Source organism: Pleomorphochaeta sp., assembly GCF_050031695.1.
GTDB lineage: Bacteria > Spirochaetota > Spirochaetia > Sphaerochaetales > Sphaerochaetaceae > Pleomorphochaeta.
Window position 1 is genome coordinate 1 of record NZ_JBNAIC010000016.1, and the last position, 57,671, is coordinate 57,671.

General features: G+C 28.3%; 45 protein-coding genes (1 of these 45 running past the window's edge). 34 read left to right on the forward strand and 11 right to left on the reverse strand.

Annotated features, from left to right (window positions below):
• The first annotated feature begins 561 nt into the window (after positions 1-561).
• The 3 genes from ACPKM0_RS03145 to ACPKM0_RS03155 are packed head-to-tail and all read left to right on the forward strand — an operon-like array spanning position 562 to position 6,331.
• Complete coding sequence (locus ACPKM0_RS03145) at positions 562-1,656, forward strand: efflux RND transporter periplasmic adaptor subunit (RefSeq protein ID WP_472473350.1); 1,095 nt, start codon at positions 562-564, stop codon at positions 1,654-1,656.
• Positions 1,657-1,670: 14 nt separating this feature from the next.
• Positions 1,671-4,757, forward strand: a complete 3,087-nt coding sequence (locus ACPKM0_RS03150) for an efflux RND transporter permease subunit (RefSeq protein ID WP_472473351.1) — start codon at positions 1,671-1,673, stop codon at positions 4,755-4,757.
• Positions 4,754-6,331, forward strand: a complete 1,578-nt coding sequence (locus ACPKM0_RS03155) for a TolC family protein (RefSeq protein WP_472473352.1) — start codon at positions 4,754-4,756, stop codon at positions 6,329-6,331. The genes ACPKM0_RS03150 and ACPKM0_RS03155 overlap by 4 nt, the downstream gene beginning before the upstream one ends.
• A gap of 289 nt (positions 6,332-6,620) precedes the next feature.
• On the opposite strand, the gene ACPKM0_RS03160 is transcribed toward ACPKM0_RS03155, so the two are convergent.
• Positions 6,621-8,255, reverse strand: a complete 1,635-nt coding sequence (locus tag ACPKM0_RS03160) for a diguanylate cyclase (RefSeq protein WP_472473353.1) — start codon at positions 8,253-8,255, stop codon at positions 6,621-6,623.
• Positions 8,256-8,491: 236 nt separating this feature from the next.
• On the opposite strand from ACPKM0_RS03160, the gene ACPKM0_RS03165 reads away from it, so the two are divergent.
• The 3 genes from ACPKM0_RS03165 (at position 8,492) to ACPKM0_RS03175 (ending at position 11,744) form a co-directional block, all read left to right on the forward strand.
• Positions 8,492-9,349 (forward strand): aldo/keto reductase, encoded by an 858-nt coding sequence (locus tag ACPKM0_RS03165; RefSeq protein WP_472473354.1) that lies wholly within the window; start codon positions 8,492-8,494, stop codon positions 9,347-9,349.
• Positions 9,350-9,771: 422 nt separating this feature from the next.
• Entirely contained in the window at positions 9,772-11,019 is a 1,248-nt protein-coding gene (locus ACPKM0_RS03170) for an RCC1 domain-containing protein (RefSeq protein WP_472473355.1), read from the forward strand.
• A 125-nt stretch (positions 11,020-11,144) separates the two neighbouring features.
• Entirely contained in the window at positions 11,145-11,744 is a 600-nt protein-coding gene (locus ACPKM0_RS03175) for a TetR/AcrR family transcriptional regulator (RefSeq protein WP_472473356.1), read from the forward strand.
• 16 nt (positions 11,745-11,760) lie between these two features.
• On the opposite strand, the gene ACPKM0_RS03180 is transcribed toward ACPKM0_RS03175, so the two are convergent.
• The gene (locus ACPKM0_RS03180) at positions 11,761-13,059 is read right to left on the reverse strand and encodes a DUF4236 domain-containing protein (protein WP_472473357.1); all 1,299 of its coding nucleotides are present in this window, start codon (positions 13,057-13,059) and stop codon (positions 11,761-11,763) included.
• Positions 13,060-13,603: 544 nt separating this feature from the next.
• On the opposite strand from ACPKM0_RS03180, the gene ACPKM0_RS03185 reads away from it, so the two are divergent.
• The 5 genes from ACPKM0_RS03185 (at position 13,604) to ACPKM0_RS03205 (ending at position 19,355) form a co-directional block, all read left to right on the forward strand.
• Positions 13,604-14,872 carry an ABC transporter substrate-binding protein gene (locus ACPKM0_RS03185; RefSeq protein ID WP_472473358.1) on the forward strand — a complete coding sequence of 423 codons (1,269 nt, stop codon included), beginning with the start codon at positions 13,604-13,606 and terminating at the stop codon, positions 14,870-14,872.
• Positions 14,873-14,944: 72 nt separating this feature from the next.
• On the forward strand, positions 14,945-15,832 hold the full coding sequence (locus ACPKM0_RS03190; RefSeq protein ID WP_472473359.1) for a carbohydrate ABC transporter permease: 888 nt from the start codon (positions 14,945-14,947) through the stop codon (positions 15,830-15,832).
• Positions 15,829-16,716 (forward strand): carbohydrate ABC transporter permease, encoded by an 888-nt coding sequence (locus ACPKM0_RS03195; RefSeq protein ID WP_472473360.1) that lies wholly within the window; start codon positions 15,829-15,831, stop codon positions 16,714-16,716. Before ACPKM0_RS03190 ends, ACPKM0_RS03195 begins: the two co-directional genes overlap by 4 nt.
• A 21-nt stretch (positions 16,717-16,737) precedes the next feature.
• The gene (locus ACPKM0_RS03200; protein WP_472473361.1) at positions 16,738-18,093 is read left to right on the forward strand and encodes a family 4 glycosyl hydrolase; all 1,356 of its coding nucleotides are present in this window, start codon (positions 16,738-16,740) and stop codon (positions 18,091-18,093) included.
• 236 nt (positions 18,094-18,329) lie between these two features.
• A complete protein-coding gene (locus ACPKM0_RS03205; RefSeq protein ID WP_472473362.1) occupies positions 18,330-19,355 on the forward strand; it encodes a LacI family DNA-binding transcriptional regulator in 1,026 nt (341 codons plus the stop codon).
• Positions 19,356-19,448: 93 nt separating this feature from the next.
• Here the strand turns inward: ACPKM0_RS03205 and ACPKM0_RS03210 are convergent, their stop codons facing one another.
• Positions 19,449-20,381 (reverse strand): C-type lectin-like domain-containing protein, encoded by a 933-nt coding sequence (locus tag ACPKM0_RS03210; RefSeq protein WP_472473363.1) that lies wholly within the window; start codon positions 20,379-20,381, stop codon positions 19,449-19,451.
• A 536-nt stretch (positions 20,382-20,917) separates the two neighbouring features.
• On the opposite strand from ACPKM0_RS03210, the gene ACPKM0_RS03215 reads away from it, so the two are divergent.
• The 14 genes from ACPKM0_RS03215 to ACPKM0_RS03280 all read left to right on the forward strand — a co-directional run bounded on the left by ACPKM0_RS03215 (position 20,918) and on the right by ACPKM0_RS03280 (position 36,170).
• Positions 20,918-21,946, forward strand: coding sequence for a LacI family DNA-binding transcriptional regulator (locus ACPKM0_RS03215; RefSeq protein WP_472473364.1), 1,029 nt, complete (start codon positions 20,918-20,920; stop codon positions 21,944-21,946).
• Between the two features lie 2 nt (positions 21,947-21,948).
• Positions 21,949-23,121, forward strand: a complete 1,173-nt coding sequence (locus ACPKM0_RS03220; RefSeq protein ID WP_472473365.1) for a diphosphate--fructose-6-phosphate 1-phosphotransferase — start codon at positions 21,949-21,951, stop codon at positions 23,119-23,121.
• Positions 23,121-24,278, forward strand: a complete 1,158-nt coding sequence (locus tag ACPKM0_RS03225) for a class II fructose-bisphosphate aldolase (protein WP_472473366.1) — start codon at positions 23,121-23,123, stop codon at positions 24,276-24,278. The genes ACPKM0_RS03220 and ACPKM0_RS03225 overlap by 1 nt, the downstream gene beginning before the upstream one ends.
• 13 nt (positions 24,279-24,291) lie before the next feature.
• A complete protein-coding gene (locus ACPKM0_RS03230; RefSeq protein ID WP_472473367.1) occupies positions 24,292-25,140 on the forward strand; it encodes a triose-phosphate isomerase family protein in 849 nt (282 codons plus the stop codon).
• Positions 25,141-25,158: 18 nt separating this feature from the next.
• Positions 25,159-26,619, forward strand: a complete 1,461-nt coding sequence (locus tag ACPKM0_RS03235) for a lactate racemase domain-containing protein (protein WP_472473368.1) — start codon at positions 25,159-25,161, stop codon at positions 26,617-26,619.
• A 125-nt stretch (positions 26,620-26,744) separates the two neighbouring features.
• Positions 26,745-28,001: a glucose-6-phosphate isomerase gene (locus tag ACPKM0_RS03240; protein WP_472473369.1), complete on the forward strand. Its 1,257-nt coding sequence runs from the start codon at positions 26,745-26,747 to the stop codon at positions 27,999-28,001.
• Positions 28,002-28,367: 366 nt separating this feature from the next.
• Positions 28,368-29,150, forward strand: a complete 783-nt coding sequence (locus ACPKM0_RS03245; protein ID WP_472473370.1) for an ABC transporter permease — start codon at positions 28,368-28,370, stop codon at positions 29,148-29,150.
• Entirely contained in the window at positions 29,126-29,917 is a 792-nt protein-coding gene (locus ACPKM0_RS03250) for an ABC transporter ATP-binding protein (RefSeq protein WP_472473371.1), read from the forward strand. Before ACPKM0_RS03245 ends, ACPKM0_RS03250 begins: the two co-directional genes overlap by 25 nt.
• A 29-nt stretch (positions 29,918-29,946) precedes the next feature.
• Positions 29,947-30,945, forward strand: a complete 999-nt coding sequence (locus tag ACPKM0_RS03255; protein ID WP_472473372.1) for an ABC transporter substrate-binding protein — start codon at positions 29,947-29,949, stop codon at positions 30,943-30,945.
• Positions 30,946-31,068: 123 nt separating this feature from the next.
• On the forward strand, positions 31,069-32,520 hold the full coding sequence (locus tag ACPKM0_RS03260; protein WP_472473373.1) for an ATP-binding protein: 1,452 nt from the start codon (positions 31,069-31,071) through the stop codon (positions 32,518-32,520).
• The gene (locus tag ACPKM0_RS03265) at positions 32,520-33,209 is read left to right on the forward strand and encodes a response regulator (protein WP_472473374.1); all 690 of its coding nucleotides are present in this window, start codon (positions 32,520-32,522) and stop codon (positions 33,207-33,209) included. The genes ACPKM0_RS03260 and ACPKM0_RS03265 overlap by 1 nt, the downstream gene beginning before the upstream one ends.
• Before the next feature lie 71 nt (positions 33,210-33,280).
• Positions 33,281-34,099 carry a sugar phosphate isomerase family gene (locus tag ACPKM0_RS03270; RefSeq protein WP_472473375.1) on the forward strand — a complete coding sequence of 273 codons (819 nt, stop codon included), beginning with the start codon at positions 33,281-33,283 and terminating at the stop codon, positions 34,097-34,099.
• Complete coding sequence (nagA, locus tag ACPKM0_RS03275) at positions 34,100-35,251, forward strand: N-acetylglucosamine-6-phosphate deacetylase (RefSeq protein ID WP_472473376.1); 1,152 nt, start codon at positions 34,100-34,102, stop codon at positions 35,249-35,251.
• Positions 35,252-35,261: 10 nt separating this feature from the next.
• Complete coding sequence (locus tag ACPKM0_RS03280; RefSeq protein ID WP_472473377.1) at positions 35,262-36,170, forward strand: class I mannose-6-phosphate isomerase; 909 nt, start codon at positions 35,262-35,264, stop codon at positions 36,168-36,170.
• Positions 36,171-36,187: 17 nt separating this feature from the next.
• On the opposite strand, the gene ACPKM0_RS03285 is transcribed toward ACPKM0_RS03280, so the two are convergent.
• On the reverse strand, positions 36,188-38,737 hold the full coding sequence (locus ACPKM0_RS03285) for a diguanylate cyclase domain-containing protein (protein WP_472473378.1): 2,550 nt from the start codon (positions 38,735-38,737) through the stop codon (positions 36,188-36,190).
• 123 nt (positions 38,738-38,860) lie between these two features.
• Entirely contained in the window at positions 38,861-41,407 is a 2,547-nt protein-coding gene (locus ACPKM0_RS03290; protein ID WP_472473379.1) for an ABC transporter substrate binding protein, read from the reverse strand.
• A 377-nt stretch (positions 41,408-41,784) separates the two neighbouring features.
• On the opposite strand from ACPKM0_RS03290, the gene ACPKM0_RS03295 reads away from it, so the two are divergent.
• The 9 genes from ACPKM0_RS03295 to ACPKM0_RS03335 all read left to right on the forward strand — a co-directional run bounded on the left by ACPKM0_RS03295 (position 41,785) and on the right by ACPKM0_RS03335 (position 51,513).
• Positions 41,785-42,717 carry a carbohydrate ABC transporter permease gene (locus tag ACPKM0_RS03295; protein ID WP_472473380.1) on the forward strand — a complete coding sequence of 311 codons (933 nt, stop codon included), beginning with the start codon at positions 41,785-41,787 and terminating at the stop codon, positions 42,715-42,717.
• Between the two features lie 10 nt (positions 42,718-42,727).
• Positions 42,728-43,561 carry a carbohydrate ABC transporter permease gene (locus tag ACPKM0_RS03300; RefSeq protein ID WP_472473381.1) on the forward strand — a complete coding sequence of 278 codons (834 nt, stop codon included), beginning with the start codon at positions 42,728-42,730 and terminating at the stop codon, positions 43,559-43,561.
• 12 nt (positions 43,562-43,573) lie between these two features.
• On the forward strand, positions 43,574-44,455 hold the full coding sequence (locus ACPKM0_RS03305; protein ID WP_472473382.1) for a sugar phosphate isomerase/epimerase family protein: 882 nt from the start codon (positions 43,574-43,576) through the stop codon (positions 44,453-44,455).
• Positions 44,455-45,567 carry a Gfo/Idh/MocA family protein gene (locus ACPKM0_RS03310; RefSeq protein ID WP_472473383.1) on the forward strand — a complete coding sequence of 371 codons (1,113 nt, stop codon included), beginning with the start codon at positions 44,455-44,457 and terminating at the stop codon, positions 45,565-45,567. Before ACPKM0_RS03305 ends, ACPKM0_RS03310 begins: the two co-directional genes overlap by 1 nt.
• A 2-nt stretch (positions 45,568-45,569) precedes the next feature.
• Positions 45,570-46,418, forward strand: a complete 849-nt coding sequence (locus tag ACPKM0_RS03315; RefSeq protein ID WP_472473384.1) for a sugar phosphate isomerase/epimerase family protein — start codon at positions 45,570-45,572, stop codon at positions 46,416-46,418.
• A complete protein-coding gene (locus tag ACPKM0_RS03320) occupies positions 46,418-47,647 on the forward strand; it encodes a glucose-6-phosphate isomerase (protein ID WP_472473385.1) in 1,230 nt (409 codons plus the stop codon). The genes ACPKM0_RS03315 and ACPKM0_RS03320 overlap by 1 nt, the downstream gene beginning before the upstream one ends.
• A 20-nt stretch (positions 47,648-47,667) precedes the next feature.
• Positions 47,668-49,119: an ABC transporter substrate-binding protein gene (locus ACPKM0_RS03325; protein WP_472473386.1), complete on the forward strand. Its 1,452-nt coding sequence runs from the start codon at positions 47,668-47,670 to the stop codon at positions 49,117-49,119.
• A 116-nt stretch (positions 49,120-49,235) separates the two neighbouring features.
• Positions 49,236-50,474: an ROK family protein gene (locus ACPKM0_RS03330; protein WP_472473387.1), complete on the forward strand. Its 1,239-nt coding sequence runs from the start codon at positions 49,236-49,238 to the stop codon at positions 50,472-50,474.
• A 1-nt stretch (position 50,475) separates the two neighbouring features.
• Positions 50,476-51,513: a Gfo/Idh/MocA family protein gene (locus tag ACPKM0_RS03335; protein ID WP_472473388.1), complete on the forward strand. Its 1,038-nt coding sequence runs from the start codon at positions 50,476-50,478 to the stop codon at positions 51,511-51,513.
• A gap of 81 nt (positions 51,514-51,594) precedes the next feature.
• Here the strand turns inward: ACPKM0_RS03335 and ACPKM0_RS03340 are convergent, their stop codons facing one another.
• From ACPKM0_RS03340 to ACPKM0_RS03365, 6 genes are all read right to left on the reverse strand, one after another.
• Positions 51,595-52,791 (reverse strand): ROK family protein, encoded by a 1,197-nt coding sequence (locus ACPKM0_RS03340; protein ID WP_472473389.1) that lies wholly within the window; start codon positions 52,789-52,791, stop codon positions 51,595-51,597.
• A gap of 245 nt (positions 52,792-53,036) precedes the next feature.
• On the reverse strand, positions 53,037-54,044 hold the full coding sequence (locus ACPKM0_RS03345; protein WP_472473390.1) for an alcohol dehydrogenase catalytic domain-containing protein: 1,008 nt from the start codon (positions 54,042-54,044) through the stop codon (positions 53,037-53,039).
• A gap of 147 nt (positions 54,045-54,191) precedes the next feature.
• The gene (locus ACPKM0_RS03350; protein WP_472473391.1) at positions 54,192-55,643 is read right to left on the reverse strand and encodes a sulfatase family protein; all 1,452 of its coding nucleotides are present in this window, start codon (positions 55,641-55,643) and stop codon (positions 54,192-54,194) included.
• A gap of 26 nt (positions 55,644-55,669) precedes the next feature.
• Complete coding sequence (locus ACPKM0_RS03355; protein WP_472473392.1) at positions 55,670-57,130, reverse strand: tripartite tricarboxylate transporter permease; 1,461 nt, start codon at positions 57,128-57,130, stop codon at positions 55,670-55,672.
• 9 nt (positions 57,131-57,139) lie between these two features.
• Positions 57,140-57,631 (reverse strand): tripartite tricarboxylate transporter TctB family protein, encoded by a 492-nt coding sequence (locus ACPKM0_RS03360; protein ID WP_472473393.1) that lies wholly within the window; start codon positions 57,629-57,631, stop codon positions 57,140-57,142.
• Between the two features lie 29 nt (positions 57,632-57,660).
• Positions 57,661-57,671: the final stretch of a tripartite tricarboxylate transporter substrate binding protein gene (locus ACPKM0_RS03365; protein ID WP_472473394.1), read on the reverse strand. Its footprint extends 1,024 nt past the window's final position; only the last 11 of its 1,035 coding nucleotides appear in the window; the start codon falls outside the window, past its right edge — the gene reads right to left on this strand; it ends in the stop codon at positions 57,661-57,663.

Sequence of the window (57,671 nt, forward strand, 5' to 3'; positions counted from 1 at the left end):
TTCTAAGTGTAAAATATTAGATAGTATTGAATAAACTTGCATGGCAAATATATCAATGATATAATTACAACTAAGTTTTTTAGAGTGAAATTGTATAAATATAGTTTAAAAAGATATGGGAGTGCACTTTTTAAAAGTTAATTGTTAATAAAGAATAAAATTATACAATAAAAGAATTTAGGTTTATAAAATAAATGCATTTTGTAACTTTTATTTAAGTAAATTGATATAAAAAATAATCAGTTACAATACTAAGTATATATATTTATGTAACTATATTTAAATGATATTTTACTTAGTCAAAAATAGGTGATCATTCTTTTATGATATTAATTCTAATTAATAGTATTTATTACAATACTCTTTCTAAAAAATAGTAAAAAAGGTAGAAATGAGCATTTAAATGAGTATAAATAAAATATAAAAAAAATTTAGTAAGAAATATATTTTATGACTTAATAAAACTCTTTCTTTTAAATTTTAGTCTTTTATCTTTTTTGATAATGATACACGGTATCGCTATCATTATAGTTTATTGCATTCAATAAAAAGAGGTACTCTATGAATCGTACATTAAACATTATATCAATTATTTTATTGTTATTTATTTCTTTGTTTTTTTCGTCATGTAATAAAGATACTGAAGAAGAAAATCCTATTGTGATTGATGAAATCTCAGCAGCCACAGATTACACTCAAGTAGTATCCTCTGCTGTTGAAATTAAAAGTGCTGCTTTGCGTGATCGTGTTCTCTCTAGTGGAACTATTGAGGGACTTGAAGAAGTTAATATAAAAGCTAGGACTTCAGGGGTTATTAATTCTATTGATTTTAACTTAGGTTCTACTCTAGAAAAAGATCAAGTGCTTTTAACTTTAGATGATACTATTCCTTTATTGAATGTTAGCCAATTAACCAAACAATATGAAAATAGTCTTAAAGAACTCAATGCTAATAAGCAACTGTATGATAAGGGTGCTATTTCCTATGTCCAGTTAACTCAAACTCAAAGCAGTGTTGATGGACTTAAAGCCCAACTTGAGCAAGCTAAAAATAATTTAGATAATACTAAAGTAACAACTCCTATAGCTGGTAGTGTAGCAGAGAAAACTAGTCTTGTTGTTGGAGATCTTATCCAAGCTGGTGCACAAATTGTACGTGTTGTTGATCTTAATCATTTAAGAGTTACTATACCTGTTGGTCAAAACCAACTCTTTTTAATTAAAGAAGGAGCTAAGGCACTTATTACTATTAAAACACCTACAGAGGACATAGAGGCAGAAGGAGTGGTAAGTGGTATTAGTGCTAGCAGTGATTCAAAAACAGGTAGCTGGTCAGTACTAGTTGATTTTAATAATCCTAATCCATCAATTATTAAGGCTGGTATAAGTGCTGACGTAATTATTTTTAATGAGGATGCACCAGTTTATACATTGGTACCTAATTCAGCAATGGTATACCGAAATGGGGAGACTTCAATCTATATGGTTGAAGGTGATAGTGCAAAGAAGGTTAATGTTAAAGTGGTTGACCAATACGGAGACCAAAGTGCTATAGAAAGCGTAGATGAAAATATTTCACTTATTGGAAAGAAAGTTTTAGTAAGTGCTCTATCACGTATTTTAGATGGTACATCTGTTGTAACTCAAGAAGACTAAAAAAGGAATAGATTATGGATAATCAAAAAGGATTTAGTATTGGTAGATTCTCTGTAACAAAACCAGTAATGGTAAATATACTAATGATAACAGTTCTACTTTTAGGTGGCTTAAGTTTGGCCCGTCTTCCACAAGAACAGTTTGCAGAAATACCCTTTTATTGGGTCAATGTCATAGTACCTTATCCAGGAGTTGGTGTAGAAGATTTAGAATCTTCAGTAACAGTACCTGTTGAAAATGCATTTCAGGGTATGGATAAACTAAAACAAATTAGCTCAACTACTAGTGAAGGTCTTAGTGTGGTTAGGGTTGAATTTGATGACGGTATTACACAACAAGAGTTTAATTCTCTTTATCAAGAAGCTCAGACCCGTTTTAGTCAAGTTGCATTGCCCGATGGTGTTATCGACCCAATTGTTGATGATTTTTCTTCAGCAGATTTTCTTCCTGTAATAGAGGTCGTAATTAGTGGTAATTTGCCATATGAGCAGTTGAGAGATCAAGCTATTTCTCTCCAAAATGAGATTCTACAAGTTAACGATGTTTCTGATGTTGAGTTGCTTGGACTTCCAGATAGACAGATTCTTATTAACTTAGATAATAACAGTCTTATTTCTAGAGGTTTGAGTGTAAATGAAGTAGTTAGTGCTATTAATGATCAAAACAGTGCTATTCCAAGTGGTACGTTAAATACTGGTTCTAGAGAATATCTTTTAAGAACCCTTGGCTCAATTGATACTATTTCAGATTTTGAATCAGTAATTGTGAGAAGATCTTCTTCCTCATCAGGAGTTGTAAGAGTTAGTGATGTTGCTGAGGTAGTTGATGGTTTTGACCCTGATTCATCAATTGCTCGTTTTAATGGAAATCCATCAATAAATCTTCGGGTAATAAAGGTCGTAAAAGGTAATTCAGTTGATATAGTTGAAGAAGTAACCAAAATTGTAGAAGACGCAAAGTGGCAAAATAATGGAGAAACTAATATTACTCTATTTAATGATTCAACAGTTCAAATAGAATCAAGTTTAAATGTACTTTCTTCAAACGCTTTAATGGGGCTTTTTTTACTTGTTCTTATCCTTTGGCTTTTTATTGGTTTTCGTAATGCTTTAATAACTGCTTTAGGTATTCCAGTAACTTTTGCACTTACATTTCTTGTTTTAGATTTATTAGGTGAGACTATTAATACTAATACACTATTTGGTTTGGTATTAGTTTTAGGCCTTATTGTAGATCATGCAATTGTAATAATTGAGAATTCTTATAGATTGCAATCTAACGGACTCTTACGGCATGATGCAGCAATAGATGGGGCTAATCAAGTTATATGGCCAGTTGTTGCAGCAACAGCAACAACAGTTGCGGCCTTTTTACCATTAATGCTTCTTCCAGGTACTATTGGAAAGTTTTTAAGAGTTATTCCTTTAACTGTTACAATAGCTCTTATAGTAAGTACTAGTGAAGCTTTATTCTTTTTGCCAAGTCACTATGCAGAATGGGGACCAAGAGAAAAGAAAAAAAGGAAAAAAGAACCTGGTGCTTGGTTTAATAAAATTCAAAGTGGATATTCTAAGTTCTTTATAAAGGCTTATAAATTTAAGGTTCTTATTCTTTTACTAGCATTAGTTATTACCGTTGGTGTGTTCTCTCTAATAGGAACGCTTAGACAAGATCTTTTTTCAGCAGAGGATTATTCCTATTTCAATATAGAGATACTAACTCCTAGAGGAACTTCATTAGATCAGACAAATAAAATTGTTGCACAGTATGAAGATATCTTACTTGATAAGGTAGGAAATGGAGAAATAATTTCAATTAGTACTAAGATTGGAACACTTGGTAGTGGAGAATCAAACTCAACTCAATCTCAGATAACTGTAGATCTAGCTGAAATGGATGAAGGTAGAACTAGAAGTATTGATGAAATTATCACCGAGGTACAAAAGGAAACTTATTATCTCAGTGGAGTTGAACAAGTCTTCTTTAGAAAAGCTCAAAATGGACCACCTACAGCAGATCCATTGAGTTTCCGTATTTCAGGTGATGAATATAAAACAATTATCGATTCTTCAAATGCTATTGTAAACTTGTTAAGTTCCATTGATGGAGTTACAAATGTTGAAAGTGATTTTATATCAGGTAGTCCTGAACTTCGAATCAAAATAAACCAAGATATCGCTAGTGCACTTAATGTTAGTGTGGGCAGTGTTGGTTCCTACATTAGAGCCCGTTTTGATAGTATACCTGCAGGAACTTTCTTTGAGAAAAATGAAGAAATAGATATTGTAGTAAGATTTAGTGAATCAGATTCTAGGCAGTATGAAAACCTTGAACAACTATTGATTCCAACTAATGATGGAAGACTTATCCCTCTCTCTAGTATTGCAACAATTGAACTTGATAATTCTATTGGATCCATACGTAGGATAGAAGGTAAACGTGAAATAACAGTTTCAGCTAATGCAGTTGAATCTTTAGATCTCCAAGAGGTCAATAATAAAGTAAAAGAGTTTTGGGATCAATCCTTATCTAATAAATACCCTAATGTCACTTTTAAAGTTGGTGGTGAATTCGATGACTTTAATAACTTAATTTTTGATATCCTTAGGGTATTTATTCTTGGTATCTTTTTAATTTACTTGATTCTTGGAACTCAATTTAATAGCTATAGCCAACCTCTTTTGATATTATTTTCTATTCCGTTTGCATTTATAGGAGTTGTATTATATCTCTTTATTTCAAATACGCCACTTTCAACTACAGTAATATACTCAAGTGTAGCTCTAGCAGGTATTGCAGTAAATGATGCAATTGTATTAATTAGTTTTATAAATGAATTAAGAGAGATAGGTAAATCTGTAAAAGAATCAGTTGCCGAGGCTGCTAGAACAAGGCTTAGACCTATTATACTTACTTCCTTAACTACAATTGTTGGTCTACTTCCAACAGCAATAGGAATAGGTGGTTATTCTGTTGTATGGTCTCCTATGGCAAGTACTATTATTTTTGGTTTGATATTCTCAACACTAACCACATTATTTATAATACCAATGCTCTATGGAACCATATATGATAAAAAAAGAAACAGGAGTAAAGCATGAAAAAATATCTACAACTATTATTAAGTATACTACTTACTGTAGCATTTCCTCTTGTTGCTACTTCATACCCCTCTCTAGATGTTGAATATGAGTTAGAAAATGGAGATGAAATAATATTAGAGCAAGAGAGCTTAAATGCTTTTATTAATCAATGGCAAGATGATTCTATTCTATCTTTTTTAGATGCAGAAAAAGAGCTACGTATAGCTCTTTTACAAGAAAATTATGATCTTGAACAACTTGAGTCGCTATATAGGATTCAAAGAGAGCAAATACAGTTTCAAAAAAGAGAGCAAGGTTTTAAAATAGGGCTTTCTTCTCAACCGCTTTACTCTCTAAGTAGAAGTCTTAATTTAACTACAACAGGTAGTTATGATTTATCTAATACCTTTGGGATTGGGACTACTATTTCTAAAAACCTTAATACAGGAGCTCAAGCAACACTGAGTGCATCTCAATATTCTAGTTTAACCTTAAATAGTTCTTCAAGTTCATTATGGACATGGACTCATAGTCCATCTGTGAGCTTAACTCTTAACCAACCATTATCAATAGGGGATGGCTTAATTGATTTTAGCTATGCCAATAAAGAGCTAGAAAAGCTAGAGATAACAGCAACTAATTCAAAGCTTTCTTATGATCAACTTCTAGCAGCTTTGATATCTCAAGGTAATAGCCAACTTTCTACACTACAGAGTCTAAAAGAAAGTCGCTTTATTTTAGGAGAACAACTTATTAGTGAACAAGCTTCAATTAAAGATGCAAAGAAAGATTTAGAAGAAGGTTTGATAAGTCGAAATTCTTATGAATCAAGAGTGCTAAATATAAATCAAATACGATATTCACTTTCTGAAGTAGAGCGACAAATTGAAACTCTTGAAGATTCATTAACAACTCTTTGGGGAAATAGTGATTACCCAAAACAAGTAGTTGTAGATAGTGATTTATTTCAAAGCCTTCCTTCTATAATATTTAATAAAGAAGAGCTTGTGCAAATTCTTTTAGAAAATGATTATACATATCAACAAGCTATTAATAATCTTCGTTCAGCTGAAATAGATCAAATACTTAAAAATCCAAGTGATGCACCGATAGTAAGTCTTTCTTTTCAGCTTTCCCCTTATTATGTTCCAACTACAGGAGATGGTTTTTTTACATCTATTGATGATCTTTTTACTAGTAGTAATCCAATCTTTTCATTATCTATAGGATTTAGTGCTTCAGACTTTTCTCGCTCTGCTACTAAACTATCCTCATCTTTAGCAGATGAATCTGTTATACAAGCTAGAATAGAAGTTGAAAAAGCAAGAGATAATGTTGAAACAACGGTTGAAGAGATACAAAAAAATGTTAAAGGATTGTTAATTAACCTTTCCTTAGCTCAGTTTGAGTTTGAGCAACGTGCAAATGATATAGAAGTTGAGCGAATTCGTTTTGAAATAGGATTAGCAAATGAGAGCAGTATAAAAGCTAAAGAACTTGCTTGGTATGACTCTGCTTTTACTCTTTTACAAATCTTAAGAGAACTTGATTTGATTGCATTAGATTTGAAAGCTAGTGGTGTAGAGTTATAATAATATATTTATTTAAGATTTTATATAATTTATTATTTTATAAAGCTTTTTATTTAGGATACTTTGAGCCATTATATTTGTAATATATATATATCTATAATTCTATATTTAAATATTATAGAATAATAATTCAAATAATATTGGGTTGTTATTTTTGTCACTCTACTGTAGTTATTTCAATCTTTAAAAAGTTACGCATTAAATCTAATTTTTATATAACTCATTGTTTATAAATATATATTTATATCTTAAATAGGATAGCTTTTTTAATTCATATCGATTAGTGAATCTATAAAGAGCATACTTGATTACGTCCATCTTTTTTTGCTTTATATAAAGCTTTATCAGCTCTTGATAGTATATCATCAACAGATTTATCCGTTTCAATAAGTTTAGCAACACCTATGCTTATACTAGTATGTACCTCAATCTGTTTTTCACTAAGATAAGATATTTTCTCAACACTTTTTCGAATATTTTGTGCAATATTTATTGCCTCATCAAGTGTAGAAGAGGGAAGAATAACAGCAAATTCTTCACCTCCAATGCGAGAAGAAATATCTTCTAATTGTAGGTTATCTTTTATGGATTTAGCTGTGAGTTTTAGAATTTCATCTCCAATGCTATGTCCATAATTATCATTAATAGATTTGAATTGATCTATATCAATCATAAGAATTGAAAAGTTCTGTTTTTTATCTTTAGCTATTTTATATATTAGATTTCCTTCTTCAAAAAAAGCACGTCTATTATTTAGCTCTGTAAGAGCATCTGTTTTCGATTGTTTAGCTGCTTTTACTAATAAATTATGAAGTTCTTGAGTTCTATCTTTTACCATAATCTCTAATCTTAGATTTTCACTATCTATATGCTTTTTTGCTTTAGATAGTTTCCTATTACTTGCCATTAATAACAAAAGCATTAGAATTAAAGCTAGAAGAAAACTAGAAAAAATATAGATTTCTGTTGTATAAAGTTCATAGAAAGTTGGTGTTTTATGTAGCAAGTAAGCATCTTCATGTATTTTATTTTTATATCCAAATTCCTCTACTAAATCCCAGTCGTAGTAGTATGCAAATCCATTATTAATCGACGAAAAAGGTTGTCCGTCTATGAGCTGTGCTGCTGATACTCCAAGTAATGTTGGATCTGATATATATCCTCCTACAACTCCATGGTCGAGAAATAAAACTGATGTACCAAAGATTGGAACCTTACTATTATTATAAATATCTTCTAATAATTTTAGAGGTATAAGATGATTTCCATTTGAATCAGAACGGGCTATTGGAGTGAAGAAAATGGCACTTCCTTCTGGTATTTTTGAGACTTCTAAAATAAGCTCTTCATAACTTAAATCACTGAGAGTAGTATATGGAATTTCAGCTTTTTTAACAGTTTTCTCAATAGCATTAAGTATTGTTTTTCTACTTGGAACCTTTGAATCTCCTATTATATAAATATGATCTGGATTAGCTATTCTTTTTATTTCTTCAATAGTATTTGTATAGTCTCCACTTAAATTTATTATTGTCATATCTTTGGTATTTTCTATGTGGGATTCTATTGAAATCTTTTGAGAAAGAGGAAATAAATCTGCGTAAGTGGTAAAGAGCTGGGTTGCAGCATTTCCTGTTAAAACACAGATATCTGGAGGCGAATCTTTAAATTTTTCAGATAAGAACTTGTAGTATATTTCTGTTTGTTCGTTGTTTGGGAATCTAGAGATATCAAGATGCTCTTCATAAAGGGAATATGGGATTTCAAGAAGTGTTAACTGCTTTTCTAACCCCTCCTTTATTTTAGTAGTCCAAGGCACATCTATCATTCCTGAACCAACGAAAAGAATATCAATCGCTAATAAAGGACTAGTGAAGAGTAAAGATATTATAAATATTAAGTATATGCATTTTTTTCTTATCATTAATTAATTATAACTAATAAATGGACTCATATCAAATAGTAAATGTGTAATATATTTAGTAAAGGTTAATAGATTTAATAGAAAGAGAAGATTTATCATTAAAAATAAGAAATGATAATGAAAAAATAATATTTTAACTATTTGTTTAAATACTAAAAATAGAGCTTAATTAGATAGTTAAAGATTATCTTTATTATAGTATTTAATCATGATATATTTAATTAGGAGTGTAACTAATGATTAATAAAATGCCATTTGGTCGAACAGGGCACATGAGTTCTCGTGTGATATTTGGGGCAGCTGCTTTAGGAGAAGTTACTCAAAAAGAAGCTGATCAAACTTATGATTTATTAAAAAAATATGATATTAATCATATTGATGTTGCTCAAAGTTATGGTAATGCTGAAGTAAGAATTGGTCCTTGGATGAAAAAGGATAGAGACTCTTTCTTTTTAGCTACAAAAACTGATAAACGTACTAAAAAAGAAGCTAAAGAAGAGCTATATCAATCGCTTGAAAAACTAAAAACAGATTATGTTGATTTATGGCAATTCCATTGTTTAATCGATGAAAATGAATGGGAAATTGCAATGGGGAAAAGCGGGGTCCTAGAAGCTGCAATAGATGCTAAAAAACAAGGCCTAATTAAAAATATTGGTGTTACTGGTCATGGAATTAATGCAGCAGCAATGCATTATAAAAGTTTAATGAGATATGATTTTGATTCAGTACTTTTTCCTTACAATTACAGTATGATGCAAAATGATAAATATAGAGAAGATGTTAATAAATTAATTAATCTATGTATTGAAAAAAATGTAGCTATTCAAACTATAAAATCTCTTTCTAAAGGTCCAGTAAAGGATGATGATAATCCTTTTGCTACATGGTATAAACCATTAACAGATTCTTTTTCAATTTCTAAATCAGTTAATTGGGTACTCAATAATCCTAATGTGTTTTTAAATAGTACAGGTGATATAACAATACTACCAATACTGTTAGAGAAAGCTAGTGAATCAAGAATTGAAGTTAGTGAAAGTGAAATGAAATTATTAATGAAAGAGTATAATATAGAAGCCTTATTCACTTAAGTATATTTCTCAATATCAAATAACTATAATAAATATTTTAAATTCCACTTGGTTTATAATCAATCAAGTGGTTTATTTTTTATATAAAAATTATTTACTATATTTTTCCCATTTCGTATGTTGTTTATTAAGAAAATTTACTAAAAAGTGAATTAATCTAAGGGTTTTAAAGTGTTTATATAATGCTTGTTAATATTTTGAATCTATTTATTAATTCTTTATTTATCAATACTTTTTTCAATTTAGCTTTATTTAAATTATCTAGTTAGGTTATATTAAATGTTAGGATTCTATTATTTTTATAAAATATAATAATTTTATTATGTTTTATTGTTGCTTTTGTCAATAATTTGCCTTAGCATATAAAAATATATAACATTTATATTATAAAAATTGTAAATTTAGAAAAAGGAATAATTAAAATGAAAAAAAATGTGCTTATTTTAATGTTAATTTTATTATCTCTTTCTTTTATAGCTTGTCCAGTTGTAGACGTTGTAGAAGACCCTGAGATAAATAATCCAGGAGAAAATGATTCAGATCAAGATGAATTCAAACAAATAGTAATTGGTGGAGATTCTATTTATGTGTTAAAAACTGATGGGAGTTTATGGGTTAATGGTTATAATAATTTAGGTCAATTAGGATTAGATGATACACAAATAAGATCAACTCCCACTAAAGTATTAGAAAATGTAAAGTATGTATCTGCTGCAGTTGGTCATAGTATGGTAATAAAAGATGATAATTCTCTTTGGGCTAGTGGAGATAATAGTATTGGTCAATTTGGAAATGGTACAACTACTAGTACTTTAACTTATATAAAAATTAGAGATAATGTAAAACAAGTAAGTTGTAGTGATTATCATACTTTAATTATAGATAGTGATGACAAATTACTTACCGCCGGTAAAAACACTCATGGCCAATTAGGAGATAATACAACAACTAATAATAGTTTGTTTGATTTTGTTGATACAGATGGTAAAACGGTTGTAGATATTGATAGTGAAGAACTTACGTCTCTTTATTTAACAAGTGATAATGAACTATATGGTTTTGGAGATAATTCTTATGGTCAATTAGCACAGGCGAAAGCAGATAATGTAGAAAATAGACAATTAATTCCTGTTTTATTAGCTTCTAATGTTATAGATTTTTCAGTTGGTACCGATCATGTAATGTATGTTGATACTAATGATGTATTATGGGGAGTTGGAAGAAATGAAAATGGACAAATTGGAGAAAGTGTGAATTTAGATAGAGATAATTATACTCCTTATAATGCTATGAGTAATGTTAAAAGTGTATCAGCTGGTTATCATTATACTATGGCAATAAAAAATGATGATAGCTTATGGGCTGTTGGTAATGATTCTTACAGTAAGCAAGGTGATGGAAATTCTAATGAAAGCACCAATTATTCATTTTATGAAGTTACAGACTCTGGTTTTATTAAATTAGATTCTAATAATGATGTCGAAGAAGAATATGATTTCAATGGTGCTAAAATTATATATACAGGTAATCATAACACTATAGTAAAAACTGTAGATGATGAAGTTTTTATAGCTGGTAGTAATAGCTATGGACAATTAGGGCAATCAACCACTGATGATAATCCTCATGGTCTTTGGTCAAAATTAGAATTTAATGAAGTATCTTTATAAAAAGAAAAGAACTTGTATTTATTCATAAGTTAATAAACATATATTTGAATAGATAATAAATATAACTATATCTAAATAATTCATTTTACTTTACGATTTAGTGATATTTAGGTATCTTTTGGGATATGAAAAATAATAATAACCGCGAGCAAAAAGCTAAAAATAAAAAATGGCATATTTCAGAAACAGCTATGGCCTTATTTAAAGAGAGAGGGTATGACAAAGTAAAAGTTAAGGAAATATGTAAAGCAGCTAATATTTCACTAGGTACTTTTTATCATTATTTTTCTTCTAAAGACAGTATTGTTGATGAAATTTATGAGATAATTGATGCAAGAGTATTTGAATGTATTGAGGAAGTTGAATTTGATTCTCCACTAAATAAAATTATTGGGATACTTGAGCAATCAGCATGTATTATGGAAGAAGAGTTAGGCTTTCTCTTGATATCTGACTCTTATTACCAAATAATATCTTCTAAACCTGATTATTCTTATAGTCATGAAAGAAAACTATATATTACTTTAGTAGAAACTATTGAGGAAGGAAAAGAATTAGGTGCTTTTAAAGATGACACAAATTCAAAAGAAATAGCTGAAGCTTGTTTACGTATGGGAAGAGGCAATATTATAGATTGGTGTTTAAATGGGGGAACTTACAAACTTTGTGAACTTATTGTAAAGGATTTACAAAGATTGCTTTATTCAATTGATATTAATAATTGAGTATTTTATCATTATATTATTCAAAGGGTATTATAGGTTTTAATTCATAAGTTTTAGTAAAGTTTATTCGATGGTCAAAATATTGTAATGTTTCTATTGGATAAATTTTATCAAAATTTAATTTGCAAAAATCAGTTTTATTGAAATTAACTGAATATACATATTGATCTTCTAAATTTCCGGTAGCTTTGTTTATTCGTTGAGTATAACTAGAAGCTATTACTTCTTTTATTGTAGGCGCTGAAGAGAAAGCTAGTGATGAAAAATAGATACCAATACTTGCTATGCTAGAAAAATAATCTTTTTTCTTTTCTTTTAGGGTTTTTTCTTTGATAGATATTTTACCACTAGTTAGTCTTTTTGCTTTTTTATTTGGATAGTCTTCTATTTCTGGTAAATCAATATCTAAAAGTATTGTCTCACCATTATTTTTTACATCAAAAGAAATAGAAAAATCGATTGGTAATTGGATATTTGAAAACAATTCTTCTAAACGGTCTTCAATATATTTTGTATCAGGATTTAATAAATTTTCCATTTCTAAAACCCAAGCATCATATTCTTGTTGATATATTTTATTTTCAGCTATTTCTTTTAATTTCTCTTTTTCTTCAAAATCTTTCTTTCTCTTTTCCCAGTTTGAATATTCTAATAAATATCTATCTTCTAAATGTGTTTTAATATAATTTGCTCGTTTTTTCTTTATGCCAAATATACCTTTTACATTTCTTTTTGCTTCAGCCTCTATTTCAGATAAATAGCTATTTTTATCAATTTCTTTTTCAAGAAAAGGTTTAGGTACATATTTTTTAGGAGTACTTTCATTAACTTGCTTAGAAATAAGATTCCAATTTGGTGTTTTCTCACAAAGTTTATGTATATCTAATAATAAATCTAATTCTTGATTTACTTTATTTAATGTTTTATTTCTAACTTCTTCTAATTTTCTCTTATATTCTATTGTTTTTTTTAGCTTTCTTAAAAGGCTTTCATTATTAATCTCTTTTCCTTTTTCAATTAATGAGATTGTTTCTTTTCCACTATTGTCATCGATTGAAATATTAACTGTTATTGAGTGTGTTGATGAATTAGTATTCAATGAATTGCTAAATTTAGGTTTATTGTGATTATTACCACTTATTTTCTTTCTTGAGGAAATGCCTGTACCTATCAAACTAAAATTTGAATATACTCCTCTTTTTCCTACTGAAATTTTTGCACCTCTAGGTCCGATAGATGCACCAATCCCAGATTTAGAGATGTTTAGTCTAACTCCTTTAGCTATTTTTATTGATCTATGCATCCTTATACTCATGTTGCCTCTTTTTGCATTAAGCTATTAACTATTTATTAGTTAACTCTTATTATATTAAACCTTTTTTATGTAAAGTAAAATAAAAAGTTGAAAAATGAAGACAAAAAATAAACTTATCATGATTATATTTGATATAAGATTTAAAGCATAATTTTTCTACCTTAATTAAAAAGCTTAAACAAGAAATATTTAAAAAGATAGATAACTATATATCAGCTTTCTTTTAGTTTACAATATTAATTTTACTTTATTTATGTAAATATTATTGTTTATAGCAAAGACTTAAAAAAAATAAAAAATTCATGTTGATAATTTCGTTGTTTAATTATTTAAAATAATCCAATTTATTTTTAATTGTTTATATAATAAGTACTTATATATTGTTTTGTATTAATATATTTTTAATTGAGTGATTAAAAAAGTTTAAAAATCTTTTGTTGACAGATAGCAAATTGGTGTTATACTGATTTTAGATGTTGCGTAACACCTACAACGTTTATCTAGTCTTACGTAGCAAGAAAATCAAACAAAAAAGGGGTATGAAATGAAAAAAATTTCAAAACTTTTAGCAATCACAATGGTGTTTGCTTTAGTCGCTGGTAATGTTTTCGCTTCTGGAGCTAATGAAGAAACAGGAGAAACAACAATTAAAATGTTCCAATTAAAAGTTGAAATCAAAGATGCAATTGATGCTTATGCAGCCGAATATTCTGCAGCAACTGATGGTGTAACTGTTGAAGTTGAAACACTTGGTGGTGGGGGAGACTACGGTGGAGCAGTTAAAGCTAAACTTCAATCTGGACAAATGCCTGATATTTTCCAAATCGAAGGACAAGGTGGTTATGATATTTGGAAAGATTATATTGCTGACTTAAGTGATGAACCATGGGTAGAAGATACAGATTTAGCATTTATGGCTGATGGAAAAGTTGTAGGTTTCCCTGTAGCTATTGAAGGTTATGGTTTAGCATATAATGCTGAAATTTTAGAAAAAGCAGGAATCGATCCAGCTTCTCTAACTACACGTTCAGCTTATGAAGAAGCTTTCAAAATTTTAGATTCTAAAAAAGCAGAATTAGGAATTGACGCACCTGTAGCTATGGCAGCATCAGTAGCTGGTGGTATGTGGTGGGTTGCAGCTCAACATAACTTAGCTTGTTATTGGGGTGGTGGACTTGATTTCAATGATAAATCTGTTATCAACAAAGCTCTTAATGGTGAATTAGATCAAGATCGTTTCTTAGAATATACTAAATACTTACAATTATTATTTAAATATGCTGATCAACAAATCTTACTAAACGGTAGCTATGATGACCAAGTTGGTTCTTTTGCTCAAGGTAGAACAGCTTTCTTACATCAAGGTAACTGGGTAGATCCAAATTTACAACAATTAGGTGTTGACTTTGAAGTAGGTTATGCTCCTCATGCATTTACTGAAGCAGAACAAACAGGTTTATATCTATTTGCTCCTAGCTGGTATGTTGTAAATTCTCAAAGTCCTAATGCTGAAGCTGCAAAAGCTTTCTTAACAGCTATGGCAACAACTCAAGAAGGTCATAATTTCATGGTAAATGAAGCTGGTATGATTCCTGCTTTCAAATCTGTTACTTTACAACCTTCAGGTCAACTTAGCCAAGCTTTAATGGCTGCAAATGCTAAGGGTGGTAACTATGGTGTATTCTTCGGAATGCTTCCTGATGGTGCTGGCCAAAATATCTTTGGACCTATTTTTGACTTATTCGCTCAAAATCCTGATGATATAGATCAATTTATTAGTGATATGAATAACGCTGTTGCAAGTTTTAAATAAGCAATCGTCTTAATAGCTCTTGCAGATTCTTCTGTGGGAGCTATTTTCAAAATAAAAGGGGAGTTGTATATAATGAAGAAAAATCGCCTTGTTAACGTTTTATTTTTATTACCAACGTTATTCGCTTTCATTATGGTTATAATTATTCCATTTTTCTTCGGTCTGTATTATTCAATGACGGATTGGAATGGTATTAGTAATGATATTAGTTTTGTAGGTTTTGAAAACTTTAAATTTTTATTTTCTGATCCAAGTTTTCTTTATTCTTTTATAATAACAATATTTTATACATTAATTAATGTAGTATTTGTTAATGTTGTAAGTTTTGTATTATCTCTTATTGTTACAAGTAAAATTAAAAGAAGAAATTTTTATAGAGCCGGATTTTTTGTACCATATTTAATTGGTGGTATCGTTTTAGGTTATATTTGGCAATTTATTTTTAATAATATTTTGGTTGGCGTAGGTAATACTTTTGCAATAGAATTCTTACAAGTTTCTTTCTTAAGTCAAGCAGATAGTGTTATTTGGTCTATGGCTGTTGTTAATACTTGGCAATATTCTGGATATATTATGTTAATATACGTTGCAGCTATTCAAGGTATTCCTGAATCTCTTATGGAAGCTGCTAATGTAGATGGAGCAAAATATTTTACAAGAGTATTTAAGATTCTTATTCCAATGATGGCTAATGCCTTTACTATTTCTCTCTTCTTAACTTTAACTACATCATTTAAACAATTTGATATGAACTTAACATTAACTAATGGTGGTCCCGCTACTAGGTTTATGGGAGAACCGGTTAAAGCAAGTGAGTTATTAGCAATGAATATCTTTAATACTGCTGCAGCAAATAGAATGTCTGAAGCTCAAGCTAAAGCTGTTATTCTCTTTGTCGTTCTTCTTATAGTTTCTTTAATTCAAGTTACTTTAAACAAAAGAAAAGAGGTGGAAATGTGAGCGAACCTGTATCATCAAAAAAAAATTATACACTACATAAATATGGCCTATTAATTTTAGAAATCTTTACAATATTTGTGTTTATCTTATTTATTATTCCTTTTGTTATGGTAATCATAAATTCTGCAAAAACTTCAAAAGAAATTATCTATAATGCTATAGCTAGACCAACTTCTTGGTCACAGTTAATAACTAATGTTAATCTTATTTTTCACAATCCAACTGTTGATTATTTAGGTGCATTTGTTGATAGTACTGTAATTACATTCTTATCATTATTAGTTTTAGCATTATTTTCTGCTATGGCTGCATGGGTTTTAGTAAGAAACAAAACAAGATGGTCAACAATTATATTCTTAGTTTTTGTATCTGCTATGGTAATACCTTTTCAAGTTCTTATGTATCCATTAGTAAGATGGTTTAGAATTTTAGGGCAATTTATGAATATACAATTATTAGGTACTGTTCCTGGTGTTGTATTTGCATATTTAGGTTTTGGTGCACCATTATCAATATTTATCTTCCATGGTTTTATTAAAAATATTCCATTAGAGCTTGAAGAAGCTGCGACTATTGATGGTTGTTCAAGAGCTAAAGTATTTTTTGTAATAGTCTTTCCTCTACTTCAACCAATTATTGTTACTGTATTAATACTAAATGGAATATGGATTTGGAATGACTATCTACTCCCATTTTTGATATTAGGATCTAATGGAAGAGTACAAACTATTCCAATTGCTGTAACAGCATTTGCTGGTGCATATCTAAAACAATGGGATTTGATTTTAACATCCACTCTTATTGCAATGATTCCAATTATCGTTCTCTACCTTTTTGCACAACGATATATTATTAAAGGAATGGTTGAAGGGTCTATAAAATAATTATTTAGGAGACAATGATTTATGAAAATTGTTTTAATTGGAGCAGGTTCTGCTCAGTTTGGTTATGGAATGCTAGGAGATATTTTTAATAGCTCCGTAATAAAAGGATGTGAAGTTACATTACTTGATATCAATCAAAAAGCATTAGATGAAGTATTATTAACAGCAAAAACTTTTATTAAAGAACATTCATTAACTAATAAGGTAAGTGCAACTACTAATAGACGTGAAGCTTTAAAAGGTGCAGATTATGTAATCTCTTCAATAGAAGTTGGAGATAGATTTAAATTATGGGATGAAGATTGGAAAGTTCCTCAACAATATGGAATAAACCAAGTATATGGTGAAAATGGTGGACCTGGTGGTGTTTTTCACGCTCTTAGAATAGTTCCTGTTGTTCTTGAAATTATGAAAGATGTTATGGATATTTGTCCTAACGCTTATGTATTTAACTTTTCAAATCCTATGACTGCAATTTGTACTACTGTAAAAAGGGTATACCCAGAAGCAAAATTTATTGGTATGTGTCATGAAATTGGTTGGTTGAATAAATGGCTACCACCAATGCTTGATAAGGATATTGATGATTTACACTTTAGAGCTGCAGGATTAAATCATTTTAGTTGTATGATTGATTTAAAAGATAGAAAAAGTGGTAAAGATTTATATCCAGAAGTGCTTGAAAAAGCTAATAGTTTCTTTTTAAAAGAACCTGGATATAGTGATGTATTTGATGCGTATCTTGCTACAGGGGAAATGCAATCTGAAGAACAATTTTCTAAATCACGTAGTGAAAAAGAAAGTAAATATACTTGGGCTGACCGTCGTATAGCAAGAATAATGTTGAATAATTATAATCTTCTTCCAATAACTGTAGATAGTCACTTTGGTGAATATCTAGGTTGGGCTTGGGATGTTGTTGATCATGAAGGTATTTTAGATTTTTATGATTATTATAAAACATCTCTTTCAAAGAAAATTCATAATGAAATTAAAACTGAAACTATAGAAAGAGTAGTTCCAATTATTGAAGGTATTGAAAGTGATTTAGGATATGAAGAAGCTGCAGTAAATATTATTAATAATGGATTAATCGAAGATTTGCCATCATGGATAGTTTTAGAAGTTCCTGCAATTATTAATAAAAATGGTGTAAATGGAATAAAATTCGATAATATTCCTAAAGGCTATTTAGCTCTTCTTAGAACATATGCTGGTGTTTATGATTTAACAGCTGAAGCTATAATTAAAAAGGATAAAAACTTAGTTGTTCAAGCTTTATTAGCTAACCCTGTTGTAACTAAAGCTTCAAAAGTTGAAGAAATAGTTAATAGAATGATTAAAACGCAAAATAAATGGTTAGGTTATTTGAAGTAAATTAATATGTGAAGAAGATATATTAGTTATCTTCTTCACATCTAATGTATAGTATTAGAAATCATATTATGAAAGATATAATAAACTTGATATATTAATTACTTGCTAAAAAGATTGATATATTATATATTACGTTAACATTTTTATTAAAAAGAAGACTAATAATTATATATATTATCTAGTTTTATTTATATAAATAATATGTACAAATACATAATGATATTAAAGGTGTTGAGATGTCAACGATTAAAGATATTGCAAAATTAGCTGGAGTGAGTCCTACAACAGTTACTAATGTACTTCACAAAAATTATGCTAGAGTATCAAAAGAAACTCGCGAAAAAGTAGAAAAGTATATTGAGAAATGCAATTATGCTCCAAATATGGGAGCAAGAATTCTTGGTCAAAATGATTCTCGTATTATTGGTGTTATTATGTTTATGGAACCAAGATGGAATGAGACAGTTTTAGAAGATCCTTTTTCTTCCTCAATAATTGGTTCTATTGAAAAAGAGCTACATTCCTTAGGTTATTACTTTATGTTGCAAACTACCACAAGCCAACAAGAAGTAGTTCAATTAGCAAAAACATGGAAACTTGCAGGCTTAATTCTTGTTTGGGTTCCAAAAGATATAGCTCCAACAATTCTAGATAGTGTTGAAAGTCCTGTAGTCTTTATTGATTCTTATTTTGAAGATAAAGAAAAAACTTATTATGATATAGGGTTAAAAGATGAAAAAGGTGGATATTTAATAGCACAACACTTAATATCTAACGGACATAAAAAAGCAATGTTTTTTACCAATGATAAATCGTTTGCTGGAACAGATTTAAATCGTTATAAAGGATGTAAAAAAGCTTTTGATGAAGCTAATTTAGAATTTGATCTTGATAATATAATATTTTTATCTAAAGAAAAAGATGAAAGATATAAAGCTTATTCTAATGTAACAAGTAAAGAAATGCCTTATACCGCATTAATATTTTCATCCGATTATTATGCAGCTGAAGCTATTAGCTATTTACATGATTCTGGTATAAATATACCTAATGATATCTCAATTACAGGTTATGATGATAATATTTTCTCTAGAATAGTTCAGCCTCATTTAACAACTATTCACCAAGATTCTGATGAAAAAGGAATTCTTGCAGTATCAATGTTGATGAAGCTTATAAAGAAAGAACCAATTGAAGAGAAAATTAAAAAACTAGATGTAAAATTAATTGTTAGAGATTCTGTAAAAAATATTAATAAATAAAAAGTCTTTTATATACTTTCTTTTATTTATACAAAAACATGACCACTATGATAAGTGGCCCCTGTATTATATCGTTATTAATTATATATAGTTTTATACTCTAGGATCACTTTCATATTCAATAATAAATGCATAAGTTCCTCTAACATTTCCATTAGGTTTAGTTGGACTTCCTGTATAATCACCCCAAGTTGAAACAGGTTGGTTTAGTTCTCCAAATCCCATAACTGGTTGTCCGTCTGCTGAATCATTTGGTTGAGAATTGTCTCTTGGGTCTCTATCAATAATACCATCATCAAGATTTACTGCCCAATTGCTATATTCCCATTTTTCTTTACTAATCCAACTCCATCCACCTGCTGGTTCTACAGAACCTTCAGGTTGATATCCACCTAGTGATGGCCCAATCATGATACCATAGTGTCCACTATCTTCAGGGAAAGCCCAGAAATATTTTTCATCATTTACAAGACTAAATACAAATTCATTTTCTTCAGAAGATGTTAAAAAAGCTTTATATCCTCCAGCTTTCTCTGCTAGATATGCTGTTTGATACCAGTCAAGGTTCATTGATTTAACATAAATTACTTCATAATAATGAGTTTCTCCCTCTAGATTTGTAAATTCACAAATAGGTTCTCTTTCTAATTCAACATTTTCAGGTAGTTCATTCCAATCATATAGAGGTTGTGTAACCTCGAAATCAATACCGTTTATAGTTGCAGTATAAGGTTCAAGTACTATTTCTTTCATAGGTTCAAGTGAATTCATAAGTTCTTCAAATAAAGCTGAATCTACATTAAGTTTTTCTGCAGCAGCTTCATAATCTTTATTTTCTTGAGCCGGATCTCCCATAGCTGCAAAAATATCATCTTCATTTACTCCTAATTTTGTAGCTACTTCTTCAATTGTATATAATTCTTGAGTGTCTTCCTCTTGAATGATTTCTTCTTGTAAACCTATAGCAAAAAGGGTAGCCCCACTAAATAATAAAACTAATAAAGTTGCTATAACTTTCTTATTCATTTTTAATCCTCACTTATTCGAAACTTTTCATAAGTTCTAAGATTTTAATGAGTTTAGCTTATATTTTTTTATAATATATTTTTTTCCTAGCCGAACGGGAAAGCAAAATAAGATCTATATTTTATTTAATTTGATTATTTTTAACACAGACTTTATGTAGATTGTGTTTTTCTCGATAAAATTAATGATTTATTTAGTTTCTCGATATATTTAATATCTAATGGTTTTATTACTGTTCTACATATTTTTATATCATGAGAATGTGTGTTTTTATTAAGCATTTAATTTTTTTGTCCAAAAAACGGTGAAAAGTATCCAAATATTTGGATAAAATTTGTAAATAAATTTATAAAAATTTAGAAAAAATTGTAATTATTATTTTTAATTATATGTATCATAAGTAATTAAAAAATATCCAAAAACTATTTGATTATTCCAAAAAATTGGTATATTATGTAAGCAATTGTAATAAAGAAGGATAATCCTAAATATAAATAAAATAATTATATTTTAGTTATCATTTTTAAGGAAAAATAATGAGTGTAAAATTAAAAGATATTGCAAATGAAGCTGGTGTTTCAATTTCTACTGTTTCAAGAATTCTATCTAATGATACATCAAGGAAAGCTAATAAGCAGACTGTTGAAAAAGTAAATAAAATTGCATTAGAAATGGGGTATTTTGATATTCAATCTAATAAATTATCAACAATAACTAAAAAAACTAAGAACATTGGATGTGTATTTACATCTGATCATGAATCTTTTGTTTCACCGTTCTTTTCCCAAATCTTATCAGGAATTCAAGAAGAACTATATAATAATATTTATAATATTGATTTTCATTTTTTCACATTTAATCTAAACGAATTTAGTGTAGAGAATGCTCTTTCAACTATTGATTTAGATGGAGCTGTGATTTTAGGAAGAACTAATCTTGAAACGATAAACCAATTAAAAAGTAGAATCAAAAATTTAGTTTATTGTGGAATCAACACAATGGATCAAGGAATTGATGAAGTTTGTTGTAGTGCCTATGAAGGTGTTGTTGAAGAAGTCAAATATCTTTCTAATTTAGGACATACTAATATAGGATATATTGGTCCAACAAATAAACAAGAAGCTGTTTTTAATGAACATCGCTTTAAAGGTTTTTGTGATGGATTAGAAAAATATAATTTAGAATTAAATAATAAATATGTTAAAGATTGCTATTTAAGTGCATCTGAGGGATATAAAAGTATCAAAGAGATGTATTTAGAAAATTCCATTTTACCTTCAGCTATTATTTGTGGAAATGATATTGTTGCAATGGGTGTATTAAAAGCTTTACAAGAATTAAAAATTTCAATACCTAATGAAATTTCTGTAGTTGGATTTGATAATGTTGAAGAATCTTCTTTTACTAATCCCTCTCTTACAACTATTAATGTTCCTAAAGTAGAACTTGGAAGAGTAGCTGTAAAAATCTTATTAGATAAAATTAACAAAGGCCATAAAAAACAGTTAAAAGTAGCGATTCCTTTTTCATTAATTGAAAGAGAATCTAGTAGGAGTATAAAATAAGTATGAGTAAGTTGTTATTAATTCATGGTGGGGGTCCCACAGCTGTAATAAATGCATCATTATATGGTGCTATTATTGAAGCTAAGAAATCTGACAAAATTGATAAAATATTTGCATCAAAAAGAGGTGTCTATGGAATTTGGGAAAATCAATACATTGATTTAACTAATGTAAGTGATGATAAACTTGAATTATTAAAAAGCACCCCAGGCTCTGCAATTGGTACAGGAAGAGATCATTTAGAAGATAGTGATTATGATAAATTAGCTAAAATACTAAATGATAAAGGCTTTGATTATGTGCTAATGGCAGGTGGTAATGGAACACAAGATACTGCAAGAAAGTTATCAATATCTTGTAAGCCTTATAATATTTTAGTTGGTGGTATTCCTAAAACTATGGACAATGATTTATCAAAAACAGATCATAGTCCAGGCTTTCCATCTGCTGCAAGATATCTAGCTGGATCTGTAAAAGAAGTAGCACAAGATGTGAAAGGCCTCTCTATTCATGTAGTTGTAATTGAAGCTTTTGGAAGAGATGCAGGTTGGATTGCAGCTTCTAGTGCTCTAGCAAGAGAAAAAGAAGGTGATGCACCTCATATGATTTTATGTCCTGAATTTCCTTTTGATGAAGAAAAGTTTTTAAAAAGAGTAAAAGAGTTATATGAAGAATTAGGTGGTGTTGTAGTTGTTGCAAGTGAAGGCCTAAGATATAAAGATGGAACACCTATTGTAGAACCAGTATTTCAAATTGAAAGAAGTACTTATTACGGTGATGTATCTTCTCATTTAGCAAACTTAATTACTAAAAAACTACATATAAAGAGTAGAAGTGAAAAACCTGGAATTTTAGGTAGAGCTTCAGCTGCATGGATAAGTGATATTGATCGAGATGAGGCAGTTGAATGTGGTAAGAAGGCTGTTGAATTAGTACTTGATGGTAAAACTGCTTATGTTCCTGTGATAGAGAGAATAAGTTCTTATCCCTATGAGTCTAAAGTTGTAGGGGTTGAAATAGATGATTCTATTTTAGATGCCAAAACAATGCCAAAAGAATATTTAGATAATGAAAATTATAATGTTACAAAAGAATATATTGAATGGTTAAAACCTTTAGTAAAACCTGAATTACCAGAATTTGTATCATTTCTTGATGATAAGGAGAATGTATAATGGGAATAATTCCAATGAGACCAATCTTGGATGCAGCAAATAAAATGGGATATGCAAATGGTGCATATAATATGAATGCGCATTGTCAAATCGAAGCTGCTTTGGAGGTCCATCAAATGTTAAGATCTCCAGCTGTATTACAAGGTGCTGATTTAGCTAATGGATTTATGGGTGGTAGAACAGATTTCTTAAATTCTACAAAAGAAGATAAAGAAAATGGTGCTAAGAATATGGCAAAAGCTCTAAGAGATGCTGTAAATAAATATGATGTACCTGTTTGTCTACATTTGGATCATGGCCCTAGTATTGAAAGTGTTAAGGCTGCAATTGATGGTGGATATACATCAGTAATGATAGATGGTTCTTCTCTATCATTTAAAGATAATATTGAACTAACAAGAGAAGTTGTTAAAATAGCACACCCTTTAGGTGTTAGTGTTGAAGGTGAACTTGGTGTACTTGCAGGGGTAGAAGATCATGTTTTCTCTGAAACAAGTTCTTATACTAATCCATTAGATGCAATTAAATTCTTTAAAGATACAAAAGTTGATGCTCTTGCAATTAGCTATGGTACTAAACATGGAGCTAATAAAGGTAGTGATACAGTTATTAGAAAAGAAATTGCTATTGCAGTAAAAGAGTGTATGAACCATGAAGGAATAGAAGGTTATTTAGTATCTCATGGATCATCTTTAGTTCCATCTCATATTGTAAATGAAATTAATAATTATGGTGGAACTTTAAAAAACGCTCATGGTATTCAACTTAATCAACTTCAAGAAGTAATTAAATGTGGAATAAATAAAGTTAATGTTGATACAGATATTAGACTTGCTGTTACTAGAAATATTAGAGAAGCCTTTTACAAAAATGAAAGTTTAAAAAGTGAAAAAGTATTCTGTGATGTTTATGATCTAATGTGTAAAAATACTAGTGCTTTTGATCCTCGTTATTACCTAACTCCAATGATGGATACTATTATGTATGGTCAAGTAAAAGATGAACAAACTCAATTACTAGTTGATTTAATTAAATCAGGTGTAAAAGAAATTTTAGCAAATTTAATTGTTGAATTTAATAGTGCTGGTAAAGCTCCTTTAGTTGAAAATATCACACTTGAAAAAATGGCTGATTATTATAAAAAACAAGGTATTTAAAAAAGAGGTACAAATGCAACATATTTATGTAAATTTTAAACGTTTTGATGTTCCATCCAATTTGGGAGGAGTAAACAGATTAACTGATGCTAGAAACTTTTCTAAAAAAGTAATTAGTGAAACTATTAATGAGTTAGAAAAGTATGATACAGATCAAGTTCATTTTGCACACTACTATCCTGAAGCACAACTTATTCAAGCTGTTGAAGAAGTTAATAATAGTAAAGCCTTAAGTATTGGAAGCCAAGGTGTATATAGAAAAGATATTGTAAAGGGTAAAAACTTCGGTGCTTTTACAACAAACTTACCAGCAGCTGCAGTAGAAGCTATTGGATGTACATCTACAATAATTGGTCACTGTGAAGAGAGAAATGATTTAAATGAACTTCTTTCTTTAGGCGGAAATACTGATAGAAAACTTGTTAATACTATTTTAAATGAAGAAATTAAATTAGCTCAAAAGCATAACCTACAAGTACTATATTGTATTGGTGAAAAAGATTTTGAGGTAGAAGATTGGGAAAATGTACTAAGCGAACAACTTACAATTGGTTTAAAAGATTGTGATTTAAACAATGTTGTTATTGCATATGAACCAGTTTGGTCAATTGGCCCTGGTAAAACCCCAGCAGATAAACCATATATCACTAAAGTTGCAAAGTTAATCAAAAAAGTTATTGGTGATATCCCAGTAATTTATGGTGGTGGTTTAAAGAAAGATAATGCAGCTATGCTAGCATCTATTGATGAAATTGATGGTGGATTAATTGCTTTAACTAGATTTGTTGGGGATTTTGGTTTTTACCCAGAAGAATATTTAGAGATTGTATCACTTTATATGAGTGGTAAAGAGAGAAAATAATTTTTAGGAGAAAATAAGATGAAATTAAGCTTTGAATATGGAAAAGGTATGATGGAAGCAAATCTTCCTGATTCAACTGATGTTTTTATTCCAGGAGAAACTGTTGCAGATCCTCCATTTATTCCAGAAGATAAATTAGAAGAGGAAACATTAAAAAGTATTAGAAATCCTATGGGAATGCCACCACTAACTGAACTTGCTAAAAAGGGTTCAAAATGTGTAATTATTTTCCCAGACAGAGTTAAAGGCGGAGAACAAGCAACTAGTCATAGAAAAGTTTCTATTAAATTAATTTTACAAGAATTATATAGTGTTGGTGTTGAGAAAAAAGACATTCTATTATTATGTTCAAATGGTTTACACAGAAAAAATACTGAAGAGGAAATCCATAATGTATTAGGTGATGATTTATTTAATGAATTTTGGGATAAAGGCCAAATTATAAATCATGATAGTGAAGATTATGATAATTTAGTAGATTTAGGTACAACTAAACGTGGTGATCCTGTTTGGATTAATAAGCATGTTTATGATGCAGATGTTGCTATTTTAATTGGTCATACAATGGGTAATCCATATGGTGGATATTCAGGTGGATATAAACACTGTGCAACAGGTATTAACCACTGGACAAGTATTGCATCTCACCATGTTCCAAGTGTTATGCATAGACAAGATTTCACACCTGTTAATGGTGAATCATTAATGAGAAAGAAATTTGATGAAATTGGTATGAAGCAAGAAGAGGGAATGGGTAAAAAATTCTTCTGTTGTGATGCTGTTTTAGATACTAATGCTAGACAAATTGAAATCAATAGTGGTTATGCTAAAGAAATGCAACCAAAATCTTGGATTACTGGAGATAAGAGAACATATGTTCATTGGGCAGAAAAGAAATATGATGTAATCGTATTTGGTATGCCTCAATTCTTCCACTATGGTGATGGAATGGGTACAAACCCAGTTATGTTCATGCAAGCCCTAAGTGCTCAAGTAATTAGACATAAAAGAATTATGAGCGATAAATGTGTTATTATTTGTAGTTCATCATTAGATGGTGATTACCATGAAGATTTATGGCCTTATACACCTGAAATGGTAGATGTATTTAACAATTATAATACTTTACCAGATATCAAAGATATTGGTGCTGCTTTTGCACTCAGACCTGACTTTATCGAGAGATATAGAAATCATCATGCATTCCATCCTTTCCATGGATTCTCAATGATTTCTTGTGGTCATATTGCTGAAATGAATACTAGCGCAATTTATATGGTAGGGGGGCAAAAACCTGGTACTGCAAGAGCTATGGGATTAAAAACAAGAGCAACTTTTGAAGAAGCATTAGAAGATGCAAAGAAAAAATTTGTTGGTCCTAACCCTAATATTTTAGCTTTACCTAAAACCTTTAAAACTGCAGCAGTTCATTTATGTATGAAAGATGACCCTAATATCGGTCCTATCTGTTGTCACTAATATAATTGATTGAATATTTGAGAGAATTATATCTTTTTTAGGTTATAATTCTCTCTTGTTGTATATATATCTTTATGATTAATAAAAATATTAATTATGAGATAACCCATGTTTAGGAGTATGAAATGGAATCTACTAATTTAAATATTGAAATTAAAAATATTGAAAAATTTAGTTTTCAAAAGAAGTTTAAAGAGCATAAAACTAAAATTGAAAATATTGTAAAAAATATTGATAAAACTAATGAGCTATATAGTGATTCTTTAGGATGGTTGAATCCCTTTAAATATACAAATGAAAAAGCGCTTAATTTAATTGATGAAACAGCTAAAAAAATAAAGAGTTTGGGATCTGTTCTAGTCTTAATTGGTATAGGGGGTTCTAATCAAGGAGCTCGAGCTGTAGTTGAAGCGTTAGATTTACCTACTACTTGTGAGGTTATATGGGCTGGAAATAATTTATCATCACATGAGGTAATAAAGATTTTCAATAGAATTGGAGATAGAGATTTTAGTATTAATGTTATTGCTAAAAACTTTGAAACTATTGAACCTGGTTTAGCCTTTAGAATTTTTAGAGATAAATTAATTGAAAAATATGGAAAAAAGTACAGCGAAAGAGTTTTTTGTACAGGAACTATTAATAGTTATTTCTACAATTTATGTAAAAAAGAAAATTATTCTTTTTTAAATTTTGAAGAAGATTTAGGTGGTAGATTTTCTATTTTTTCTAATGTTGGATTATTACCAATTGCTGTATCTAATATTGATATACATCAACTTTGTTCAGGTTTAAATAATATAGCATCTATTTTAGAAAATAATGATGAATTTATAGATTATGTAGCTTTTAGAACATATTTAAATGATAATAATTATCCATTAGAAATGATGTCTTTTTTTGAGGATAGACTATTTAGATTTGGTAAATGGTGGACTCAATTAATTGGTGAGAGTGAAGGGAAAGATGATAAAGGTATATTCCCTATTATATCAAACTTTAGTGAAGATTTACACTCTATTGGGCAATTTATCCAAGAAGGTACACCATTAATGTTTGAAACTTTTATAAAAATTGAGAATCAAATTGAAGCCGTTTCTTTACAGAAAAATGGTGTTGAAGATCATTTCGATTATATAAATGATAAAACTCTATTAGATGTAAATAAAGTAGCTGAAATAGCAACTATAAAAGCACATGAAGAAAGATTACCTGTGTGTGTTATAAAATTAAAACAGTTAGATGAGAAAACAATAGGGGAATTAATGTATTTTTATATGTATTCAACCTATATTTCTTGTATCTATTTTGGTATAAATCCTTTTAGCCAACCTGGTGTTGAAATGTATAAAAAATGGATGTTTAAATGGCTTGGGAAATAATAATTAATTAATTAATTATTATCTAATTTGATAGTTTAGAAAAAAAAGATAATTGTAGTAATATTTTAAATTATTCCTAATAAATGATTGAAATGTATTATTTATTAGGATTCTTTATATTTAGAAAAAATGCTTTAAAATAAGAAAAGTTTATTTTTTGAAAAGGTATTAAATTAATATAAAAAAGGTATTAAAAAACATACGGAAAATCAAATATTTTGAAAAAAAATAATAAAAATAATTTCTTTTATAGTAAGTAAATATAGAATAGAAAATGGGATAATATAAAAGGTATGATAAAATTTCATACTTTGCAAATTTTATATCAATGGTATTCTTAAATTGTAAGAAATTTAGGAGGTTTCAATGAAAGACAAAAGTAAATCATTGGAAAAGAGACAAAGTAGAATGTGGTTATTACTTTCAGTTTTAATTGGGATAGGTTTTTGGACAATTTTATCAATTATACCAAAAACAAGTAGAGTTTTTCCTAATATTATAGAAGTAACTAAACAGATTCCAATAATGATTGAAAGAGATATATTTTTTAAAGATATTGGTAGTAGTTTAATTAGTATTTTTGCAGGTTATGGATTAGGTTTTGTTTTTTCTCTTCCTATTGCAATTCTAATGGCATGGTATAAACCTGTTAGAAAAATTGTTGAACCTTGGATTCAATTTGTAAGAAATATTCCACCTCTAGCATATGTACCTTTAGTAGTTATTGGTGCTGGTGTTGGAAGAAAGCCTCAAATTATTGTTATTACATTAGCAACCTTTTTAACAATGAGTATCATTATTTATAGCGGTATTATTAATATTGATGACACTTTAATTAAAGCTGCTAAAGTATTAGGTGCTACAGATAAAGATATATTCTTCCATGTATTAGCACCAGCATCTCTACCATTTATATTAACAGCTATAAGACTAGGTGCATCTGTTGCTTTAACAACTTTAGTTGCTGCAGAATCAACTGGAGCCTTTGCTGGATTAGGGATGAGAATTCGATCGCTTAATAATAACTTTGAGACGAAGCCCATGCTCTTGTACATAATTACAATTGGAATAATTGGCTTAATAATTGAAAAACTTATAAAACTATTAGAAAGGAAGTTAACAGGATGGCAGGAGAAAAGAGTACTATAAAAGTAAAAATTGATAACGTTAAAAAATGTTATCAAGGCAGAACTGGAGAAGTTGTTGCATTAAATGGAGTAAATCTCGATATAAAAGATAATGAATTTGTTACTGTTGTAGGTCCATCTGGTTGTGGTAAATCAACTTTACTGAATATTATTGCAGGTCTTCTTGAACCAACTAGTGGTAAAGTTTTATGTAATGACAAAGAAGTTAAAGGTACAAGTTCAGAAAGAGGTGTTGTTTTTCAACAATATGCTTTATTCCCTTGGCTAACAGTATTAAAGAATGTTAAATTTCCACTACAAATGAAAGGCCTTAGTGCTGAAGAAATTGATAGAATTGCTATGAAATATATCAAGATGGTAGATCTTGAAAAATTTAAAGATAGTTATCCAAAAGAATTGAGTGGTGGTATGAAACAGAGAGTTGCAATAGCTAGAGCATATGCAGCAAATCCTGAAGTCTTATTAATGGATGAACCTTTTGGTGCACTTGATGCTCAAACAAGAACTCAATTACAACAAGATCTTTTAGAAACATGGGAAAGAGAACAAAAGACATGTTTTTTTATCACTCATGATGTTGATGAAGCAATTATTCTTGGACAAAGAGTTATTATAATGAGTGCAAGACCTGGTCGTATTAAGGAAATAATCGATATTGATATTCCTTATCCAAGAGATCAAGCTACTAAGCTTACTCCAAAATATGTGGAATTAAAAAACAAGATATGGTCATTAGTATATAAAGAATATCTTGAAATGAAAAAATAAAAAATACAAAAGAAAAGGAGAAAAATAAAATGAAAAAAATATTAATTTTATTATCAATTGTAATGTTATCATGTGCTACTATGTTTGCTAATGGTACTAGTGAGAGTGCAAAAACTGAAGAAAGTGGTTTAACTACTTTAAATATTGCATACATGCCTAACTATGCTTCAGTTAGCCAAGTTATTGCAGGTATGAATGCAGGATACTTTGAAGAACAAGGTATTGAAGTTAATCTTGTAGAATTCTCAGATGGTCCAACCGAAATTGCTGCTATGGATAGTGGTTCAATTGATTTAGCATATATTGGACCTGGTGCTCATAAATTAAGTATTAATGGTAAAGTAAAAATATTTGCAATGTCTCAAGTTGGAGATAGTGATGCTGTTCTTGGTCTAAAAAGTCATGGTGTAAATTCACTTTCAGATTTAAAAGGAAAGAAAGTTGGTTTTGCATCAGGTACTTCAAGTGAAGCAATCTTACGTTTATCACTTGATAAAGTTGGTTTAACTATGGATGATATTCTTCCTTTAGAAATGGATGCAAGTGGTATTGTAAGTGCTATGACAAGTGGAGCTTTAGATGCTTGTGCAGCATGGTCACCTAATACAAATATTATTTTAAACGAAATGGACGGTGATGCTTGGAAAATGAGCAGTAATCATGATTTCTTAGATAAAACAGCTTCAATTGCTTCTTGGATTGTAAAAGATAAATTTGTTGAAGAAAATCGTGATCTTCTTGTTAAATTTAGTAAAGCATTATTAAAAGCTCAAGATTATAGAGCAGCAAATGTAGAACAAACTTGTGAATGGGTAGCTAAACAATTAGGTACAGATTATGATACAGTTTATCAACAAAGATTTGATGCTATATGGCCAACAAGTGCTGAAATTTCAAAAGATTTACATGATGGTACAATAGAAGATTTATATGCAATTCAGAAAAAAGGTTTTGGAGATGCTGTAAATCAAGATGCTAAAGTAAGTGATTATGTATTATTTGATGTTATGTTAGACGCTGAAAAATAAGATATTTATTGACAATTGATTTTAAGGATATGATAATTCATCATATCCTTAAATCAAATAAACCTTAGAGGCAAAATGTTATTATTCTTAATTTTATTTATTATAATATTATCGACAATTTCTATGATAAAGAAAAAAGGTAGACAATCAAAATTATTATTTTGTTCGTCTATATCATTAGGGGTTTTTTGGTTAGGAATATTAATATTTATTGCGAAAAAAGGTGGGATTAATAATTCTGTAGAAATTTTATTATTTGGAAGTAAATCAATAAAGGAAATTATCCAATTTAAATACATCCCAATAACACTTCAAAGTTATATAGTTGCTTTTGGACGCTATTTATTTCCTTTTTTCATTTTAATGTATTCTTTTAATAGAAATAATACAAATACATTTAGAAAGATTAAAAAGAAGCATTATCTTTTTATTATTTTACCACTTTTATCTTTAGTAATTTATTATCCCATTATTTTTGATAGATGTTTTTCAAGTTCACCTTCTGCTATGAATATTATTTTAATTAGTTGTGAAATTTGGATTTTCTCATATGTTATTTTATCCTGGGTACTATTAATTAATGAATATCAACATATATCAAGTGAATATTTTAGGAAAAGGTTTTTATTTAATATACTTCCAATATTCAGTTTAAGTAGTTTGTTTTTATTATATGCACCTCAAGATCCAGCTCAAATATTTTTATTTTATAGAAATGAATTCATGAGTAATAGAGGGGTATGGTATCTCTCAAAAGGATTAAATTCTTCAGTATATATATTTATTGGAATAATATCCTTAATATCTGCATTAATAGGGTTTATAACATTGTTTAGACAAATGCAAATACAGTGGAATGAAGAAAAAGAAGAAGCGGTTTTAAGACAAAAAAATATAACAGCTAGTAATGGCGCAAACATATTTTTTCATGGGATAAAAAATCAACTAATTGCTAATAAAATATTGAATAAAAGACTATTTAATGAATTAGAAAAAGCTAGCATTGATAACCCTAAAATATATTCACTAGCTGATGATATGAGAAATAATAATATTCAGATGCTTGAAAAAATGGAGAAGTTATACCAATCGTTTAAAGATAAAGAAATATATTTCAAGCCAATACAATGTGAAAAAGTAATTGATAATGCTATAAAAAAGTTTAATAAAAAATATCCAAAGGGAAAAGTAATAACTAAAACCATACCTAAGTTATTAATTTTAGGAGATTTTGTTTATCTCTCTGAAGCTTTTTATAATATATTAATTAATGGTTGGGAATCTGAATTAGAAAAATATGAAGATATAATACCTTCATTAGAAATTATTATAAAAGAAGAGAGAGGTCATATTATATTTACCTTTAGAGATTATGGTGTAGGTATTTTAAATAATGATAAAAAGAAAATCTTAGAACCATTTTATTCAAGTAAAAATAGTATGAGTAATTGGGGTATGGGAATTAATTATACTATGAGAATTATTAAAAATCATATGGGGAATATTAGATTTGAAACTATAGATAATTTTACTGATGTAGATATTATTCTTCCTAGATATAAAGGATCAAATTAGTGGAAAAAGTAAGAATTTTAATTGCTGAAGATATAGATATAATTAGAGAAGATTTAGAGCAGACTATTAATTCTCAAGACGATATGATCGTTGTTGCAAGTGTTGCTACTGGTCTTGAAGCTCAAAAAAAAGCAAAAACAGTTATAGCTGATATTGCTATTTTAGATGTTGAAATGGAAAGTAATACAGCAGGTATAATTGCAGCTAATTTTTTCCAAGAAAATTACCCTTCAGTAAAGGTCATATATCTTAGTGTTCATGAAAATTCAAATATAATTCTTACAGCTATGGCTACAGGTGCAATTGATTACATTGTAAAAGGTTGCAGTGATGAAATCCTCTTAGATCATATTAGAAAGGCTTCTAAGGGGGAGACAAATTTAGAATCTAAAGTACAAAAAATAATGATGGAAGAATATAAACGCCTTAGAAAAAGTGAAAAAAGTTTAAATTTTTTTATTGAGAATTTAAGTACTTTAACACCTACAGAAAAGATATTAGTAGGTTATCTATTAAAAGGATATAAAGTAAAAGAAATTGCTAAGCAAAGAAATGTAGAAATAGTAACAGTTAAAACTCAAATTACTATTCTATTAAAAAAGTTTAATTGTCGTAGAACTTCAAAAATAACAGAAATGATAAATGAATTAAACTTATCTCATCTTTTTCTTCCTATAAATAATAAATAAGAAAATAAAAGTTATTATGACTTTTTATAAAATTAAAAACAAAAATGATTATAAAAGGAAAATTAAGTTATATGAAAAACTATTTTAATTTAGAAGCAAATGAGTTATTAATAAATAACAAAGTACCATATGAATGTTTTGAAGATAGTGAAACTGTTTTTGAAAAAATGGCATTAGAAATGGTAGAATGTATAGAAGAAAATAATAAAAATAATCGTCCTACAGTTCTAATAATTCCTGTTGGTCCTGTTGGTCAATATCCTTATTTTGTTGATATTGTGAATAAAAAGCAGTTAAGTCTTAAAAATTGTTATTTTTTAAACATGGATGAATATCTTGATGATAATAAGCAATATATTGATATAAATAATAAGCTTTCTTTTAGAGGGTTTATGGAAAAACAAGTATATAATAAAATTCAAAGTGACTTAACAGTTCCTCCTAATCAAAGGTTTTTCCCAGATCCACAAAATCCTGAAAGTCTTCAAAATGTAATAGATGAAATTGGTCCAGTTGATATTGCTTTTGGTGGTATTGGAATAAACGGACATGTTGCATTTAATGAAGCTGAAGATGGGGTTGCTGTAGAAGAATTTTCACAAAGGGAAACTAGAGTAATAAAGATATCAAGTGAAACTAGAGTTGCTAATGCTATTGGCGATTTAAATGGTGCTATAGATGCAATGCCTAATTATGCAGCAACAATAGGTATGAGACAAATTTTAGGAGCTAAAAAAATAAGATTATGTCTATTTAGAGAATGGCAACGATCTGTATTAAGACAAACTTTGTTTGGGAAAGTAGAATCACATTTTCCATCTACAATTTTACAAAATCATCCAGATGCTAAGATTTATTCAAATAAAGTTGTATCTATAAGGCCTTTTTAAATGATAATTAAAAATGCGAAAATATTTCATGAGTCGAAATGGTTGAATGGTAGTGTTGAATTTAATACTACTATAAATAGTATCTCTAGTTGTGAGATAGAAAGTAATAATGATACTATTATCGATGCTCAAGGAATGTATTTGTTACCGGGTTTTATAGATGTTCACACTCATGGTGCTATAAATATAGATGTAAACCATATTCAAAATACTAAAGAAGTAAATAAATTATCATTATTTTATGCATCACATGGTACAACAAGTTTTCTTTCTTCCATTATGAGTGATTCAATAGAGAATACTGAAAGAGTAATCAATGTTTTAAATAGGTCTATTGATGAAAGTTGTGAAGGTGCAAAACTTTTAGGTATCCATTTAGAAGGTCCTTTTATTTCAAAAGAATATAAAGGAGCTATGGATGAAAGATACTTAAAAGATGCAGACAGTAGTTTATTAAATCATTATATAGAATTATCTAATAATAATATTAAGTATATAACTGTTGCACCAGAAGTAAAAAATGTTAATGACTTAGTAAAGAAATATAGTGATAAAATAGTATTTTCCATTGGTCATAGTGGAGCTTCATATCAATTATGTATTTCAGCTATTGACAATGGAGCAAATTCAATAACGCATATGTACAATGCTATGAAATTGTTTCACCAACACTATCCCTCTGTTGTAGGAGCAGCTCTTGAAAGTGATGTATATTGTGAAGCAATTTGCGATGGTTTTCATCTAGTTCCAGCAACTGTTAGGCTATTATTAAAAGTTAAGGGATTAGATCGAATTGTAGCTGTTAGTGATAGTATGATGGCTGCTGGTTTAAATGAAGGGCCATACAAATTAGGTCCTAATACTGTAGTTGTAGAAAATGGTGATGCAAAATTACTTGATGGGGTAAGAGCTGGTAGCACTTTAACTCAAGATATAGCCTTAAAAAACCTTATTAAATTTACTAATAAACCATTAGAAAAATTACTACCTTTATTTACTAGAAACCCAGCACAAATGTTAAATATTTATGATAAAAAAGGCAGTATTTCAATTAATAAAGATGCAGATTTTGTACTAATAAATAAAGATTATGAAATCGAAAAAACTATTGTAAATGGAAAAATTGTTTTTGATAAAAATGATATAAATTAAGGGAAAAAATATGTTTTTAGAATTAGAAGAAATGAGAGTATATAAGCCTTTTGTAGGTGGAAAATTATTAGATGAATTAAGAGGTGATTTAAATTCTAAGGAATCTCATTATCCTGAAAGATGGATTTGTTCAACCACTGAATCAAGTGATAATAGTGGCCTTTCTGTTACAAAAGATGGAACTTTATTAAAGTCTTATTTACCTAATTCTTTAGATATTCTTGTCAAGCTAATAGATAGTTGTACCCGTTTAATGATACAAGTTCATCCTGATAAAAAGCGTGCTGAAAAATATTTTAATTATTCTAGTGGTAAAACTGAATGTTGGTATGTTTTAAATACTCGTGTAATAGATGGGGTTGAACCATACGTATTTGTTGGATTTAAAGAAGGAATAACAAAAGAAATATGGCAAGATATTTTTGAAAAACAAGATATAGAAGCTATGGAAAATGCATTGCATAAAATCAATGTAAAAAAGGGGGATACCTTTTTTATTCCATCTGGAGTCCCTCATGCAATGGGAAGCGGGGTATTTTTTGCAGAAGTTCAAGAACCTTCAGATATTACTCTAAGGACTGAATATATTTCTCCTGATAATAGAAAGATGAGTGATTTTGATTTGCATCATGGTACTAGTTTTGAGAATATGTTTAATTGTTTTGATTATGATGGTAAATCATTAACAGATACACTATTAAAATATAAGGTTAAAACTCATAATAATATTATAATCGATACTTCTAAATTTTCACTAGAAGATATAGAGTTTGATGGATCTTTTTCTTTTGATCCTAAATCATATGCTATTGCCATAATTATTGAAGGTGATAATAAGGGATGTGAATACTATTTCGATGAAAAGCATACTTTTTATGGCAGTTCTAGGATTTTAATATTTCAAGGTTCGAATAGGTAGTATTTATTAACTAAGGATTATTTATTTGAATTGTTCTTTTGTTTTATTTTATGTTCATACATTTTTTTATCAGCGTAGTTAATCAATGATGAAACATTATTTAATAATTCACTGTCATATGATGCAAAGCCATAACTAAAACTTAAAACAAAAGAATATTTTTTTGATGAGTTAATTATTCTAAGTTTTGCATTTATACTATCTAAGATATTTTGTGCTAAAATATTATTGGTTTCTGGGAAAATAAATAAAAACTCATCACCTCCAAGGCGGCAAACAAAATCTTTATTTCTAATATTTTTAGTATAAACTTCACTTATAGTTTTTATTAATAAGTCACCGAATTCATGGCCATAATTATCATTAATATATTTTAGTTTATTGATATCTGCAAAGCATATTGTTAATTCTGTATTTGTTTTTTTGCAATATTCTATTTTTTCTTCTAATATCTCAAAACATGCTCTTCTATTATAAATACCTGTTAATTTATCAGTTCTTGCATGTGATTTTTCTTGTTTTATAACTTTTTTTGAAAGAGATATGCTTAACCACATCAAAACAATTATTATAATTAATAATATAAGAATGAATAATGCTATGAATAATATGTTATTCTCAAAAAAAGAAACTAAAGAAAATGGTTTATTTATAATAGTTGAATCTTTTGGAATTATGTTTTTTGGAATATTAAAAGTCTCAAGTTGTTCATAATCAAATTTATATTCATCTAATTTCGCTTCTTCAATTGGTATTAAAGAAATTGGAGTTCCTGATAAATAGGATGATACTTTTTCACCAAGCATGGTTCCTTGAGTGTATCCGCTTTTTAAACTTCCTCCTACAATTCCATTGCCTAAATAAAAATCCCAAAGTCCATATATTGGGACTTCTGTATGTTCAGAAATTAGTTCTAAGCTTTCATCATAACTAAAATCATTAAATGAACGATCTTTTGTGAAACTAAGTAAAAGAATAATTTCATTATCGGTCAAATTTTCACATCTTAAGAGTAATTCATTCATATTTATATCTTCTATAAATTCAAATTCAAAATCATTTTCAAAATCAGGAATTACTTCTTCTAAATTTATTTTATTTGCTCTTCCTGTTATAGTTTTATCATTAATTACAATAATTTTGTTTCTATCAGGATGGAATTCTTTCATAATTTCAATTGTAGACTTATAATCGTTTATTTCAATAATACCAGTAATTCTATTAGTATCAATAAGTGTATAATCTATTTTATTATTTACACCACAGAAAAAGATTGGAGTATCATCAGAAATTAAATTAGAATATGTTGTAATAAAATTAAAAGCGGCATCATCTGTTGTAATTACTAAATCAAATGAATTTAAATAATATTTTTCAGCTAAAAAATTGTATAGGTGAATTTGATATTTATCTTCTGGATGTTGCTTTTCATCCATATAATCAATAGAATATTTAATGTTGCTTGAATTTTTATCTAAGGTGTCAATTAGTCCTTTCTCTATATCTTTTGTCCACTGAAGATTTCTATCATAAGAGTGTAATATTAGTATATGAGAAGAACCTTCTTTTTTAATGTTAATTAATTTACTATCTGTAGGAAGATTTTCGGTTGGGATATCAAATTTATTGAGAATGTTATAATCAAATTCATATGAAGTTATATCTTCAGTAATAACATTGATTTCATTAGGTGATTTTCCATTTAATATTTCTAAAGCTTGCTTTGCAGCTGATGTTCCTTGTTTATATCCACTTACGAGTTTTCCGCCAATTATTCCATGACCAAGAAGAAAATCCCAAATTCCATATATTGGTCTGTTACATACATCATATAGCATGGAAATTGATTCATCATATGAATAATAGTTGTTCATTCTATCTACAAAATAGATTAAAAATAATACAATACTATCATCTTCTAAGTTGTTGCTTTTGTTTAAAATGCTTTGATAATTAGAACCATCAATTTTTTCAAAGTTAATTCTATCACTATATGCTTCCATAATTGGGGCAAATTCATTCATTATGCTTTTCCCTGTCAAGGAATCGTCGTTAATATAATAAATGGTTTCTATATTTGAATTTTGATTTAAGGCTAATTGAATAGTTTTAGAAATATCATATGTTTCTACAACACCAGTAAATCTAGGTAAATTCTCAATATCATTAGGATTAAAAGAGTTTACACCACAAAATACAATAGGGGTTGTACCAAAAAGATTTTCCCCATGCTCTCTTAAAAAATTATAAGCTGCATCATCACTTGATATTATTACATCATAATTCGAGTTTTCATATTTATTGGAATAGACATTATAGAGATTAGTTAAATATTGAGAATTAGTTATTCTCTGAGTATCCATATATTCAATATCTATATTATAAGGATGTCCTGTAGCTTCAAATATAGTAGAAATTCCAGTATAGATTTCATCACTCCATTTGTACCCAACATGATAGGAATTTAATAATAATACGTTATAAGGCTTTTCATTGGATGCATAAATAATTGTACTTGGTAATAATAGTAATATAAAAAATAATATGTACTTCTTAATTTTATTCAAAATGTGGGTTCCCTTATATTTGTATATTAGCAATATTATTACCCTAAGAAACTATTTGTCAAATAAATTTTAATATAATACCTTTTTCTAAGGATTTTTAAGTAATTAAATAATAATGAAAATTTATATTTTCTTACTTTTTTTCTTTTGATTTATTTTATGTTCATACATTTTTTTATCAGCAATACTAATTAGAGTTGAAGCATTATTACATATATATTTATCATAAGAGGAGAAACCATAACTAAAACTTAATGTAAATGGATATTTTTTAGAATTGTTAATAACTTCGAGCTGTTTATAAATTAGATTTAGAATTTCTTGAGCTTGATCAATATCAGATTCAGGGAAAATAAATAAGAACTCATCACCACCTAGACGGCAAATTGAATCTTTATTCCTTATGTTTCTAGCAAAAACATCACTAATGCTTTTAATTAATATATCACCGACTTCATGGCCATAATTATCATTAACAAATTTTAATTTATTAATATCTGCAAAACAAATTGTTAAATCTGTATTTGATTCTTTACAATAATTTATTCTTTCTTCTAATACTTCAAAACAAGCTCTTCGATTTAATATGCCTGTTAATTTATCAGTTCTTGCTTGAGATTTTTCTTGTTTTATTACTTTTTTTGAGAGATTAATATTTAATGACATTAATAATATAATTAATAAAAGAAGTATTACACCTGATATATAAATGATATTTCTTTCTATAAAATCAACTATTGAGAAAGGTTTATTAATTATTTTTGCTTCTTGTGGAATAGATTTTATTGGTATATCAAATTTAGAAAGTTGTTCATAATCAAATTGATATTCATCTAGTCCAGCTATTTGAATAGGCATTTCACTAATAGGAGTCCCTGAGATATAAGAAGTAATCATTTCAGCTAAGAGAGCTCCTTGATTGTACCCACTTTTTAGACTTCCTCCAACAATTCCATTTCCTAAGTAAAAATCCCAGAGTCCATAAATTGGAACTTCAGTGTGGCTTGAAATAAGGTTTAAGCTTTCATTGTATGTGAAATTATTAAAGGATCGATCTTGTGTAAAACTAAGTAATAAAACGCTATCTCTATCAGTTAAACTTTCACATTCTAATAACAATTCGTTCATATTATAATCTTCTAAAAAAACAAAATCTAAATCATCTTCAAATTGTGGAATAATTTCTTCAATATTTTTTTTATTTGCTTTACCTGTGATAGTATTATCATTTATTACTATTATTCGATCTCTATTAGGATGGAAATCTTTCATAATTTCTATAGTTGATTGATAGTCGTTGCTTTCAATAACACCAGTAATTTTATTAGTATCAATAGAGGTTGAATCTACTTTATTATTTACTCCACAGAAGAAAATTGGAGTATCATCAGATACTAAATTAGAATAATTGGTTATAAAATTAAATGCTGCATCATCACTTGTAATTACTAAATCAAATGAATTTAAATAATATTTTTTTGATAAAAAATCATAAAGATACATTTGGTATTTTTCTTCTGGATGTTGTTTTGCATCCATATAATCAATAGAAAAAGTTACATTATCACTTGCCCCTTGTATGTTTTCTCTAATACCTCTTTCTATATCTTCTGTCCATTGAAGATTACGATTATAGGAATGTAAAATAAGAACATGGTATGAATCATCACTTTTAATATTTATTAATTTGCTTTCTTTAGGTAAATTTTCAGCAGAAATATTATACTTATCAAGAATTTCATAATCAAATGCATAAGAAGTTGTATCTTCAGTAATAACATCAATATCTTTAGGTGCTTTGCCATTTAATATTTCTATTGCTTGGTTTGCAGCAAGTTCCCCTTGATTGAATCCGCTAACGAGTTTACCACCAATAATACCGTGTCCAAGGTGAAAGTCCCATACACCATAGATTGGTCGATTACATTCATTATATAATAAAGATATAGCTTCATCGTATTCAAATCTATTGTTATCTCTATCAAGGAAGTAGATTAAAAATAATACAATACTATCATCTTCTAAATTATTGCTTTGGTTTAAAATGTTTTGATAATTAGAACCATCAATCCTTATGAAATTTACTTGATCAGAATATTCATCAATAACTGGTAAAAATTCTTTCATTATGCTTTTACCAGTTAGTGAGTCATCGTTTATATAATATATAGTTTTAGTATTAGGGTTTTGTTCTAATGCTAATTTAATTGTTCCTGAAATATCATAAGTTTCTACAACTCCAGTAAAATTAGGGAGGTTTTCAATTTCCTTTTCATTAAATGAATTGACACCACAAAATACAATAGGGGTTGTACCAAAAAGATTTTCCCCGTGTTCTCTTAAAAAGTTATAAGCTGCATCATCACTTGTTATTATTACATCGTAATTAGAATTAATAAATTTACAATAGTATATATCATATAAATTATCTAAATAATTTTCACTTATAGTTTTTTGAGTATCCATATATTCAATATCAATATTATAAGGATGGTCATTCCCTTCAAGAACAGTACAAATACCTGTATATATTTCATCACTCCAAGTATAACCTAAATGATATGAGTTAAATAACAATATATTATATGGAGAACTATCTGAGGCAAATATAAATGTATTTGGTAATATTAATAATATTAAAAAAATAATATATGTCTTGATTTTGTTCAAAATTTTGTTTCCCTTTTATTTAAACATTGATTCATAATATCATCAAATAAAAATAATCGTCAAACTATTTACTATAGTTTTAACTAATTAATAATTTAATTATTATTATATTTAGTCATCTTTAATAAATAAAATAACAGATTTGTTGTTTATGTAAAATATTGTTCAAATATAATACTTATTGTTTGGTTTAAAAACTTATTTGCTTTTTTAATCGATTAAGACTTATCAATAGAATCTGTTAAATGAAAAATGAAAAAAAACATTGACTAATGAGGTAATGTGTTTTATTGTATAATTAATTAATTAATCAATTTAATTAATTAAAAAATTATTATTTAATTATTTATAAGAATAACAAAATTTGAGGGTGAAAAATGAGGAAGAAGAAATCTAATGATAAGAGGAATCAATTACCATTGAGTACAAATCTTTGGTGTTGGGCTTTTGTGAGTATAACTCTTATTTTTTATATATTTTTTCAAGGTTGGCCAATAATATGTAGTATATACTATTCATTATTAGATTGGTCCGGTTTGACAGTAAGCGGAACGTATATAGGACTTAGTAATTATAAAGAACTTTTTCAAGATCAATTATATTGGAATGCTTTTTTTAATAGTTTTAAATATACAATTGAATATGTTCCATTAATATTAATTTGTTCTCTCTTTTTAGCTTTAGTCTTAAATAATAGAAGACTTGGTGGTAAAACTTTTTACAGAACAATATATTTCATGCCTGTTGTAACTACTGCAGCTGTAATAGGTATTATCATGATTTTTATTTTTGGAACACAAGGCCCTGTAAATGAAGTGTTGAAAATTTTTCATATAACTGAGAAGTCAATCGGTTTTTTAACAAATGGTAAGTATGCTCTTACAACAGTTGTACTAATTTCTGTTTGGAAAGATTGTGGTATTTATATGATTTATTGGATAGCTGGATTACAAAGCATTCCTGTTGAAATGTATGAAGCTGCTGAACTTGATGGAGCAAATAGTTTTCAAAAGTTTTATAAGATTATATTACCATTAATTGCTCCTACTGCAGGTATTATAACTATTCTTTGTTGCATAAATTCTCTAAAAGTTTTTGATATTGTTAAAACAATGACTGAAGGTGGACCTTTCTATAAAACTGATGTTATGGGTACTTTTGTATATCGAAGTGCATTCTCTTCTGAAATTGGATTACCAAGAGTTGGCTATGCAAGTGCTTCAGCAATTCTCTTTGGTATAACTGTAATTATTATTGTTGCAAGTACTTCAGCTTTAAAAAATAAACTTAGCAACTCAAGTTCAATTTAGGAGAGAAATGATGAAAAATAGATTTAAACATGGTAATCCAATAACACATATACTTTTATTAGTAATAGGCTTTTTATGGTGTTATCCTTTTTTGTGGATGATAGCGGCTTCTTTTAAAACAAATAAAGAATTCTTTAGTAGTAAATTAAGCATTATTCCTGAAAATTTTTCTTTTGAAAATTTTACTAGAGTTTGGAGAGAAGCTCATTTTAATGAATACTTTTTAAATACTGTTATAATTACAGTTTGCACTGTTGTAATTGTATTAGTCATGTCTCAAATGGCAGGTTATGTTATTGGACGTTATAAATTTGTTGGAAGAAAAGCTCTTGTTGCTATTTTTATTAGTAGTATATCGATTCCACTTGTAAGCACTATTATTCCTATATATCAAATTATTAAAAATTTAGGATTAGTTGGTACTAGAGCTGGAGTAATTATTTCAGGAGCAGGTGGAGCACACGTAATATTCTTACTTTTATTTTCTTCTTTTTATCAACAAATACCAAAAGAATTAACAGATGCAAGTTGTATAGATGGATGTAATTTCCCACAAACTTATTTTTATGTAATGAGACCTTTAGCAAATCCAATAGCGATTACTACTATAATTATGGAATCTATGTGGACATGGAACTCCTTTTTATTACCTTTGACATTAACTTTAAATAACCCATCAAGTAGAACATTAGCAGTAGGACTTTATGCTTTTAAAGGTGAAAACACTATTGATTGGACTGGTATTGCAACTGGAGCAACCATTTCTGTTGTACCTATTCTATTAGTATTTATTTTATTACAACGATATTTTGTAGATGGTGTTGCAGGTGCTGTAAAAAATTAAAAGGGAAAAATTATGAAAATAGGATTTATGACTAATGTATTAGTTAAGAATGGATTAACTGATATTAAGGATATTGCATATTTTGCAAAGCAAAATGGTTTTGAGGACTTAGAAGTTGGTCCTACTATCGCCTTAGATCAAGAACGGTTTGAAAATGTAATTAACTATGGCGTTAATATCAATTCATTAACATATTGTAGAAATTATTTAAGTAGTAATGTTGATGAAGCAAATCTTCACATAAAAGGTCTAATGGATCGAATTGAGTTTGCAAGTAAATTAGGCATTTCTCAAATTACAACATCTACTGGAATAAATAAGCAAATAAGTGAGGGAGTTTATGACAGTGTAGATTCAATAAGGCTACGACCTGAAAAAAGTCTAGATGAATTTTATGAATTATTTGCTCCAATTGTAGAAAAAGCTGAAAAAAAGAATGTAAAAATTGCTTTTGAAAATTGTCCTTTAATGGGGAATATAGCTATTTCTCCTTATATGTGGAGAAAAATCTTTGAAAGACTAAATAGTAATATGGTTGGTTTAACTTATGATCCCTCTCATCTTATTTGGGAACATATAGATCCAATAAAACCTTTATACGAGTTTAAAGATAAAATATTTCAAATACATGCTAAAGATACAATTGTAAATCATGAGGTATTAAGTGATTTAGGTTTTTTAACTGATTTTTCGTGGTGGAGATATTGTATCCCTGGAGACGGAGATTTGGATTGGACAACGTTCTTTAAAGCTGTTCATGATATTGAATTTGATAGAACTATAAGCATTGAACATGAAGATATGAGGTATGAAGGTTCAATAGAAAAAGTTGAGGATGGTTTAATAAAAAGCCGAGAATATTTATTAAAAATAATTAACAAGGAGTTTATATAATGAAAATTAAAGTTGGGATTATAGGCATGGGGGAGCACATTGGTATAGCAAAGCAACATATAGAATCCTATTTAGCTTTAAATAATAATGTAACTATTGTTGCTTTATACGATAAAGAAAAGAATCAATGCATTAAATATAAAGAGAAATACAATCTAGATGATGCAACAATTTATAATTCTTTAGATGATTTATTAGATAATGTTGATGCTATTAGCATTTGTACTCCAAATAATACACATGTTCCTATTGCATTAAAAGCTTCAGAAAAAAAGGTACATGTTTTATGCGAAAAACCTTTCTCTACTAATAGAGAAAATACTTTTGAATTAATTGAAAGTATTGAGAAATCTAATATTGTAAATATGATAGGTCTTTGCTATAGAGAACAACCATTTTATAGATATCTAAAAGACTTAATTGAAAAAGATACTTTTGGAAATATTCAATATATCAAGATGTCTTTAGGTGGTGGAAGGTTCGCAAATACAGATGTTAAAAGAGAATGGAGATTAAATACAGAAACTTCAGGTTCTGGTGCACTATCTGATTTCGGTTCTCATATGTTTGATATTATTGATTATATATTTAGTTCAAAAATTGGTAAATTTAAAACAATCTTTGCACAATCTAGTTGCTATATATCTGAGAGAAAAAGTGAAACTTCTGCTAATTTTGAAAAAGTTTCTAATGATGATGTTTGTATTTTCTCATGTAAAACAGAGAAAAATGTATTGGCTAATTTAACTGCAAGTCGAATCGGAGCTACACATTCTTTAGAACTTTATGGTGATAAAGGTTATGCATTAATCGATGGGGATAAAATGGATACTATCGATGTAATTTTAAAGGATGTTAATCAAGGCTATGGTGGATTAAAGAAGAAAACACTAAATATCCCAAATGAATATTTATTAATAAATAATAATAAAGCAAGCAATGCTCATTCAATAGGCTTTTATCATGAGGTCAAAGAGTTTGTAGAAAATATATTAAATAATAGCCCAAAATCTTCTAGAGATTTCAAAAGAGGGAGTTATATTCAATATTTACTCGATGAGTCTTATAAATCTAGTAAAAATAATATTTTAGTTGAACTTAATGAGGAGTAATGATGAAAATAGGATGTCATGCAGTTCTTTATAAAGAAGATATTGCGAATAAAACAGATAAAACTTTAAAAGACTTAAACTATACAGGAGCCGAAGGTATCGAATTTGGTTCAAGATTTTTTAATCCTGAAAATGCTAATACTATGTTACCAAAATTAGAAGAAAATAGTTTAGAAGTGTTTGGATTACATAAGGGATGTTCATTAGTTGATTTTGTAGATGATATAGAAAAATGCAAATCAGAGCTTAGTGAAGTTGCAAAAATACTAAAACAAACAAGCCTAACTAGTAGAATTATAATGACAGGACAACTTCCTGATATGGATTTAAGAGATCAAGAAGATTTTGGTGAACCAAGACTAATAAATTGTAGTTTTGTTGAAAAAGTAGCAAAAAATATTGAAGTAGTTGTTAAATACATATACGAAGAGTACGGTATTCAAGTTTTATATCATAACCATTTTTGGGAATTTAAAAATGATAATCTAATATATAATTCTTTAATTAATAATGCTCCTAGTCTTAATTTTGCTTTAGATATAGGTTGGGCTATTAGTGAAAATTATGATTACTTATCTACTATAAAAAAATATCCTAATCGTTTTTATTATCTTCATATCAGAGATACAAATTTCATTAAAATGAATAATGCTACATGCTTTGATGAAAAGCAAAATACTTATACTGAAATTGGAGAAGGTGAAGTTAATTTTAAGCCTTTATTAACTTGTATGAATAACATCGATAACTCAATTTTAGTAGTTGAATATGAAGTTGGTCCTGTTGAAAGAGATAGATATAAAAATGCTATTGATTATCTAAATAAAGTGAAAAAGGAAATAACTAAATAATGAAAGTTACAATAAACAGTGAATCTAATATTTCTGTAGATAATCAAAGAAATAAGATTATTGATATTATCAATTCAGTTGATTCTTTAAATAGTAAATATAAAGAAAGTCTAGGATGGTGGGATTTAGATCAAGAAGCTAATACTCAAAAATTGGATGAAATTAATGACTTAGCAGCTAAAATTAGAAAAATAGCATCTGTTTTAGTGGTAATTGGAATAGGTGGCTCAAATCAAGGAGCTAGAGCTGTAATTGAAGCTTTAGAAAAAAGAGATGATTTTGAAGTAATTTGGGCAGGAAATAATTTAAGTTCTTATGAAGCTAAAAATGTTATTGATTCAATAGGGGACAGAGATTTTTGTATAAATGTTATCGCAAAGAATTTTAAAACAGTTGAACCTGGTGTTGGTTTTAGAATTTTTAGAGATTTGTTAATTAAAAAATATGGTGAAACCTATAATGAAAGGGTAATTACAACAGGAACAATTAATAGTTATTTTGAAGTATTATCTAAAAAAGAAGGTTATACCTTTATAGATTTTCCAAACGAGCTTGGAGGAAGATATTCACTATTTTCTAATGTTGGTTTATTACCTATAGCTTTTGCTAATTATGATATTAAAGCTCTTGTAGAAGGTGCTAAAAATATTGCAAGCGATATTAAATATAATGAGGATGTAATTAATTATATAGCATTTAGAACTGCTAATTATTCTTCAAATCTAAATATTGAAATGTTGTCATACTTTGAACCAAGATTATTTAGATTTGCAAAATGGTGGATGCAATTAGATGCAGAGAGTGAAGGTAAAGATAATAAAGGAATATTCCCAGTTACAGCTAATTTTAGTGAAGACTTACATTCTATTGGGCAATTTATACAAAGTGGAAACCCTATATTATTTGAAACATTTATTAAGATAAATAAACAATCTTTCGATATACCATTATTAAAAAATAATGTCGAAGATGAGTTTGATTACTTAAATAATAAAACTTTAACTGAAGTAAATAAGATTTCTGAAATGGCTACTATAAAAGCACATAGTTCTAGATTACCTGTTTGTGTAATTGAAGTAGAAAAATTAGAAGAATTTGAATTAGGACAATTGATGTACATGTACTTCTATGTAACTTACATCTCTTGTGTATATATGGATGTAAATCCATTCGATCAACCAGGTGTTGAAACTTATAAAGCCTGGATGTTTGAAGGATTAAAAAAATAAAATCATTTGGAGGAATAAAAATGAAAAAAAGTATTTTAGCTATTATGGTATTTTTATTAAGTACTACTATGCTATTTGCAAGTGGAGCTCAAGAAAAGGAAGAAAACGCTACAACTGATGATGGTACTATTATTTTAAGAGCTATTGACTGGAGTGATTCAAAAACAACAGAAAGAGCTGCTTTTAATAAAAAATTTGAAGAAGAACATCCTGGTGTAAAAGTTGAATATACTTGTTTAACAATTGATCAATTTAAAAATACAATTGTAACAATGTTGAAAGGTGATGATGCACCGGATTTATTTCCTGTTCCTAATAATATGAATTTACCAACATGTGTAGATCAAGGTTGGTTCCAACCAATTACACAATATGTAGATGATGAATTCTTATCAACATTGAAACAATCACAATTAGTAAATGGTATATCCTATTATAATGGTGAATTATATTCTTTCCCTGAAACTGATTCAATTATTAACTCAGTATTCTTTGTTAATATGGATTTACTAGAACAGGCTGGCGTAAAACAATTACCTAAAACTTATTCAGAATTTATAGATGCTTGTCAAAAAGTTGTTGATTCAACTAATGGTGAAGCTTATGGTTTAATCGAAGGTGGAAAGCAATTTAATAGAAACCAAGTAATGGCAACAGCTTTATGTAGTATGGCTGGTGGTAAAATTGGTGATGGTGGTAAACAAATTGTTACAGTTGATGGCAAATCAACATTTAATAGTGCAGAGATGAAAGGTGCACTAGATTTCTTAAACACATTAGCTGCTAAAGGTTTAATATATCCAGATACTCCAAACATTAATGCTCCAACTGCTCGTGATTTATTTGCACAAGGTAATGCAGCTTTTTTAATGCAAGGAAATTGGTGTGTAGCTCCATGGTTAGCTTCATATCCTGAATTTACTAATTACACTACAGTAGCACCTCCTGTTCCAGATAATCAAAGTGAAAAATATGGTTGTCCATCAACTATGCCACAATCTTGGTTAGGTGTTTATAAAAATTCTAAACATCCTGAATTAGCTGCTGAATATTATATGGCATTATATGAAGATAAATATGGTTATCAAGAAGCTTTAGTTAGTGGTGGTGGAGCAATTTCATTAGTACCAACTATTAATGAAAAATATATGAGCAACCAACATTTAATTGATTTCTATAATACTGCTCAAGATTGTTCAAGAGTAATTCCTGTTGCAACTGTTAGAGATATGGATGCTTATAAAGTATATTCTTCTGTACATGAAGTTTCTCCAACTTTAGGAGCAATTGTACAAGGTATCTTTGCACAAAGTTTACCAACTTATAATGAAGAGTTAGATAAATTAGCTAATGCTCAAACTAAAGAATGGAATAGAGCTGCTAATGCTGCAGGTGTTGATTTGTCATTATTTGAATTTCCTAATTGGGATTTAACTAAAGACTATATGGCAAATGACTATGCTCAATTATAGTTAGTAAAATTATTACTACGTTGTAGAAATTATATTACAACGTAGTATAATTTATTGTTTACCTTATTGTTATAATAGAATAAAATAATAAAATAATGTAAGGAGAATTATTCATTATGAAGCAAGCTGGTTATAATTTATCAAAAGCAAAAACTAAAAATGTTGCTCTTGTTAAAAATACTATTTATAGAAAAAAAAGTATTTCAAGACATGATATTGCAGAGATATTAAAATTAACTCCAGCTACGATTACTATGATTACAAATGTCTTAATTGAAAGTGGTGATATTTGTGAGAAAAGTATTGATTCTTCATTAGTTAAACAAAGGGCTGGAAGAAAGCCTGTTCTCTTAGAATATGTAAAAAATAGTTCATATTTTATAGGAATAGAGAATGGTCCATATGGAATTTGCTTTGTATTAACTAACCTTTTAGGTGAAATAATAATAAAGAGATATAATCCTTCGATTAAATTAATATTAACAAATCAAGAAGAATTAAATGATCTTTTAAAAATAATTAATGAAACAATAAATGAAATGTGTAAAAGCACAAAAATAAGTAAAAGTTTAATAAAAGGGATTGGTTTTGGAACATTAGGTGAAGTTGTTAAAGATACAGGTATTGTTCACTTTAGTAATTCATCATATCTTTATTCAAAACAAAATATATATAATGCAATAACTGAAGCAACAAATATTAGAACATATGCTATAAATAATGTTAAAGCGAGAGCTATCGCAGTAGAAATGAACAAGATTGAGTTTAGTAATTTTTCTTTTTTATATTTGTTTGCAAGTAAAGGTGTTGTGTGCCCTTATGTTTATAGTAGTTTTGTAAATAGCCATACATTAATAACTGATGGTGAAATAGGGGATATGACGGTTCAAGCTGATTTAAATAACTTATATAATGAAAAAGGAACTCTAAAATCATTAGCAAATGAGAATGCTTTATTGTCAAACTGCAAAAAATTACTCAAAGAAAATAAAGCTTCTATACTTAAAGATATCTTAAAAGATAGATCTATGGATAGCATGACTAAAGAAGATTTATTATTAGCAGATATTAATGGTGACAAAGATGTTCAAAAAGTAATTTATGAGGCAATACAATATCTAGCAATTGCGGGGTCTAATCTCGTAAATATGTTAAATCCCAATGAACTATATGTAGATAATTTTATGTTTGATAATATGGTTAATAGAGAAAATTTTAAAGAAATTTTAAACAAGAAAATTTATAGTAGTAATTATAACAATACACAAATAAAATTTATAAAATATGATTTATATAATGGAGCTATTTCTGCCGCTTTCAGCGCTATTAAATATTTTTATATCCAGGGAGAATAAATTGAATAATAAATTCAAAGTAGCTGTGTTAGGTTGTGGAAGAATAGCTGATATGTATAAGAAAGTATTCTTAAATATGAGTGATTCATTAAAAATTTGTTATGCTATTGATAAGGATATTGATAGAGCAAAAGAGTTTGCTTCAAATTTTCAAGGTTGTAAAGCTATAACATCTTATAAAGAAATTAAACATGGTGATGTTGATTCAGTACATGTTTTAACTCCTCATTATTTACATAAAGAACATTGTTTATATTTTATGAATGAATCAATTAATGTCTTGAGTGAAAAGCCTATTGCAACTACTTTAGATGATGCTCTTGAGCTTGTAAATATGAGTAAAAAGACTAATGTCAAATATGGTGTGATTTTCCAAAATAGATATTCTGAAGGAATACAAAAATTAATTGAGTTAAAAAATAGTGGAAAACTTGGTAAAATATTAGGCGTTTGGTCTCATTTAGCATGGCACCGCCCTCCAAGTTATTATCAATGTGATTGGAAAGGTTCTTGGGAAAAAGAAGGTGGCGGAGTTGTTATAGATCAAGCTATTCATTCAATTGATTTAGTAAGATATGTATTAAATGAAGATGTAAAAACTATTGATGGTCATATTAGTCAAAGAAAGTTAACTTCTATTGAAGTAGAAGATGAAGCCGATGCCTTAATAACTTTTAATTCTGATACTTCATATTCTTTCTTTGCATGCAATTATCATGTATGTAATTCTCCAATTAGAATTGAATTCGCTTTTGAAAATGGTGTTGCAACTTTTGTAGGCACTGAAATGACAATTAAAATTAATGGAGAAGAACCTATCGTAGTCAATAGTTGTTATGGAATTAATGTAGAAGGTAAAGGTTATTGGGGAAATTATCATGAAACTCAAGTAAAAGAATATTATGATTGTTTGAAAAATGATAAAGAAGTACCATTTAAAGCAGAAGATGCTACAAAAACTTTAGAAATAGTTTTAGGAATTTATAAATCTTCAAGAGAGAATAGAAAATTAGAAAGATCTGATTTTGCAGTTGTATAAATTATTAAAAAATAAAGAAAAAAAGAGCTAATTAATTTAAGGTGTAAATAGATATTTTAATACATTCTATTTAACACCTTTTTATTTATTTTTGTATGTCACGTTATATAAATAATCTTTTAAAATAAGGAATGCTGCACCTTGAACGAAGCCCTCTGTATCAAGTGGTTCATAATGAACATTTAAAGGCATATTTTTTAGAATTTGATTCTCAATTTCTTCTTTCAAATATTTTTCTAATATTGTTCCATCCTCTCCAAAGTGTCCACTTATAATAATATTTGGAATGTCTAATACTATGATTGCCATAGAAATACAATAACCTAAATATTTAGCAGCTTTTTTTACAATATCAATTGCAATTTCATTATTATTAGCAGCTAAAGAAAATAAATCAGCTAAGCCTTCTCGTAATACTTTATCATTTATTATTTCGCTTGAATTGTTTTCTTTTAATATTAATTGTCTGTATTGATTATATAAATATACTTCATTAACTACTGTTTCCATACATCCATAATTACCACAACGGCATTGAGTGCCATTTTCAACTACTTGTATATGACTGATTTCACCAGATAATCCTTGAACACCATTATATAAATTCCCATCTGTAATAATCCCAGTTCCAATACCTTTTCTTATTTGTAAGAAAAATAAGTCATTATATTTAAACTGTTCATTAACATATTGTTCAAATAATGCATAAACTCTTGAATTGGTTTCGATTCTAACTTCAGTATTAAAAGCCTTCATAAGATATTTTCTTTGAATTTTAGAAATATTTATATGTCCTGGATAGAAGATAGAAGGGAAAGATAGTCCAGATTTTCCTATTCCTATACCCTTTATCAAATCTAAATCTATATTATTAATTTTAATAAAATCATGAATAGATTTTTCTAAGAATTTACAACTTTCATCTATTTCAACAGTTTTTGGAGTTTTATATTTTTTTTCAAATAATATATCCCCATGTAAATTAACTAATACTATTCTTGTTGTTAGTAATTCATTATCTATTCCAATAGCTAAAGGGTAATTTTCACTTAAAGTATAAGAGATAGCACTTTTTCCAACCTTTGAATATTCACTATCACTTACTCCCCAAATTTGTACTATTTTATCATCTAATAATTGGTTAATAATTTTAACAACAGTAGCCCAACCCATATTACCTAAAGAAGCTAATTCTTTTTTTGTTAATTTATTATGTTTTCTTAAAAGGGTTATAACTAATCTTTTATTGTCAGTTAGATTTTCAATTGTTTTTGTCATTTAAGTTAACCACCAAAATAATATAGAGTTTTAAATATTTATTGTTTATAATAAATCAAAATACTGTAATATGCAAATATTACAGTATTATAACTTATAAAGAATAAAGAAATTAAATCTTTGTGATAATAATTTTAAGAATTAATATATATATTGGTATATATATATGTGTAATTCTATATGTTATAACAAATAATTTTATGTTCTGAAATCTATTTTAATAGATTCCAAGAACATAAAAAAAACTATGTTGTTGTATCAATTATTATTTTTCCATCAACTTTACCTGAATGAATTTCTTTAAGGCTATCTTCTAATTGAGAAATAGGTCTTACAGAATCAATTACAAGATCTGAGTTGAATGATGAACTAGATAAAACGGCAAGGGCTTTTTGCATACTACTTTTGTTTAGAGCAAAAGAAGAAATGAATTTTGCATCTATTTTATATAAGTCAAAAGGACTGATTTCAATTTTTGCATCACTTGCACAAACCCCAAAGTTTAATAATTGTCCACCAAAAGCTAGATAATTAATATCTTGTTGTACACTTTTTGCAGAACCCGTACAATCAATGATAATATCAAATTTATCATCAATGTTATCTTTTTCTTGAGGATTATAAGTTACATCAGCCCCAAGTCGTTTTGCTTTTGCTAATTTATTATTATTAAAATCAGATACTGCTAAAGTTTTAAACATGTGTCCTTTCATTAATTGTAAGAACATTAATCCAATTGATCCAACTCCTACAATTAAGACTTTCATATTACTATTTATATCTAATTTTTCTTTTGCATAAATGATATCTGCTAAAGGTTCAGTTAATGTTAATCTATTAACATCAAAATCTTTGTCTGCTTTTAATGCACTTGTTTGTGGTACAATAATATATTGTGAGTATCCACCTGGACCTTTAAGCCCAATTGTTGTTTTATTTTCACAGTTATTGCTTCTGTCCATTAAACATTCTTGACAGCTGTTACAGGTGAAAAAAGGATTTACAACAACTAAATCACCAACTTTGTATGATGAATTTTTTGATTGAACTTTCTCAACATATCCACAAACTTCATGTCCAATATGGAATGGGAAAACCTTACCAAAGATAGTTTCTCCATAATAGCTGTGTACATCTGTCCCACAGATACCACATCTAACAGTTTTGATTAAAAGTTCACCTTCTTCAAGTTCTCTGATATCTTTATCATATACATGTAAATCTAAGCCATTTCTTAATTCTACGACACGCATAGGTGCTCCTTATATTTAAATATTAATTTATCGTGCTACGATACAACATGGTTGTTTCCAACCATGCTATAAAGTTTTGTATTCTGTTTATATAAAAAATATATATTTTAAATGATTAAAGTTTATAATAATCATTTAACCGCTTTATTAAAATGCACCTTCTCTGATTGGAAGAGGGTCAACTGTCCAAGACATTTTATTACATAATCTAACTAGCATATCAGTCTTTTGAACTGTATATTCTGGGTTATCAAATAAATTATGAGTTTCACTTGGATCATTTATTAGATCATATAGTTCACCTTCACTAGTACCATGATATAAAATGATTTTAAACTTTTCATTTCTTACCATTGTTCCGTAACATTCTCTAGGTGATATTCTGTTTTCTTTAAGTGAATTGTAATATTCACAATAAACATCTTCACTTTCTATTGTTTTTTCATTAATTAATTGATCCCAAATAGAAGTTGTTTGCATTCCTTTTTCTATAGGTAGATTAGCTGCTTCTAATAGAGTTGGAGCTATATGCATTAATTCTAATACTGCTTTAACTTTTCTAGGTTTTAATTTTGCAGGATAATGAATTATTAATGGAATATGAACAGCAGAGTCATACATGTTAATTGCTTTATAATAAAGTCCATGATCTCCTAACATTTCACCATGGTCAGAATTAAAGATAATTATAGTATTATCGTATTGGCCAATTTCTTTCAAATATTCAACCATTTTTCCAACTTGAGAATCTATTAAGTCACACATAGCCCAGTACGCAGCCTTAACATATCTATGATCGCTATCACTCATCTTAGCTGGTAATAATGTTTTAATATTTTCAGGATTTACATTTAAGCAACTTTGGTGCAATAACTTTTGATATTCTGGCTTATTAGCTAATTCCCCTTCTTCGTAATTAGGTAAAGGTATATCATTTAGATTTTTAGTATATCTTTCTAAATAATCTTGAGGAGGGTCAAAAGGGTTGTGTGGATCAAATATGTTTATTGAGAACATCCATGGGCTATCAAAATTTTTAGCACTATCTACAAAACTTTTTGCTCTTTCAACACACCAAGTTGTTTGGTGATATTCTTCTGGCATTCCTTTTTCAATCCATTTGCAAAAATCATATTCTTCTTTTTTATATTCAACGCCAATATCATTTAACCATCTTTGATATGCATTTGATGCATGCTTATAAGCATGGCCATGTGACCACTCAAAAACATCATAACCATCGTCTATTCTAACTTCTCCTTGTGGGAAGAAGTCAGGATTCGCAGGGTTAATATGATATTTTCCTGATAGTCCACAAACATAGCCATTTTCATGAAGTGTTTTAGAAATTACTTTTTCACTTGTGAAAATTCTTTGGCCATTTTCTCTACATCCTGTAGTTCTAGGATATCTTCCAGTTAAGAAACTTGAACGACTTGGAGAACAAACCGGGCTTTGACAAAAAGCATTTTCAAATAAAACACCTTCTTTTGCTAATTTATCTAAATTAGGTGTGTGAGTATGTTTATTACCATAACATCCTAGTGTGTCAAATCTCTGTTGATCTGTACAAATCCATAATATATTAGGTTTTTTCATTTTATATATTTCCTTAGTAATTATTATTACCTATTTTTTATCTTTTTAAAAATTGAGTTAAATATTGATAAACTTGCTACAATTATAAAGAAAAGAGAAATTGGTCTTGTAAAGAAAATTGCAGGATTATCATTACTCATTATCATTGATCTTTGTAAGTTAGTTTCCGTTAGCTTTCCAAGTACTATTGCAATAGTCATGGGGGCAAGAGGGAAATCAAATCTTTTCATTATGTAGCCGAATAGCCCAAAGAATAACATTATATATACATCAAAGATTGAATTAGACATAGCAAAAGCACCAACTGTACATAAAACCATTACTCCAGCTATTAAAATTACAAATGATATTTTAGTAACATTTGAAAATAGCTTTGTAAGGTAAGAGCCTTGTGTAAACATGAAGATATTAATTATAAATAATCCAAGCATTATGCTATATACCCAAAACTTATCACCAACAAATAATTCAGGACCAGGTATAATTCCTTTAACTGTTAATGCCCCCATTAATACAGCAGTACTAATGTCTCCTGGGATTCCTAAAGTTAATAATGGAATCAGTGTTGATCCAGAGACAGCATTATTTGATGATTCTGGTGCGATAATACCTTCAATACAACCTGTACCAAATTTTTCAGGATGTTTTGATGATCTTCTTGCTTCGTTATAACTGAAGAAAGCAGCTATAGCTCCACCGGTTCCTGGAACAGCTCCAATAATTGTTCCAAATATTGAAGATTTTAATAATATTGCTCTATGTTTAAGTATATCAGTTACTTTAATAGAAGCTTTTGTTAATTCAACTTTTTCTTGCTTTGTATCTATACCTAAACGAGTTTTTTCAATCATTTCGCTTAATGCAAAAATACCAAGCATTACAACGATTGCACTTATTCCATTTAATAAATTTATGTTTCCAAACATAAATCTAGGAACACCTGCATTAGCATCTATACCAACTGTTGAGAATAATAGTCCAAATCCAGCTGAGATTAATCCTTTTAATAGATTATCTTCAGATAAGCTAATTACAATTGTTAATCCAAATAAACATAGTGCAAAATATTCAGGAGGTCCAAATTTTAATGCAAATGAAGCTAATGATGGTGCTACAAATAATAGCGCAAAACAGCTAAATAGACCTCCGAATGTTGAAGCGACTAATGCACTTTTTAGTGCATCACCAGCTCTACCTTTTTTTGCTAAAGTATAACCATCTAATATAGTTGCAGCTGCTGCAGGAGTACCTGGTGTATTAATAACAATTGCTGTTATTGAGCCACCAAAAACTCCTCCACAATATGCACCTAGTAAAAGATACATTCCAGGGATGGTTTCCATTCCAAAAGTGAAAGGTAACAAAACTGTAATAGCAAATACGCTTGTTAAACCTGGAAGTGCACCTACCATAATTCCTATAAATACACCTAAATTCATTATAAGAAGGTTGGATAATTTAAATATTTCTAAAACTACTGCTAACATTATAAGCTCCTATCTGATTAATGGTATATTTAGTAAAAATTGGAATATTAAAAATATCAAAATATTAAAAGTGTATATACTTATATAGTGATACTTGTTTCTGCTACCTAATGAGAACAATACTAGTGGTGGAATTATTAGTGACGATATAACAAAACCAAATTTATCGAATAAAATTCCATATACTAAAAATAATACAAATACTAATAATGCCTTAAGTTCAGCTTTCATATTCATTTTTTCACCAATAGATTCATTTTCTTTTGGTTCTTTCTCTAATTTTAAATATTTGAAAAAGTAACTAATTGAATGAATCAAAGCTGAAAAACCAATCAAACCAGTTGCTAAATAAGGGAAAGATCTAGTATTTAAACTACTACTTTCACTACCAGCATTGCTAAGAGCTATTTGGTTAGGAATTAAAATTAATGCAACGAATAAACTAATAGCAACAATAGTAAGTCCCACTGCTATTTCTTTGCATATTTTCTTTTTTTCCATAATAAATTATCCTTTATATAATATAGTTTTTATTTGCCTA

Bases quoted from the DNA above. Each gene is read 5' to 3' on its own strand.
- ACPKM0_RS03145 (WP_472473350.1), top strand. From the start codon at position 562: ATGAATCGTACATTAAACATTATATCAATTATTTTATTGTTATTTATT.
- ACPKM0_RS03150 (WP_472473351.1), top strand. From the start codon at position 1,671: ATGGATAATCAAAAAGGATTTAGTATTGGTAGATTCTCTGTAACAAAA.
- ACPKM0_RS03155 (WP_472473352.1), top strand. From the start codon at position 4,754: ATGAAAAAATATCTACAACTATTATTAAGTATACTACTTACTGTAGCA.
- ACPKM0_RS03160 (WP_472473353.1), bottom strand. From the start codon at position 8,255: ATGATAAGAAAAAAATGCATATACTTAATATTTATAATATCTTTACTC.
- ACPKM0_RS03165 (WP_472473354.1), top strand. From the start codon at position 8,492: ATGATTAATAAAATGCCATTTGGTCGAACAGGGCACATGAGTTCTCGT.
- ACPKM0_RS03170 (WP_472473355.1), top strand. From the start codon at position 9,772: ATGAAAAAAAATGTGCTTATTTTAATGTTAATTTTATTATCTCTTTCT.
- ACPKM0_RS03175 (WP_472473356.1), top strand. From the start codon at position 11,145: ATGAAAAATAATAATAACCGCGAGCAAAAAGCTAAAAATAAAAAATGG.
- ACPKM0_RS03180 (WP_472473357.1), bottom strand. From the start codon at position 13,059: ATGAGTATAAGGATGCATAGATCAATAAAAATAGCTAAAGGAGTTAGA.
- ACPKM0_RS03185 (WP_472473358.1), top strand. From the start codon at position 13,604: ATGAAAAAAATTTCAAAACTTTTAGCAATCACAATGGTGTTTGCTTTA.
- ACPKM0_RS03190 (WP_472473359.1), top strand. From the start codon at position 14,945: ATGAAGAAAAATCGCCTTGTTAACGTTTTATTTTTATTACCAACGTTA.
- ACPKM0_RS03200 (WP_472473361.1), top strand. From the start codon at position 16,738: ATGAAAATTGTTTTAATTGGAGCAGGTTCTGCTCAGTTTGGTTATGGA.
- ACPKM0_RS03205 (WP_472473362.1), top strand. From the start codon at position 18,330: ATGTCAACGATTAAAGATATTGCAAAATTAGCTGGAGTGAGTCCTACA.
- ACPKM0_RS03210 (WP_472473363.1), bottom strand. From the start codon at position 20,381: ATGAATAAGAAAGTTATAGCAACTTTATTAGTTTTATTATTTAGTGGG.
- ACPKM0_RS03215 (WP_472473364.1), top strand. From the start codon at position 20,918: ATGAGTGTAAAATTAAAAGATATTGCAAATGAAGCTGGTGTTTCAATT.
- ACPKM0_RS03220 (WP_472473365.1), top strand. From the start codon at position 21,949: ATGAGTAAGTTGTTATTAATTCATGGTGGGGGTCCCACAGCTGTAATA.
- ACPKM0_RS03225 (WP_472473366.1), top strand. From the start codon at position 23,121: ATGGGAATAATTCCAATGAGACCAATCTTGGATGCAGCAAATAAAATG.
- ACPKM0_RS03230 (WP_472473367.1), top strand. From the start codon at position 24,292: ATGCAACATATTTATGTAAATTTTAAACGTTTTGATGTTCCATCCAAT.
- ACPKM0_RS03235 (WP_472473368.1), top strand. From the start codon at position 25,159: ATGAAATTAAGCTTTGAATATGGAAAAGGTATGATGGAAGCAAATCTT.
- ACPKM0_RS03240 (WP_472473369.1), top strand. From the start codon at position 26,745: ATGGAATCTACTAATTTAAATATTGAAATTAAAAATATTGAAAAATTT.
- ACPKM0_RS03245 (WP_472473370.1), top strand. From the start codon at position 28,368: ATGAAAGACAAAAGTAAATCATTGGAAAAGAGACAAAGTAGAATGTGG.
- ACPKM0_RS03250 (WP_472473371.1), top strand. From the start codon at position 29,126: ATGGCAGGAGAAAAGAGTACTATAAAAGTAAAAATTGATAACGTTAAA.
- ACPKM0_RS03255 (WP_472473372.1), top strand. From the start codon at position 29,947: ATGAAAAAAATATTAATTTTATTATCAATTGTAATGTTATCATGTGCT.
- ACPKM0_RS03260 (WP_472473373.1), top strand. From the start codon at position 31,069: ATGATAAAGAAAAAAGGTAGACAATCAAAATTATTATTTTGTTCGTCT.
- ACPKM0_RS03270 (WP_472473375.1), top strand. From the start codon at position 33,281: ATGAAAAACTATTTTAATTTAGAAGCAAATGAGTTATTAATAAATAAC.
- nagA (WP_472473376.1), top strand. From the start codon at position 34,100: ATGATAATTAAAAATGCGAAAATATTTCATGAGTCGAAATGGTTGAAT.
- ACPKM0_RS03280 (WP_472473377.1), top strand. From the start codon at position 35,262: ATGTTTTTAGAATTAGAAGAAATGAGAGTATATAAGCCTTTTGTAGGT.
- ACPKM0_RS03295 (WP_472473380.1), top strand. From the start codon at position 41,785: ATGAGGAAGAAGAAATCTAATGATAAGAGGAATCAATTACCATTGAGT.
- ACPKM0_RS03300 (WP_472473381.1), top strand. From the start codon at position 42,728: ATGAAAAATAGATTTAAACATGGTAATCCAATAACACATATACTTTTA.
- ACPKM0_RS03305 (WP_472473382.1), top strand. From the start codon at position 43,574: ATGAAAATAGGATTTATGACTAATGTATTAGTTAAGAATGGATTAACT.
- ACPKM0_RS03310 (WP_472473383.1), top strand. From the start codon at position 44,455: ATGAAAATTAAAGTTGGGATTATAGGCATGGGGGAGCACATTGGTATA.
- ACPKM0_RS03315 (WP_472473384.1), top strand. From the start codon at position 45,570: ATGAAAATAGGATGTCATGCAGTTCTTTATAAAGAAGATATTGCGAAT.
- ACPKM0_RS03320 (WP_472473385.1), top strand. From the start codon at position 46,418: ATGAAAGTTACAATAAACAGTGAATCTAATATTTCTGTAGATAATCAA.
- ACPKM0_RS03325 (WP_472473386.1), top strand. From the start codon at position 47,668: ATGAAAAAAAGTATTTTAGCTATTATGGTATTTTTATTAAGTACTACT.
- ACPKM0_RS03330 (WP_472473387.1), top strand. From the start codon at position 49,236: ATGAAGCAAGCTGGTTATAATTTATCAAAAGCAAAAACTAAAAATGTT.
- ACPKM0_RS03340 (WP_472473389.1), bottom strand. From the start codon at position 52,791: ATGACAAAAACAATTGAAAATCTAACTGACAATAAAAGATTAGTTATA.
- ACPKM0_RS03345 (WP_472473390.1), bottom strand. From the start codon at position 54,044: ATGCGTGTCGTAGAATTAAGAAATGGCTTAGATTTACATGTATATGAT.
- ACPKM0_RS03350 (WP_472473391.1), bottom strand. From the start codon at position 55,643: ATGAAAAAACCTAATATATTATGGATTTGTACAGATCAACAGAGATTT.
- ACPKM0_RS03355 (WP_472473392.1), bottom strand. From the start codon at position 57,130: ATGTTAGCAGTAGTTTTAGAAATATTTAAATTATCCAACCTTCTTATA.
- ACPKM0_RS03360 (WP_472473393.1), bottom strand. From the start codon at position 57,631: ATGGAAAAAAAGAAAATATGCAAAGAAATAGCAGTGGGACTTACTATT.